44 protein-coding genes are annotated in these 48453 nt (G+C 58.6%); 26 read left to right on the top strand and 18 right to left on the bottom strand.

The features are described from left to right. Window positions 1–319 precede the first annotated feature (319 nt). Together PMI18_RS23995 and PMI18_RS24000 are read left to right on the top strand one after the other, a co-directional pair. Window positions 320–2257 (top strand): alkaline phosphatase D family protein, encoded by a 1938-nt coding sequence (locus PMI18_RS23995; RefSeq protein ID WP_007896440.1) that lies wholly within the window; start codon window positions 320–322, stop codon window positions 2255–2257. A 16-nt stretch (window positions 2258–2273) separates the two neighbouring features. Next, on the top strand, window positions 2274–2819 hold the full coding sequence (locus PMI18_RS24000; protein WP_007896439.1) for a hypothetical protein: 546 nt from the start codon (window positions 2274–2276) through the stop codon (window positions 2817–2819). A 45-nt stretch (window positions 2820–2864) separates the two neighbouring features. On the opposite strand, the gene PMI18_RS24005 is transcribed toward PMI18_RS24000, so the two are convergent. Beyond that, on the bottom strand, window positions 2865–4040 hold the full coding sequence (locus PMI18_RS24005; protein WP_007896437.1) for an aspartate aminotransferase family protein: 1176 nt from the start codon (window positions 4038–4040) through the stop codon (window positions 2865–2867). Window positions 4041–4142: 102 nt separating this feature from the next. On the opposite strand from PMI18_RS24005, the gene PMI18_RS24010 reads away from it, so the two are divergent. The 3 genes from PMI18_RS24010 (at window position 4143) to PMI18_RS24020 (ending at window position 6541) form a co-directional block, all read left to right on the top strand. Then, entirely contained in the window at window positions 4143–5048 is a 906-nt protein-coding gene (locus PMI18_RS24010) for a LysR family transcriptional regulator (protein ID WP_007896435.1), read from the top strand. A 75-nt stretch (window positions 5049–5123) separates the two neighbouring features. Then, entirely contained in the window at window positions 5124–6137 is a 1014-nt protein-coding gene (locus tag PMI18_RS24015; protein ID WP_007896434.1) for a sensor domain-containing diguanylate cyclase, read from the top strand. Next, window positions 6134–6541, top strand: coding sequence for a GNAT family N-acetyltransferase (locus PMI18_RS24020; protein WP_007896433.1), 408 nt, complete (start codon window positions 6134–6136; stop codon window positions 6539–6541). Before PMI18_RS24015 ends, PMI18_RS24020 begins: the two co-directional genes overlap by 4 nt. 8 nt (window positions 6542–6549) lie before the next feature. Here the strand turns inward: PMI18_RS24020 and msrA are convergent, their stop codons facing one another. The 3 genes from msrA to msrB are packed head-to-tail and all read right to left on the bottom strand — an operon-like array spanning window position 6550 to window position 9646. Further along, entirely contained in the window at window positions 6550–7257 is a 708-nt protein-coding gene (gene msrA, locus PMI18_RS24025; protein WP_007896431.1) for a peptide-methionine (S)-S-oxide reductase MsrA, read from the bottom strand. Between the two features lie 42 nt (window positions 7258–7299). Further along, entirely contained in the window at window positions 7300–9087 is a 1788-nt protein-coding gene (locus PMI18_RS24030; protein ID WP_007896430.1) for a cytochrome c biogenesis protein DipZ, read from the bottom strand. A gap of 43 nt (window positions 9088–9130) precedes the next feature. Then, on the bottom strand, window positions 9131–9646 hold the full coding sequence (msrB, locus tag PMI18_RS24035) for a peptide-methionine (R)-S-oxide reductase MsrB (RefSeq protein WP_007896429.1): 516 nt from the start codon (window positions 9644–9646) through the stop codon (window positions 9131–9133). 153 nt (window positions 9647–9799) lie between these two features. Here msrB and PMI18_RS24040 point away from each other — a divergent pair, with 153 nt between their 5' ends. The 4 genes from PMI18_RS24040 (at window position 9800) to PMI18_RS24055 (ending at window position 13460) form a co-directional block, all read left to right on the top strand. Further along, window positions 9800–10516 (top strand): response regulator transcription factor, encoded by a 717-nt coding sequence (locus PMI18_RS24040; RefSeq protein ID WP_007896425.1) that lies wholly within the window; start codon window positions 9800–9802, stop codon window positions 10514–10516. Continuing rightward, window positions 10513–12036 carry a sensor histidine kinase gene (locus PMI18_RS24045; RefSeq protein WP_007896424.1) on the top strand — a complete coding sequence of 508 codons (1524 nt, stop codon included), beginning with the start codon at window positions 10513–10515 and terminating at the stop codon, window positions 12034–12036. The genes PMI18_RS24040 and PMI18_RS24045 overlap by 4 nt, the downstream gene beginning before the upstream one ends. Window positions 12037–12103: 67 nt before the next feature. Then, a complete protein-coding gene (locus tag PMI18_RS24050) occupies window positions 12104–12619 on the top strand; it encodes a DUF6622 family protein (protein WP_007896423.1) in 516 nt (171 codons plus the stop codon). Window positions 12620–12755: 136 nt separating this feature from the next. Beyond that, window positions 12756–13460 (top strand): hypothetical protein, encoded by a 705-nt coding sequence (locus tag PMI18_RS24055; protein WP_007896422.1) that lies wholly within the window; start codon window positions 12756–12758, stop codon window positions 13458–13460. A 279-nt stretch (window positions 13461–13739) separates the two neighbouring features. On the opposite strand, the gene cyoE is transcribed toward PMI18_RS24055, so the two are convergent. From cyoE to PMI18_RS24115, 11 genes are all read right to left on the bottom strand, one after another. Further along, window positions 13740–14627 carry a heme o synthase gene (gene cyoE / locus PMI18_RS24060; RefSeq protein ID WP_007896421.1) on the bottom strand — a complete coding sequence of 296 codons (888 nt, stop codon included), beginning with the start codon at window positions 14625–14627 and terminating at the stop codon, window positions 13740–13742. A gap of 11 nt (window positions 14628–14638) precedes the next feature. Continuing rightward, window positions 14639–14974 carry a cytochrome o ubiquinol oxidase subunit IV gene (gene cyoD / locus PMI18_RS24065; RefSeq protein WP_007896420.1) on the bottom strand — a complete coding sequence of 112 codons (336 nt, stop codon included), beginning with the start codon at window positions 14972–14974 and terminating at the stop codon, window positions 14639–14641. Next, a complete protein-coding gene (locus PMI18_RS24070) occupies window positions 14975–15601 on the bottom strand; it encodes a cytochrome o ubiquinol oxidase subunit III (protein WP_007896419.1) in 627 nt (208 codons plus the stop codon). It abuts the gene before it with no gap. Window positions 15602–15604: 3 nt separating this feature from the next. Further along, complete coding sequence (cyoB, locus tag PMI18_RS24075) at window positions 15605–17635, bottom strand: cytochrome o ubiquinol oxidase subunit I (protein WP_007896415.1); 2031 nt, start codon at window positions 17633–17635, stop codon at window positions 15605–15607. A 3-nt stretch (window positions 17636–17638) separates the two neighbouring features. Further along, window positions 17639–18583: a ubiquinol oxidase subunit II gene (gene cyoA, locus PMI18_RS24080; RefSeq protein ID WP_007896413.1), complete on the bottom strand. Its 945-nt coding sequence runs from the start codon at window positions 18581–18583 to the stop codon at window positions 17639–17641. 828 nt (window positions 18584–19411) lie between these two features. Further along, complete coding sequence (locus PMI18_RS24090; RefSeq protein ID WP_033035930.1) at window positions 19412–19921, bottom strand: disulfide bond formation protein B; 510 nt, start codon at window positions 19919–19921, stop codon at window positions 19412–19414. A 316-nt stretch (window positions 19922–20237) separates the two neighbouring features. Beyond that, a complete protein-coding gene (gene moaE / locus PMI18_RS24095; RefSeq protein WP_007896407.1) occupies window positions 20238–20690 on the bottom strand; it encodes a molybdopterin synthase catalytic subunit MoaE in 453 nt (150 codons plus the stop codon). A gap of 3 nt (window positions 20691–20693) precedes the next feature. Next, window positions 20694–20936, bottom strand: coding sequence for a molybdopterin converting factor subunit 1 (gene moaD / locus PMI18_RS24100; protein ID WP_007896406.1), 243 nt, complete (start codon window positions 20934–20936; stop codon window positions 20694–20696). Continuing rightward, window positions 20933–21406, bottom strand: coding sequence for a cyclic pyranopterin monophosphate synthase MoaC (moaC, locus tag PMI18_RS24105; RefSeq protein ID WP_033035928.1), 474 nt, complete (start codon window positions 21404–21406; stop codon window positions 20933–20935). Before moaC ends, moaD begins: the two co-directional genes overlap by 4 nt. 234 nt (window positions 21407–21640) lie before the next feature. Further along, window positions 21641–23035, bottom strand: coding sequence for a PhoH family protein (locus tag PMI18_RS24110; RefSeq protein ID WP_007896403.1), 1395 nt, complete (start codon window positions 23033–23035; stop codon window positions 21641–21643). 336 nt (window positions 23036–23371) lie between these two features. Beyond that, the gene (locus PMI18_RS24115) at window positions 23372–24496 is read right to left on the bottom strand and encodes a polysaccharide deacetylase family protein (protein WP_033035926.1); all 1125 of its coding nucleotides are present in this window, start codon (window positions 24494–24496) and stop codon (window positions 23372–23374) included. Window positions 24497–24762: 266 nt separating this feature from the next. Here PMI18_RS24115 and yaaA point away from each other — a divergent pair, with 266 nt between their 5' ends. From yaaA to PMI18_RS24200, 17 genes are all read left to right on the top strand, one after another. Next, on the top strand, window positions 24763–25542 hold the full coding sequence (gene yaaA / locus PMI18_RS24120) for a peroxide stress protein YaaA (protein WP_007896400.1): 780 nt from the start codon (window positions 24763–24765) through the stop codon (window positions 25540–25542). An 819-nt stretch (window positions 25543–26361) separates the two neighbouring features. Beyond that, on the top strand, window positions 26362–27678 hold the full coding sequence (locus PMI18_RS24125) for a nucleotide sugar dehydrogenase (protein ID WP_007896396.1): 1317 nt from the start codon (window positions 26362–26364) through the stop codon (window positions 27676–27678). Between the two features lie 183 nt (window positions 27679–27861). After that, window positions 27862–29343, top strand: coding sequence for a mannuronan synthase (gene alg8 / locus PMI18_RS24130; protein WP_429378078.1), 1482 nt, complete (start codon window positions 27862–27864; stop codon window positions 29341–29343). A gap of 35 nt (window positions 29344–29378) precedes the next feature. Then, window positions 29379–30548: an alginate biosynthesis protein Alg44 gene (locus PMI18_RS24135; protein ID WP_007896394.1), complete on the top strand. Its 1170-nt coding sequence runs from the start codon at window positions 29379–29381 to the stop codon at window positions 30546–30548. Window positions 30549–30563: 15 nt separating this feature from the next. After that, window positions 30564–32069: an alginate biosynthesis TPR repeat lipoprotein AlgK gene (algK, locus tag PMI18_RS24140; RefSeq protein ID WP_007896393.1), complete on the top strand. Its 1506-nt coding sequence runs from the start codon at window positions 30564–30566 to the stop codon at window positions 32067–32069. Then, window positions 32066–33553 carry an alginate export family protein gene (locus PMI18_RS24145; RefSeq protein ID WP_007896392.1) on the top strand — a complete coding sequence of 496 codons (1488 nt, stop codon included), beginning with the start codon at window positions 32066–32068 and terminating at the stop codon, window positions 33551–33553. Before algK ends, PMI18_RS24145 begins: the two co-directional genes overlap by 4 nt. Window positions 33554–33579: 26 nt before the next feature. Next, window positions 33580–35169, top strand: coding sequence for a mannuronan 5-epimerase AlgG (gene algG / locus PMI18_RS24150; protein ID WP_007896391.1), 1590 nt, complete (start codon window positions 33580–33582; stop codon window positions 35167–35169). 10 nt (window positions 35170–35179) lie between these two features. Then, window positions 35180–36640 carry an alginate O-acetyltransferase gene (locus tag PMI18_RS24155; RefSeq protein ID WP_007896390.1) on the top strand — a complete coding sequence of 487 codons (1461 nt, stop codon included), beginning with the start codon at window positions 35180–35182 and terminating at the stop codon, window positions 36638–36640. Window positions 36641–36651: 11 nt separating this feature from the next. After that, window positions 36652–37785, top strand: coding sequence for a mannuronate-specific alginate lyase (locus PMI18_RS24160; RefSeq protein ID WP_007896389.1), 1134 nt, complete (start codon window positions 36652–36654; stop codon window positions 37783–37785). Window positions 37786–37993: 208 nt separating this feature from the next. Then, complete coding sequence (locus tag PMI18_RS24165; RefSeq protein ID WP_007896388.1) at window positions 37994–39559, top strand: MBOAT family O-acyltransferase; 1566 nt, start codon at window positions 37994–37996, stop codon at window positions 39557–39559. 11 nt (window positions 39560–39570) lie between these two features. Further along, entirely contained in the window at window positions 39571–40746 is a 1176-nt protein-coding gene (locus PMI18_RS24170; RefSeq protein ID WP_007896387.1) for an alginate O-acetyltransferase, read from the top strand. A 14-nt stretch (window positions 40747–40760) separates the two neighbouring features. Beyond that, window positions 40761–41414: an alginate O-acetyltransferase AlgF gene (locus PMI18_RS24175; protein WP_007896386.1), complete on the top strand. Its 654-nt coding sequence runs from the start codon at window positions 40761–40763 to the stop codon at window positions 41412–41414. 208 nt (window positions 41415–41622) lie between these two features. After that, window positions 41623–43074: a mannose-1-phosphate guanylyltransferase/mannose-6-phosphate isomerase gene (locus tag PMI18_RS24180; protein WP_007896385.1), complete on the top strand. Its 1452-nt coding sequence runs from the start codon at window positions 41623–41625 to the stop codon at window positions 43072–43074. 290 nt (window positions 43075–43364) lie between these two features. Further along, window positions 43365–43829 carry a hypothetical protein gene (locus PMI18_RS24185; protein WP_007896384.1) on the top strand — a complete coding sequence of 155 codons (465 nt, stop codon included), beginning with the start codon at window positions 43365–43367 and terminating at the stop codon, window positions 43827–43829. A gap of 31 nt (window positions 43830–43860) precedes the next feature. Continuing rightward, complete coding sequence (locus PMI18_RS24190) at window positions 43861–44685, top strand: SDR family oxidoreductase (protein WP_007896383.1); 825 nt, start codon at window positions 43861–43863, stop codon at window positions 44683–44685. A 136-nt stretch (window positions 44686–44821) separates the two neighbouring features. Next, window positions 44822–45238 carry a hypothetical protein gene (locus tag PMI18_RS24195; protein ID WP_007896382.1) on the top strand — a complete coding sequence of 139 codons (417 nt, stop codon included), beginning with the start codon at window positions 44822–44824 and terminating at the stop codon, window positions 45236–45238. A gap of 231 nt (window positions 45239–45469) precedes the next feature. After that, the gene (locus tag PMI18_RS24200) at window positions 45470–46756 is read left to right on the top strand and encodes a delta-60 repeat domain-containing protein (RefSeq protein ID WP_007896381.1); all 1287 of its coding nucleotides are present in this window, start codon (window positions 45470–45472) and stop codon (window positions 46754–46756) included. Between the two features lie 55 nt (window positions 46757–46811). Here PMI18_RS24200 and PMI18_RS24205 read toward each other — a convergent pair whose 3' ends face one another. The 3 genes from PMI18_RS24205 to PMI18_RS24215 form a co-directional block, all read right to left on the bottom strand. Continuing rightward, on the bottom strand, window positions 46812–47675 hold the full coding sequence (locus PMI18_RS24205; RefSeq protein ID WP_007896380.1) for an efflux RND transporter periplasmic adaptor subunit: 864 nt from the start codon (window positions 47673–47675) through the stop codon (window positions 46812–46814). Between the two features lie 25 nt (window positions 47676–47700). Further along, window positions 47701–47901, bottom strand: coding sequence for a DUF1656 domain-containing protein (locus PMI18_RS24210; RefSeq protein ID WP_007896379.1), 201 nt, complete (start codon window positions 47899–47901; stop codon window positions 47701–47703). Then, window positions 47891–48453, bottom strand: a 563-nt coding sequence (locus tag PMI18_RS24215; protein ID WP_007896375.1) for an FUSC family protein, incomplete at its 5' end; no start/stop codon positions are given. The genes PMI18_RS24215 and PMI18_RS24210, both read right to left, overlap by 11 nt.

Genomic DNA, 48453 nt, shown 5'->3' with positions numbered 1-48453 from the left:
CTCTCGTTAGCGGGAGGCGAATAGTACAGCATTTTATTTCGTGGTCAACCACCTGCTGCGATTATTTTTTCCCTTATCAAAGAGCCTCAAGACGGGTACTGATTTCTGCTTCTATAAGCAGTCCTTGCTTTACTCATCGACACACCAGCTCTGGGCAGGGTGAAACCAGCATGCGTCCGTCACAATTCCTTTGGCAGATGTATTGTGCGAAGCGATCATCTGTTACAGATTCAGGCATAAGCCATTGGCCATCAGACAAACCTCGCCACCGGCTGCGCTATCATCGCCCGCCTCTCTGCACCAAGAGTCTTGACCCCGGATGCCCGTATCCTTGCCATTGCCTGCCAATCACTCCCCATTACCACCGGTCCTCGTCGGCCCGCTATTACGGCGCCTGGAACCCACGCGGCTAGTGCTGTGGCTGGTGGGGTCACGTGCGCTGACGCTGACGCTACGCTTGCAAGGAATCGACATCCGTCTCGACGCAGGGCAATGCACGATCATCCCGGTCGGTACCCATGCCTTCATTCATTTGATAGATGTCCCACTGGATGCCGCCCTGCCCTGCGACACGCTGATCGAGTACGACCTGCTGATCACCGAAGCGGATGGCACGCAGTCGGGCATTGCCGAGTGGGCACCGCATCTGCTGTACGGCGAAGCACGTTGCCCGAATTTCGTGCTGCGCGCGCGCATCGATCAGTTGTTGCATGGCTCCTGCCGTAAACCTCACCATCCGGCTGCCGATGGTTTGCTGTGCGTCGATCGGTTGCTGGAGTCCGAGCCGGACGCTTGCAAGCGCCCCGCACTATTAATGATGAGCGGCGATCAAGTGTATGCGGATGATGTCGCGGGGCCGATGTTGCGGGCAATTCATGCCTTGATCGAGCGTCTGGGGCTGTTCGGCGAACACCTCGACGGTGCAGTGGTCAGCGATAGCGCCAAACTCTACGAGCACCGGGCCAGTTACTACCATCGTGCAGATTTGTTACCGGCGCTTGAGAGCAACGAAACCCTGCGCGAACGATTTTTCGGTGGAGCGCGTAAGCCGATTTTTACCAGTAGTAGCGCCGACAACCATCTGGTGACCTTCGCCGAGGTCATAGCCATGTACCTATTAGTATGGTCGCCAACTTCCTGGACACTGATCGCGCCGCAACCACCGGCACTGACGCCCGAACGACGCAAGCGCTATGCCCTGGAGCAAACGCGCATCGATGCGTTCAAGACGGGGTTGGGTGGTGTGGGGCGAGCGATGGCGCATCTGCCGTGCCTGATGATTTTCGACGACCACGATATTACCGATGACTGGAATCTTTCCGCGCAATGGGAGGAAACGGCCTACGGCCATCCGTTCTCCAAGCGCATCATCGGTAACGCGCTGCTCGCTTATATGTTGTGTCAGGGTTGGGGCAACAACCCCGACGCATTTGGCGGCATGCTGGAAAAAACCCGTTTATTGAGTGCCACGGGGCAAGACCATTACCTCGACAGCGACATTCAGGATGGCTTGATCGATGAGTTGCTGAGCTTTCAGAAGTGGCATTACGTGCTGCCCACCCGCCCGGCGCTGGTGGTGCTCGACACCCGCACCCGGCGCTGGCGCAGCGAGATGAACCTCAAGCATCCGTCGGGTCTGCTGGACTGGGAAGCGCTCAGCGAGCTGCAACTGGAATTGCTCGATCATCCCTCGGCGATCATCGTTTCGCCGGCGCCGATTTTCGGCGTCAAACTAATCGAAACCGTGCAACGGGTGTTTAGCTGGTGCGGCTATCCGCTGCTGGTGGACGCCGAAAACTGGATGGCCCATCGCGGCGCGGCCCAGGTGATCCTGAACATTTTCCGACACTCCCGAACTCCCGGTAACTACGTGGTGCTGTCCGGCGATGTGCATTATTCCTTCGTCTACGAAGTATTGATCCGACACCGCAAGGCCGGCCCACGAATCTGGCAGATCACCAGCAGCGGGATCAAAAACGAGTTTCCGCCAGCGCTGCTCGAATGGTTCGACCGCCTCAACCGCTGGCTTTACTCGCCCCGCTCGCCCCTCAACTGGCTGACCAAGCGCCGGCGCATGCACATTGTTCCGCACACCCCCGAACACGCCGAAGCCGGCGAGCGACTTTGGAACTCAGCAGGAATCGGCCAAGTGTTCTTCAATGAAAAAGGCCAACCGCAGGATATTTATCAATTCAATGCGGATGGATCGCCGAAGACGCGGATGATTGCGCCTGAAATTTCCGAAGCGGCTGACTGACTTTGCCCGAGTTGCCATGAGCAATCATTACCCGCACACCATGAACCTCACCCGAACTCTGATCATCGGCAACTCCGGCTCGGGCAAGAGTTGGCTGGCCAAACAACTGGCTGAGCACTTACAAACGCCCTGGACCGATCTCGACCTGATTCACTGGGCATCCGATGAACACAGCATCGCTCGTCCCTGCGCCGAAGCACTGGGAATGGCGCGAGTGGCGGCAAGTGGAGAACGCTGGGTAATCGAGGGTGTTTACGACTGGATGATCAGTGAACTTGTGGTGCAAGCGACAGCACTGATCTGGCTGTGTCTGGAAGATGAAGACTGCGTCAACCATATTCGCCAGCGAGAGGCGAAGCGCGATGAACATGACGAGTTACTGATAGCGTTACTGGAATGGGCCGGCAGCTATCGTACTCGTGAAGAGTCCAGTGGATTTGTCACGCATCAGCGCTTGTTCGAAGGGTTTAGCGGTTCGAAACTTCAACTGATGAATAGGGATGAAGTCACGGCTTTCGTCAGTACAGTGCAACAAACGGCTGATGGTTCCCGATTCCACTGACGCAGACACCAACTTTGTCAGGGCAATGCATACATTCAATAGAAGTCAGGCTGCGCTCAGCGCTCGACCAACGCCTCTGACAATCATCTCCACTTCCCGCTCATCAATCGTCAGCGGTGGCAGCAGGCGAATGGTCTTGCCCCGTGTCACGTTGATCAACAAGCCATGATCGCGGGCTGCAATCAGGGTCAGGTCGCGAATCGGTTGTTTGAGTTCGATGCCGATCATCAAACCCTGGCCGCGAATCGCCAGGACGTTGGGGTCATCGGCCAATTCGATGCGCAATCTGGCGAGCAAGCGTTCCCCCTGCAGTTTGGCGTTTTCCAGCAGGCCTTGTTCCTCAATGATCTCCAGCACGGTGCACCCCACTCGGCATGCCAGCGGATTGCCGCCGAACGTGCTGCCGTGGCTGCCGGGGGTGAACAGGTCGGCTGCTTTGCCCCGGGCCAGGCAGGCACCAATAGGGATGCCGTTGCCCAGGCCTTTGGCCAAGGTCATGACATCCGGGATGATGCCTTCGTGCTGGAACGCAAACCACTGGCCGGTGCGGCCGATGCCTGTCTGGATTTCGTCGAGCATCAGCAGCCAGGTGCGCCGGTTGCACAGTTCGCGCACTGCTTTGAGATAACCGGGCGGCGCCATTTGCACACCGCTTTCGCCCTGAATCGGCTCCATCAGGATCGCGACGATGCGCGGGCCGTGGGTGTGTTGCGCCGCCTCCAGCGCCGCGAGATCGCCGAAGGGCACTTTAATGAAGTCCCCCGGCAATTCGTTAAACCCCAGGCGCACCGCCGGGCCGTCACTGGCGGACAAGGTGCCAAGAGTACGACCATGAAAGGCGTTTTCCATGACCACCACCAGCGGCTGCTCGATGCCTTTATGCCAGCCGTAAAGCCGCGCGAGTTTCAGCGCGGTTTCATTGGCTTCGGCGCCAGAGTTGCTGAAAAACGCCCGCTCCATGCCCGACAACCGAACCAGTTTCTGTGCCAACCGCTGTTGCCAGTCGATGCTGTACAGATTGGATGTATGCAACAACAGCCCAGCCTGTTCGCTGATGGCCGACACAATTCGAGGATGGGAATGGCCGACGTTGGTTACCGCTACGCCCGCCACCGCGTCCAGATATTCGCGACCGGCCTGATCCCACAAGCGCGTGCCCAGGCCTTTGCTGAAACTCAGGGCCAAGGGTTGATAAGTGCTCATCAGGCAGGCGGCGGTCATGACATCAAACTCCATTAATGGTCGGTGTTTTTGCAGTATGGTTAGCCACCTGGACTGGATAAACACTGCAACACTTCAATCATTTTAAATCTGGGCTTGATAATGGATTTGTTCCAGGCAATGACCGTTTACGTAAGAGTGGTGGAAGCCGGCAGCATGACCGCCGCCGCTTTGCAGTGCGAAATGTCCACGACCATGGTCGGCAATCATCTTCGGGCCCTGGAACAACGTCTGGGTGTGCGCCTGCTTAACCGTACGACACGACGCCAGCGGCTGACGGAATTCGGCACGGCGTACTATCAACGTTGTCTTGAGGTATTGGGGCTGGTGGCCGATTCCGAACGGCTGGCCGAACAGACCCTCGACGAGCCGAGCGGCACCCTGCGCATCACCGCGCCGCTGACCTTTGGCACCGAACGACTGGCGCCGGCCTTGAGTGAGTTCGCCCTGCGTTGTCCGCAAGTCAAACTCGACGTCGTTTTGACCAACCAGCGCCTGGATCTGCTCGACAACGGTTTCGATGTGGCTATTCGCTTGGGCACTACCGAGATGTCCAACATGATCGCCCGCCCGCTCATCGACTACACGATGACCCTGTGCGCTTCGAAGGACTACCTGGCGCGCCGAGGCACTCCGGAAAAACCTACCGACCTGCAACACCATGACTGCCTGGCCTTCGCCTACCCGGCCGGAGATGACTGGCACTCGGTAGCAAAACAATGGCGCCTGAGAGGACCCGAAGGCGAAGTCATGGTAGAGGTCAGCGGACCGATGCTGATCAACAGCTCGGCGGGGCTGCATCAAGCGGCGCGAACCGGGATGGGCATCGTGATGGTGCCCGATGCGTTGGTAGAACAGGACCTTCACGACGGAAAACTGGTGCCCTTGATGCAGGACTACCAACTGCCGAGCCGCCCGATGAACCTGGTGTACGCCCAGGACCGCTACCGTTTGCCGAAATTGCGCAGCTTCGTCGACTTTGCGCTGCAGAGGTGGGGCAAACACTAGCCGGAGCAATACCCCATGAACTAATCTCCCCGACTGGCGAGTCACGTTGATATCAGTTCGGCAGGGAGACCGATGATGGGTGAGGCATCGAATATCGAGCCGTTGAAGTTCAATCTGTCAGATTTTAACGAAGACATGCTGCACACCATTCTGGAACTGGTCAGCGATGGCATCTGGGACTGGAATGCCAACACCGGGTTCGTCTACCGCAACCCCGGGTGGTACGAGATGCTTGGTTATCCGCCTCATTCCCTGGATAACAACGTGTTGACCTGGGAAAACGTGATCCATCCCGACGATTATTCACAGGTTATGGCGCTGTTTGATGACTACCTGGATCAGCGCGCTCCCGGTTATCAGGCCGAGTATCGCTGCCGCAAGCGCGATGGCACTTACACCTGGATCGAAGATCGTGGCTACGTGCTGGCACGTAATGCCGACGGCTCGGTGGCACGAATGGTCGGCGCGCACCGCAGTATCGAAGACAAGAAACGCCTGTTCGAAGAAATGGAACGGCGCAATCAATCCCTCGAAGCCATCGTCGAAGAACGAACCCGGGAGTTGTCTCGGGTCAATCAGCAGTTGCAGATTCAACTCGAAGAGAATCGCAAACTGGCGGAAACCGATGTGCTGACTTCCATCGCCAATCGCTATCGACTGGAAAAGGCCCTGCCCCAGGAATGCGACCGCGCCCAACGCTTTCGCCAACCCCTGTCGCTGATCGCGATGGACATCGATGACTTCAAAAACATCAACGATCACTACGGCCACGCCCTGGGTGATGCGGCGTTGGTGCAGGTGATCGAGAGCGTGAAGCATTGCGTGCGCGAAGGCGATCTGTTGGCACGGTGGGGCGGTGACGAATTCATCATGATCCTGCCCAATACCTTGTTGGCCGACGCCAGGGCACTCGCTGAAAAAATCCGTCACAGCCTGTCGAGCTTGCTGCCGGTCGGGGACTATCAAGTCACCATGAGTTTTGGCGTGGTGCAACGTTTTGAAGAAGAACAACAGACAGGGTTGCTGGCCAGGGCCGATCAGGCGCTGTATCGGTCGAAGATCGCGGGCAAGAATATGATTTCGGGATGAATACTTCCGTGCTTATCCGTGATATGCAGCCCTCGGACGCAGAGCCCGTACGACTTTTTCTTGGCGAAAATGGATGGGCTCACCGCACCGGCTCATCTGAGCATTTCGCCCAGCTGATCGCTAATTCCCAACGTACAGCTCTTGCGATAAAGGACTCCCACATCGTCGGGTTTGCCCGAGGTATCACCGACGGATTGTCCAATGGTTATCTGTCGATGGTTGTCGTGTGTGGGCAACATCGGCGTAAAGGCGTCGGTCGCGCACTGGTTGAGCATGTCATGGGCGACAACACCGCCATTACCTGGGTTCTGCGAGCAGGCCGTGAAGACGCTTCAGATTTCTTTTCAAAGCTTGGCTTTGAAACGTCGGCCATTGCGATGGAACGCTCACGCTTTAATAAGTAGCCAATGCGCTATTGACCAGCCTTCACCAATACCGGCTTCTCCTGATACCGATCCGGATACAGCTGCTTCAACTGCGCCACCTTTGGCAGGTCATTGATCACGATGTAAGGGTACGTCGGGTGCTCCGTGAGGAAGTCCTGATGTTCCTCCTCCGCCGGGTAAAAGCCGTTGTAGGTTTCCAGTTTGGTAACGATGGGTTTGCGGAACGAATGGGCGGCGTCGAGCTGAGTGATGTAAGCCTGGGCGACGCGTTGCTGTTCAGTGCTTTTCGGGAAAAGTGCCGATCGATACTGGGTGCCAATGTCCGGGCCCTGGCGGTTGAGTTCGGTGGGGTTATGGGCCACGGAGAAGTAGATTTGCAGCAAGGTGCCATAGCTGACCTGAGCAGGATCGAAGGTGACTTCTACGGACTCGGCATGACCTGTATTGCCTTCGCTGACCCGATCGTATTGAGCGGTATTGGCTGCGCCACCGGCATAACCGGAAACAGCATTTTTCACTCCTTTGACATGCTGAAACACGCCTTGGACGCCCCAGAAGCAACCGCCCGCAAAGACCGCCGTTTCGCTGTGTGCCTGGGAGGTCTCGTCAAGCGTTGGCGGCGGGATAATGACCGCGTCTTCGGCAGCTCCGAAAGAGAACGCTATGCACTGGCTGATAACACTGGCGGCGGCCAATCCCAGTAGGGTGCCTCGCCAGTTATATAGGGTTTTCATCAGCTGTCTCCTCAGTGAATGGGGCTATTAACCAAACGGCTATCAACCAAAGGTAAATGCATACGCCGACACACCCGGATCGAGAAACTCAATGCTGAATGTCCGATCCCTTACACCTGCGGTCTGGCGCACCAGTTGATACAACCGCTGCTCGGTGACGCTGCCGCTACCATCGGGCGCCACGTCGACACCGTGGGCATCACCTGGGGGCTTGCCGTCAATCAACACTTTGAAACGCACCGGCTTGCCGTCAGCACCGGGGCCCAATACCAGATGCAGATCGCGAGCGTGGAAGCGGTAGACGATACGACTGGCCGGTGCGTTTGAAACGGCCCGCTCCGGACCGACAGTCCATTGACCCTCCAGGCTCCAGTTATTGAGGGCCAATTGTGACGGCGGGCTATAGGCCGTCACCTTGTCTGGCGCCAGATCGGTTTCAGCAACGAAATGCTCCGCCCGCCGGTAGCCGACATAGGTTTCCGGCGATTGCACTTCACTCATGTCCGGGGCGAGCTGGACACCCTCGGCACGAGCATTTATCAGCCCGTCCGCGACCTTCTCGGCTCCCGCCTCACGCAGCAGTTGTTGAATCACTCGCTCCGATTCGGCGTATTTGCCCTCGCCAAAGTGGTGGTAACGAATGCGCCCCCGGGCATCGGCAAAATAGTGGGCCGGCCAGTATTGGTTGTTGAAAGCACGCCAAACCTTGTAGTCGTTATCGATTGCCACCGGATAAGTGATACCCAGGTCTTTCATGGCTTTGGTGACGTTGCCTATATCACGTTCGAAGGCAAACTCGGGCGTATGGACGCCGATCACCACCAGGCCTTGATCACGATACTTCTCGGCCCACGCCTTCACATACGGCAGGGTGCGCAGGCAGTTGATGCAGGAGTAAGTCCAGAAATCCACCAGCACAACCTTGCCCTTCAAGGCTTGGGCAGTGAGAGGTGGAGAGTTGAGCCATTGCACAGCGCCGTCCAGAGATGGAAGGTTGCCTTCAATTGGAAGTGTGTCCGGTGTCTTCGCCGTCATTTTCATGCTGCCAGCGGGTTGATCGCCGCCCCGTGGAGTCTGCGACATCATCGCCCCACTGTCGGTCGACAACTTACTGGCCAGTCGGCTTACCAGCGCCTGCTCGATATCGCCAGTAGATGCCGTCGAGACACGCGCCAAAATCCCGGTATCCAGCCCCAAGGCGATCGCCACCACACCGGCCAGCATCGCGACTCCCAAGCCTCGACGCAGCCACTCGCCTGCGCCTATCGAGCGCTTCATCGCAGCGAAGACTTTACCGCCCAGCAGCAGTGCCGCGGCGAGAGAGGTGGCGGCGCCGGCCGCGTAAACCAGTAGCAACAGGGTGGTGGCGACATTTGCCCCTTGCAGCGCCGCGCCAGTCAGCAACAGGCCCAGAATCGGCCCGGCGCAGGGTGCCCAGAGCAGTCCCGTGGCGACGCCGATCAGCAACGACGCACCGGGTCGCGGCCGGGTATCGGCACCCGCGGCCTCCGACAGCCGACCTCCGGCCGCCACCAATGGACGCGTCAGGCGCTCGGCCAACCGGGGCAGCAACAGCGTCAGCCCGAACAGTGCAACGAACAGCAACGCGAGCCAGCGACCGTACTGATTGACTTGCACCACCCAACCGCCGCCCACCGCCGCCAACGAGGCGACGAGCGCGAAGGTCAGCGCCATCCCCGCCAGCAGCGGCAAGCCACTCTTGATAAACGGCTGCCCGGTGCGAGCGAAGACAAAGGGCAATACCGGCAGAATGCACGGGCTGACGATCGTCAGCACACCACCGAGATAAGCGAGGACCAGAAGCCACATAACGTCGACCTGCATGAAGTGAGTGAAAGGAAGTGCCCATGGATTACGCCTGCGGCTTGAAGGTCAGGGCCAGACCGTTCATGCAGTAACGCAGACCAGTGGGCTTTGGCCCGTCTTCGAAAACATGACCCAAGTGACCGCCGCAACGACGGCAATGAACCTCTTCGCGCAGCACGCCGAAGGAACGGTCCCGACGGGTGGCCACCGCGTTGTCCAGTGGCGCCCAGAAGCTCGGCCATCCAGTGCGGCTGTCGAACTTGGTGTCGGAGGAAAACAACGGCAGATCACAACCGGCGCAGGCAAAAACGCCTTTACGGTGCTCGTTGTTCAGCGGGCTGCTGTAGGCCCTTTCGGTGCCCTCTTCGCGCAGGATTTCGTACTGCTCGGCGCTGAGCTTGGCGCGCCATTCGCTATCGCTGTGGGTCACCTCGAAAACCTCCTCCGCGCGGGCCTCATCGATCAGCGCGACGCTTGCGGAAAATTTTGGCAATACACCGACAACCAGGGCTGCAGCCCCCAGTCCGCCGCTCGCTACAAGAAACTGTCGCCGTGAAAACATGGGCCTTCTCCAAAATTCCAGATGCCTTGCATGGAACACAGCCTAGGCTTGAGTTGATCGCCAAATCCTCACGAGGAGTTAAATAATTCGTGATAACTCAACCTCAGGAAAACCCGCACAATGTGTTCATTGCGTCACAAAGGATTGAGCTCCATGGAACAGACCAAACGCGTCCTGGTGGTCGAGGACGACCTGCATATCGCCGACCTCATCTGCCTGCATCTGCGCGACGAGCAGTTCGAGGTGGTGCACTGCGCCGACGGCGATGAGGGCATGCGACTGCTGCAGCAAGGAAGCTGGGACGCACTGATCCTCGACCTGATGCTACCCGGCGTCGACGGCCTGGAAATCTGTCGCCGCGCCCGGGCCATGGCCCGCTACACACCGATCATCATCACCAGTGCGCGCTCCAGTGAAATGCATCGGATTCTGGGGCTGGAACTCGGTGCCGACGATTACCTGGCCAAACCCTTTTCCATGCTCGAACTGGTGGCGCGGGTCAAAGCATTGCTGCGCCGGGTCGACGCCATGGCCCGTAACCTGAAAATGGATGCTGGCAGCCTGATCAGCGATGGCCTGTCCATCGACCCGATCACACGTGAAGTATCCCTCAATGGCCGTCGTCTTGACCTCACGCCGCGAGAGTTCGATCTGCTGTACTTTTTTGTCCGCCAGCCCGGCAAGGTCTTTTCGCGCATGGACCTGCTCAATGCGGTGTGGGGCTACAGCCATGAAGGCTACGAGCACACGGTCAACACCCACATCAACCGCCTGCGGGCCAAGATCGAGGCCGATCCCGCGCAACCGGCGCGCATCCTCACAGTGTGGGGTCGTGGTTATAAATTCGCGACGAGCGGAGAGCAGCCATGAGGCTGACCCTGACCCAACGCCTGTCCCTGGTGTTCGCCGTGCTGTTACTGGTGTGCTGCGGCACCTCGGCATGGATGCAGGTGCGCTCCAACCACATGCATGAACTGGAGGTGGTGCAAGGCTTGTCGCGGGATCTGGCGCAACACATCGCCCACGACACCGTGCTGATGGACCGCAATGGCCCGATGCCCAATGCCGTGCGCGAACTGTTCAGCCAGCTGATGCTGGTCAACCCCAGCGTCGAGGTCTATCTGCTGGACACCGGAGGCCGGATTGTCGGCAGCGCCGCCCCGGAGGGCCGGATACGCCGTGAGCAGGTCGATCTGGCGCCGATCCAGCGTTTGCTCAAAGGCGAGGCCCTGCCGATTCTCGGCGACGATCCGCGCAGCGTCGATGGCAGCAAGGTGTTCAGCGCCGCGCCATTGCGGGTCAATGGTCAACCGGCCGGTTATCTCTATGTGGTGTTGCTCAGCGAGGAGCACGACCGCTTCGCCGAACGCGGCGCCACCAGCGCAGCGCTCAATACCGCTTTGTTGTCCATTGGGCTGGTGGCGTTGCTGTGCCTGATTGCCGGCCTCACGGCATTTGCCCTGATCACCCGGCCATTGCGCCGCTTGACCGAAAAAGTCAGTCAGTTCGACATCAACGGTGTTCCGTCCGCCTCGCCCGAACCAGAGCCTGAACCGGTAGAAAAGGCCGCCAGCCACGATGAAATTGCCATCCTCGACGCCGCCTTCCGGCAGATGCAAGCGCGCCTCGGAGAACAATGGCGCTCGCTGACCCGCCAGGATCAGGAACGTCGCGAACTGGTGGCGAACATCTCCCACGACCTGCGCACACCGCTGGCCTCACTGCATGGTTACCTGGAAACTTTGTCGCTCAAAGACGCCACATTGTCCCCCGCCGATCGCCGTCGTTATCTGGGGATCGCCCTGGATCAAAGCCGCAAGGTCGGTGGCCTGGCGCAATCGCTGCTGGAACTGGTGCGGCTGGAGCACGGTTTCGTGCAACCGGTGCTGGAGCGCTTTTCGCTGACCGATCTGGTGCAGGACATCTTTCAGAAATTCGAACTCAGCGCCGAAGCGCGCCAGATCGAACTCAAGGCCACCTTCGCCCCCAACGTCTCGGCAGCCTGCGCAGATCTTGGGTTGATCGAGCGGGTGCTGACCAACCTGTTCGACAATGCGCTGCGCCATACGCCCCAAGGTGGAGAGATCGAACTCAGCCTGCGCCCACAAGGACCTTTTATCGAAGTGACAATCAGCGATACCGGCCCGGGAATCGCTCCCGAACTGCGCGAAGGTCTGTTCCTGCGCCCGTTCAACATTGGCGGCGCACGGCGCGATGGCGGATTGGGGTTGCGGATCGTGCACCGGATCCTGCAATTGCATGGTCGAGAGATCCATCTGATAGATATTCCCGGACGCGGCGCGACCTTTCGCTTCTCGTTACCGGTGGATGAGCAGACCGCCGAGCACTGGGCCGTTGGGTCGACGAATCCGAACGCAATGAGGAAATAGTCGACAGCTCTGGCCATAGCAACGGCTATTATCCTGGTCCTCATTTTTCGGCAAGGAACGCTGCGCAATGCTCATCACCCTGCAAAACACCCCGCTGTGGGTTTACGTGATTTTTTTGGTGTTGTGTTACTTCGGGGTCAAAGCGCTTTATCCGACCCATGAAAGCAAAGCCGCATTACTTGTCACTCCGCCGGCCTTGCTGGCATGGTCCCTGTTTTCATTGGACCTCACGCTGAACCCTCAGCTCTCGGTGGGTTGCTGGTTGGTCACGTTTCTGCTAGGCAGCCTCGCGGCGCTGGTGTTTTTTTCACGCAAGGGCGTGGAACTGGATGATCCGGAAACCGGGTTGATCGTGCCGGGCAGTTGGAAGACGCTGGTGCTCTACCAGCTGTTTTTTGCCGTAAACTTTTACTTCGGCTATCAGGACGACGTGCATCCGGAACAGGCCGCTACGCTTGAGGTGCTGCTGTTCAAGGCTTCGGCGTCGGGATTTGTCTATGGATTGATCTGCGGACGGTCACTGAAACTTTATCGACTGTTGCTGGAGCTTCAGGCGCAACGTCCCAAAGTGGCTGCCGGTTAAAAGCCCCTCGCCAAAAATGCTGACCAGCCGCCTGTTCATCCGTGACAACGCAGCCTCGGTCCAATAGATTAGACGGCCTGAAAAGGCTTCGTGCTTTCTCGCCTCAATCCAAGTTAAAAGAAGTAGTGAAATTTCAATGTCCGATTCCAATACCGCTGAATCCGTAGTCACCTTGTCGTCCAAAGCGGAATACGAAAACTCCATCAATCTTTCACAACACGTGCCTCAGGCCAAGACCATCAGCGAGATGGTTCTGGACGCTTTTCAATCCACCCGGGAAAGCGACCAGATCCGCGAACTGCGCGCCGCGATTCGCCAGGCTCATGACAGCTTCGACGACGATAAAGCCTACGAATTGATGGGCGAACTCAAGCAATTGAAAGACGCCGAAGCGGCCGACATTGCCGCCCTGGAAGACCTGAGCAGCAAATTCCCGATCAGCCGCATTCTGTCCAGCTTCAAAGATGACCCGGCGTTCCAGGAAATCGTTTATGGCCTGGCGCTGAAGGTACTGAACCAGACTCACCAGGCCATCAGTAACCCGAGCAGCGGCAAAAGCAAAGCGGCTCGCGCCAAGAAAGACGTCGAAGTGTTCACCATCAGCAAGGACGGCATCAGCGTCACCCTGCCCCTGCGCACCCCGCGCTCGCGCCTGAACGTTGACCGTGAAGCGCTGGAGTTCCTGGGCTTCACTTTCGTCGGCGAAGGCGAAGAAGCGGAGCTGGAAAGCGAAACGTTCCTGGACAATGCCGGGGCCGAACAAGCGGTCAACCGCAAGAACATCATCACCGCGCTTCAGCAGCAAACCGCGTTCGACGGCTACAGCATCGCCGCGCAGTAACGCTAAGCGCTGCACATAAAAATCCCCGTCATCAGAGCGGGGATTTTTATTGCCTGTTCGCCTGATTAGCTTTTTTCTGATGCAACGCGGCGCGGCCATCGCGAGCAGGCTCGCTCCCACAGGGGGTTCAGCGTTGAACACAAAGATGATGGCAACACCGATCCAGTGTGGGAGCGAGCCTGCTCGCGATCGGGACGACACGGTCCGTCAAATAGCCCCCCAATAAAAAGCCCCGCCATTCTCTCGAAGGGCGGGGCTTTTCTTTACAGCATCCGAAGCTTAAGGCGCGTAAGTCAGCAACAGCTCACTCGGCACTTTAAAATCCAGCGACATCATCACGCTCAACGCGGTAATGGTGAAGATCGAGAACACGAACAGCTTGCGTGCCCAGACCGTGTCATCCACTGCCTTGTAGCCGGTCCAGGCCATGTACAACCAGTACATGCCCATGGCCGCGGCGACGGCGAGGTAGCTCATGCCGGCGTAGCCGCTGAAGGTCAGCATCAAGGTCGCTACGAGGAACGCCAGGATGTAGAGCAGGATGTGCTTCTTGGCCACTTCAATTCCGCGCTTCACCGGCAACACCGGAATCGATGCGGCCAAATAATCGTTGAAGCGGAAGATTGCGATGGCGTAGGAATGCGGCATCTGCCACAGGCTGAACATCACCAGCAGCGTCAGTGCGGCCATGTCGAAGCTGTTTGTCACAGCTACATAGCCAATCACCGGCGGCATCGCCCCTGACAGACTGCCCACCAGCGTGCCGTGAACCGACTTGCGCTTGAGGTACAGACTGTAGAAACCGACGTAGATGACGAAACCGATCACCGCGAACAACGCAGCCAACGGGTTGGCCACCTTGTACAACAGTGCAACGCCGAAAACACCAAGGATGGTCGCAAAAGCCAGGGCCAGTTTCAGGGAGATCAGGCCCTGGACCAGCGCACGGTTCTTGGTGCGTTCCATCTTCAGGTCGATGTCGCGGTCGATGCAGTTGTTGAACACGCAACCGGAAGCGACCACCAGGGACGTGCCGATCATCGCAGCCAGGAAAATGGCCAGATCGACATGCCCTTTGGAGGCCAGGAAAAATCCGCCTGCCACAGAAAGCACGTTACCGAAAATGATCCCCGGTTTGGTGATTTGGATAAAGTGCTTGAGGGACATGCGGACTTACCTCACTTCGCCATCATGAACGTGTGGATGCTGAACATGATCCACAGCGACAGGCCAACCAGCAGGACGATCACGATCGCGGCGAAGACAAACGCAATCACGTTGTTACGCTGCGCGGCCGAACGGTCCAGGTGCAGGAAGTACACCAGGTGCACCAGCACCTGGACGATCGCGAACGCCAGGACGATCAACAGGGTGATCGACTTCGGCAACGTCGGGTACATCACCAGACCGAATGGAATGACGGTCAGGATCACCGACAGAATGAAACCGATAGCGTAGGACTTGACGCTGCCGTGGCCGGCGTCGTGGCTATCGTGGGAATGAGCGTTAGCCATTTACATAGTCCCCATCAGATAAACAACGGTGAATACGCAGATCCACACCACGTCCAGGAAGTGCCAGAACAGGCTCAGGCAGCTCAGACGGGTCTTGTTGGTCGAGGTCAGGCCATGCTTGTTGACCTGATACATCATGATCGCCATCCAGATCAGACCGCTGGTCACGTGCAGACCGTGGGTCCCGACCAGGGTGAAGAACCCGGACAGGAAGCCGGAACGGCTAGGGCCGTAGCCTTCGGAGATCAAGATGTGGAACTCGTTGATCTCCATGCCGATGAAGCCCAGGCCGAACAGGAAGGTCATGGCCAACCAGCCCAGGACCTGCTTCTTGTTGCCCCGGTAGAACGCCAGCATGGCGAAGCCGTAGGTGATCGAACTGAACAACAGCAGAGCGGTTTCGCCCAGCACGTATGGCAGTTCAAAGATGTCGTGGCCCGACGGGCCACCCGCTACGTTGTTAACCAGTACCGCGTACACCGCGAAGATCGACGCAAACAGAATGCAGTCGGTCATCAGGTAGAGCCAGAAACCGTATACGGTCATCTCGCCCGAGTCGTGGTGATGGTCATCATGCCCATGTCCATCGACATGGGTGTGTCCAGCATTGGTCACTAAGTTCGACATGGTTTAAGCCTGTTCCAACGAGGTTTCAACACGGGTGGCGGTGGCTGGAACTTTCCCGGCCGCTACCAGACGCTTGTGCTGCTCGGCTTCGATGCGCTCGATTACGTCGACCGGCACCATATAGCCTTGATCATCACGTGCAGCGTGGATCACGAAGTACACAACAGTGCCGACCAGGCTTGCGATGGCCAACCACCAGATGTGCCAGATCATCGCGAAACCGAACACGGTCAACAGAGCACCCATGACCACACCGGTGGCGGTGTTGTTTGGCATATGGATCGGCTCGTACCTGGCCGGAGCCTTGTACGCGGTGCCGTTTTCCTTGGCTTCGGTGAACGGGTCGATGGTTTCTGCTTTTGGCAGCACGGCAAAGTTGTAGAACGGTGGTGGCGAGGAGGTCGACCATTCCAGGGTATGGGCATTCCACGGGTCGCCGTGTTCACACATGTTCTGCGGCAGCTTGCGGTCACGGATGCTCACGTAGAGCTGGATCAGCTGGCAGGCGATACCGACGGCGATCATCACCGCACCGAACATGGCAACGTACAGGTACGGTACCCACTCTGGGTTGGTGGTGGCGTTCAGACGACGGGTCATGCCCATGAAGCCCAGTGCATAGAGCGGCATGAACGCGACGAAGAAGCCGCTGATCCAGAACCAGAACGCTGCCTTGCCCCAGCCTTCGTGCAGCTTGAAGCCGAACGCTTTCGGGAAGTAGAAGGCGAAACCTGCGATGTAGCCGAATACCGCGCCGCCGATGATCACGTTATGGAAGTGCGCGATCACGAACAGACTGTTGTGCAGAACGAAGTCAGCACCCGGAATGGCCAGCAGTACGCCGGTCATGCCGCCGATGGCGAAGGTCACCATGAAGCCCAGGGTCCACAGCACTTGGCTGGTGAAACGCAGACGGCCCTGGTAGATGGTGAACAGCCAGTTGAATAGCTTCACACCCGTCGGGATAGAAATCAGCATCGTCGCCAGACCGAAGAAGGCGTTGACGCTGGCACCCGAACCCATGGTGAAGAAGTGGTGCAGCCAAACCATGAAGCCCAGGATCGAGATCGCGCCCGATGCGTAGACCATCGAGTGGTGGCCGAACAGTTTCTTGCCGGTGAAGGTCGAGATGACTTCGGAGAAGATACCGAACGCAGGCAGGATCAGGATGTACACCTCAGGGTGACCCCAGGCCCAGAACAGGTTGACGTACATCATCGGATTGCCACCAAGTTCGTTGGTGAAAATGTGGAAATCCATGTAACGGTCAAGCGTCAGCAGTGCCAGGGTAGCGGTCAGGATCGGGAACGAAGCCACGATCAGGACGTTCGCCCAGGTGCAGGTCCAGGTGAAGATCGGCATGTCCATCAGCTTCATGCCAGGGGTACGCATTTTCAGCACGGTGGCCAGGAAGTTGACCCCCGTCAGCGTCGTACCTAGCCCGGATAGCTGTAGCGCCCAGATGTAGTAATCCATCCCCACGCCCGGGCTGTATTGCAGGCCCGACAGCGGCGGATAGGCAACCCAACCGGTCTTGGCGAACTCGCCAACGCCCAGGGACAGGTTGATCAGCACTACGCCGGAAACCAGCAGCCAGAAGCTCAGGGAGTTCAGGAACGGGTAGGCAACGTCACGCGCGCCGATCTGCAGCGGCACTGCAAGGTTCATCAGGCCGGTGAAGAATGGCATTGCCATGAAGATGATCATGATCACACCGTGAGCGGTGAAGATCTGGTCATAGTGTTCAGGTGGCAGGTAGCCAGGCGAACCCTCGGTGGCCATGGCCAACTGGGTACGCATCATGATGGCGTCGGCAAAACCGCGCAGCAACATGACCATGGCGACGATGATGTACATCACGCCGATTTTCTTGTGGTCGACCGACGTCAGCCACTCGGTCCACAAGTAGGTCCACTTCTTGAAGTAGGTGATTGCAGCGAACAGCGCCAGACCACCGAGCGCGATCATGGCGATGGTTACCATCACGATCGGTTCGTGGAACGGGACCGCTTCCCAACTTAATTTACCAAACATCGTTTACTCCTCTGCCCCGGCAGCTGAATGCGAGTTCATGTCCATTCCTTGCGTAGCGGCCACTTCTTTCTCTTTCTTCTCGTGCTTGACCTTCGGACCCGGTTTCATGCCTTCGTACTTGTCGACGATGGTCTGGAACAGGTTCGGCGTGACCGAGGAGTAGAGCTCGACTGGGTTGTTCTGGCTTTGCTTGGCAAGGGCTGCGTATTCAGCTTGTTCAAGCTTTTTAGGTGCCTTTTTGACTTCGCTTACCCAGGCGTCGAAATCTTCCTGAGAAGTGGCGATCGCTTTGAATTTCATGCCGGTGAAACCAGCGCCGCTGTAGTTGGCGGAGATACCGTCCATTTCAGCGTTTTCGTTGGCGATCAGGTGCAGTTTGGTCTGCATGCCCGCCATCGCGTAGATCTGGCCGCCCAGAGCAGGGATGAAGAACGAGTTCATCACGGCGTCAGAGGTAATGCGGAAGTTGATCGGGGTGTGCGCCGGGAACACGATCTTGTTGACCGTGGCGATGCCTTGTTCCGGGTAGATGAACAACCACTTCCAGTCCAGCGCGACCACTTCAATGGTGATCGGCTTGACGTCGGATTCCAGCGGCTTGTAAGGGTCCAGGGCGTGGGTCGACTTGTAGGTGACGTAACCCAGGGCAATGATGATCAGGACCGGAATAGTCCACACCGCGATTTCGATCTTGGTGGAGTGGGACCATTTAGGCGTATAGACGGCGTCCTTGTTGGAGGCGCGGTATTTCCAGGCGAACGCGAAGGTCATGAAAATGACCGGCACGACGACCAACAGCATCAGCAGCGTTGCGGTGATGATCAGGTTTCGCTCGTCCAGACCGACCTGGCCCTTGGGATTGAGCAAGGTCATGTTGCAGCCTGACAGCAACAACGTGCCGAGCAGCGGCAATAAGCCTAGTAGTCTGGGGTACCTGTTTTTACTCATCTCACGACCTCTAAAGCAGCTTGCGCAATGCAGTTGGGTTTTGATCGCCAACACTTCACCCTGCCAAGGGTTGGCATTTTTCTTGGATTGAATAAGGGCCTGCCCGTCGCGCGTCAGACGCTGTTCGACAATTGCTGGGCCTGCGGTGAGTTCTTATTCGAATTCGTGGTCAAGGGCCTTGTTACAGACCAATTCCATTTGGTGCGGATAGTCGGAAGGCACCGACACCTGGGAGTCGCATGAAGCCATCAGGCCTCTCGACACCCTGGTTCTGCTCATGCACCTGAGTAAGGGTGAGCAGTGCCGGGAATTCAGTGCGGGCGATTGTAGATATGTAACGATTCATAAACCATGTCTCATCCCGAAATAATTTATATCCGATCCGACAACAATCATTAACGGCTTTTGCAAAAGTGCGCCATGGTATCGAAATTCATTCTCAACAAAAACACCAAAAATAGTAGGTCTACCACGCGAAGTTCAGACAGCTTCCAAGGCTCTGCGCTCGCCTTCGACCCGGCTCTACCCCCTATGTGACAAGGGCTTTGCCATTTTTCCAGGCCCTGTTAAAACTGCCTGTTTCGACTGACGAGCGCTGAAACCGACAGTGCCTGGAAGAGCAGGTTTTTGCTGCGAAGCGATGCCCTGAATCAGCGATTTGAAATGCCTTGCGACACTCAAGCTGTGACAACATGTCGCATACGTGTCGCACCCTTCCTTGTCGAGCATCAAGGTCTTTTTACCTGACCTGCGAATATGCAAACGCCCCGGCCTCTCAACGAGAACCGGGGCGTTTTTTTGCTTCCTGCAACAGTACGACGTACAGCCTCAGCGCAGCGCTTTGCGGTTACGCGAAGTGAGCAGCGGCACCAGCACCACGATCAGCACGAACGCCAGCAGCGCCCACTGTGCCAGGGACAAGCCGAGGATCGGCGGGTACGGCGTAGAGCAGAAGCCATCGACCTGGAAGCCCAGCGGGAAGATCTTCGCCAGCGGCAGGCCGTCGACGATTGGCTGCAGCACATCGATACCGCAACTGACCGCCGGGTAAAACTGGGTATAGACGTGATGCCCGGCCACCCCGGCGCCCGCAATGGCGCAGATCACCACCAACGTTTCGAACAGCGTGACGCTGCGGCGGGTGCGCGTCGCTGCGCCGATAAAGGCGAACAGCGCAATCAGCAACAGCGCGTAGCGTTGCAGGATGCACAGCGGGCACGGAGCCTCGCCCAGAGCCACCTGCATGTACAGCGCACCACCGATCAGCGCCAGGCAGATGATGCCCAGAAGCACCAAATAGCGCCGTTCACGTCCCAACCGCATCGTTTCCTCGCTCATCGCGTTTCCCTTTTGTGTTCGTGGATATCGGTTGTCCGGAAGTCTACACGCTGACCCGATCTTTGAGAGCCTTGAACCGCCCCTGAACCCGGCCTTCTGGCGCCAATGCTGTTCACGAGAGTCTTGAGTCAGTGAGAAACCTGTGGCGAGGGAGCTTGCTCCCGCTTGAGTGCGTAGCACTCAGATTTTTGGGACCGCTACGCAGCCCAACGCGAGCAAGCTCGCTCGCCACAAGGAATAAACGATAAACCGGTTAAGGACGGATTAACTTTCCAGTGTTTTCAAGAATCGAGCCCCTGAAGACAGACCGGGTTGCTTACTGCTTCCACCGATCCGCCGCCGCATGATCGCTGTCACGCCCTTCCACCCAACGCGGTCCATCACGTGTGTTTTCTTTCTTCCAGAACGGCGCGCGGGTTTTCAGGTAGTCCATGACAAAGGCACAGGCATCGAACGCCGCCTGACGATGGGCGCTGGCGGCACCGACGAAGACGATCGGCTCGCCCGGCTCCAGCGCGCCGATGCGGTGCAACACTTCCAGCTTCAACAACGGCCAGCGCTGCTCGGCCTCCACCGCAATCTTGCCCAAGGCTTTTTCGGTCATGCCCGGGTAGTGCTCCAGAAACATCCCGGCGACGTCGAGGCCGTCATTGAAGTCGCGCACGTAGCCGACAAAACTCACCACCGCACCGACACCCACATTGGCCGCGTGCATGGCGTTGACTTCGGCGCCCGGGTCGAACGGCGTGGACTGCACACGAATCGCCATGGCTCAGCCCCCGGTCACGGTCGGAAAAAACGCGACCTCATCGCCATCGCTCAGCGGTTCGTCGAGCTGGCAGAGGTCTTCGTTGCGGGCGCACATCAGGTTTTGCTCGCTCAGTACCTCGGCGCCGTCACGTTGAGCGAGCAGCGCGCGCACATCATCGACCGTGGCGAAATCACCTTCGACCTTCACCGAGTCCACACCGAGCGCTTCACGGTAACGGGCGAAAAACTTCACAGTAACGTTCATGGCTGATCCGCCCGGAAATGGCCGCTCTTGCCGCCGAGTTTCTCCAGCAGCCGCACGCTCTCGATGGTCATGCCACGATCCACGGCCTTGCACATGTCATAGATGGTCAGCGCCGCGACGCTGGCGGCGGTCAGCGCTTCCATTTCGACGCCGGTCTGCCCGGACAACTTGCAGCACGCCACGATGCGCACGGTGTCGTCGCCTTCGGCACTGAGTTCGACCTTGACGCCGGTGAGCATCAACGGGTGGCACAAAGGAATCAGATCGCTGGTTTTCTTCGCCGCCTGTATGCCGGCGATCCGCGCCACGGCGAACACGTCACCCTTGGGGTGGCCGCCACTGACGATCATCTGCAGGGTTTCGGGCAGCATGCGTACCAGCGCTTGGGCCGTCGCTTCACGGAACGTCACGGTTTTTTCAGTGACGTCGACCATATTGGCGCGACCTTGGGAATCGAGATGAGTCAGCACAGGGATACTCCTGATCAGGAGCATCGATTGTAAACCTGTGGGTCAATTTTCCGCACGTTTGATTATCGGATAGACATGCCTCTGTAGGAGCGAGGCTTGCCCGCGAAAGCGATGTGTCAGTCACATTGATGTCGGATGTGCCGGCGTCTTCGCGGGCAAGCCTCGCTCCTACAAGGGGTTTTGTGTCGGGCATAAAAAACCGGGCGGTTTTGGGCCGCCCGGTTCTGGTGAGGGTTACAGATGCGATTCGGCGTATTCGGCCAGAATCGAGCGTGGCACCCCTTGCAGGGTGATGTGTACACCGTTGGGGAAGTCCTTGAAGCGCTCGGTCAAGTACGTCAGCCCGGAGCTGGTCGCGGACAGGTAAGGGGTATCGATCTGTGCCAGGTTGCCCAGGCACACCACTTTGGAACCGGCGCCGGCACGAGTGATGATGGTTTTCATCTGGTGCGGCGTAAGGTTCTGGCATTCATCGATGAGGATCAGACTCTGCTGGAAGCTGCGGCCTCGGATGTAGTTGAGGGATTTGAACTGCAACGGCACTTTGCTGAGGATGTAGTCGACACTGCCATGGGTGTTTTCGTCGTCCATGTGCAGCGCTTCGAGGTTATCGGTGATGGCGCCCAGCCAAGGCTCCATTTTTTCCGCTTCGGTGCCAGGCAGAAAGCCGATTTCCTGGTCCAGCCCCTGCACGCTGCGGGTGGCGATGATGCGCCGGTAGCGTTTGCTGACCATGGTCTGCTCGATGGCCGCCGCCAGGGCCAGGATGGTTTTACCCGAACCGGCCGCGCCGGACAGGTTGACCAGATGGATGTCTGGATCAAGCAAGGCGTACAGCGCCAGGCTTTGATAGATGTCACGCGGTTTCAGGCCCCAGGCTTCCTGGTGCAGCAGAGGTTCCTGATGCAGATCGAGGATCAGCAACTTGTCGACCTGGATTTCCTTGATCCAGCCAACAAAGCCCTGTTCGTCGATGATGAACTCGTTGACGTGTACCGCAGGCAGGTTGTCGATCAGCTGCACCTGGTGCCAGGTGCGACCATGATCCTGCCGGGTTTCTACCTTGCTCACCCGATCCCAGAACGAACCGGTCATGTTGTGATAACCGTTGGGCAACAATGAAACGTCGTCGACCAGTTGGTCGGTGCTGTAGTCCTCGGCCGCAATCCCGCAAGCCCGGGCCTTGAGGCGCATGTTGATGTCTTTTGTAACCAGCACCACGGGCAGTTTTGCATCGCGCGCGCGCAGGTCGATCAACTGGTTGATGATGATGTTGTCGTTCAGATGCTCGGGCAGAATGATGTTCGGCTCAGTGCGCTTGCTCATCAGAATTGACAGCAAACCCTTGGGCCCACTCTTGCCACGCTGAATCGGTACGCCGAGTTCGACGTCTTCGGGGCTGGCATCGCCCAACGTCTTGTCGATCAGGCGAATCGCCTGGCGGCATTCCGCGGCAACGCTGTGATGCCCGCTCTTGAGCTTGTCCAGCTCTTCAAGCACGGTCATCGGGATGGCGACGTGGTGTTCTTCGAAATTAAGCAGGGCGTTTGGATCGTGAATCAATACGTTGGTATCGAGTACATAAAGGATTGGCTGGTTGGAAGAAGGGCTACGTCCGTGATCATCCATACTCGGTCACCTTTGTGGGAGCCAGTCGACGCAATACCATGACAGTGCTGCGCCTCGAAGTGGCCGCCGAATTCACCTGCGAGGAGTCAAGTGAACTGCACACAAACTGGGGTCTTGGGAGACGCCACCTGTGTTGCAGGTTTCGGCGGTCTGTCTTCGTAATACTCCAAAACATGTGACAGAAAAAAGCACTTTGACGTTTTTTTGAAGTTTATTTTTCAGAGTGACGAATAGCCCTTGGCGTGCAGGCAATGTGCCGTTAAAGTCGGAAGTCCGCCTGCACCGATTTCTCTCCAGAAATCGCCCTTCACCCAATGTTTACGGCCTTTTGCAGTTTCAGCGAAACGCGTCCTGACAGTCTGCCCAACCGATCCCGCTTGGCGCCGTTTGCGTAATAAGCCAGGGCATCGCCGTTTTCAGCGCATCCTGCTTCACATTGAAATTGATCACCCCGTGCCGCCACAGCAGCATCAGGGTTAACACTCGTTGTGCGCTCTGGCTGCCCTTGAGCTTGCCGGCGCCGTCCTGGGCATCGATGTCCCACAATGCCACCCGCAAGCCCTGAGACGTGAAAAAGCCCTCGGCATCGGATCGACGTTGCCCCTCGGGCGGGCGAAACAACGGCACGTAATTCTCCGGCAGCTTGCCTTTGACCAGCTCGACGCTGCGTCGCACCGAGTCCTGCCAGTCTTGCCAGTGGCTGTGGGAGCGGAACTCCCAGCCTTGCACGCCAACGCATTGCTGCGAATAAGTCCCTTGCAGGCTGGCCACCGAACGCTCGGCCAGACGGGCCTGAATGTCCTTGCCGAGGACGAAGAACATAGCGCTCATGTTGGATTTGCGCAGGTACTCGGTAACCCAGGCGGTGTTATCTGGCGCGGCGTTGGCGGCGCTGTCGAAGGTCAGCAGGAACAGCCGGTCATTCATGGCATCGCCGTTGCGCTCATAGTCGCCAAAACGATCGACTTCACTGCTGGTCTGCGGGAACAGCGCGGCCTTGCGTAACTGCTCGTCCAGGTACTGGGCGTGGAACAACCGGCTCGGCTCGGCCCACTTGATGTAATAGCTGTCATCGCTCACCTGAAACTTCGCCGCTTGCTCACGCAAGGTGGCCATGTCCTCGACCAGGAAACAGAAGGAGGCATCCTGATCGCAACTCTGCTGGGCGAAGTTGTAATTGGTCAGTAAACGCTGCCACAAGCGTTGGCGCAGCTGGTTGACCGACTCCAGATTAAGGGTGCGCAGGCCCAGGCGTTGAGCCAGGCTTGCCTCATCCAGCGATTCACTGGCCAGCAGAACCCGGGCAAACATAAGGATTTCGGCCCGCGAGGCGACGTCGAACAACGTCGGGCTGCTGAGCTGTTCAGGCCAGGTGCTGCGATCCAGCGTCGCCACATCGCCCGGCGCCGCCATGGCGCCAAAGCTCAAGAGCCAGGCCGAGAATAGAAAAACGATACGCAATGGGATGTCTCCATAACAAAACCCGCGCGGCACTATAGCTGATCCCGCTCACATTCCCGCAGCAGCACCGATCTCCCGTAGGAGCGAGGCTTGCCCGCGAAGGCGGTGTGCCAGTTACCGATGATGCCGACTGATACACCGCCTTCGCGGGCAAGCCTCGCTCCTACAGGTTTTGTACACAGCTACCGATCACCTATGGCCTTGATAGCTGGAGTCAACAAGGACAACCCCCTAGAATCGCCGCCACGATTAAAGGAGACGACTTCATGCTGATGGTGATTTCCCCCGCCAAGACCCTCGATTACGAAACACCCCCGGCGACCCAGCGCTTCACTCAACCGCAATACCTCGACCATTCCCAGGAACTGATCCTGCAACTGCGCGACCTGACGCCAGCGCAAATCAGCGAATTGATGCACGTCTCCGACAAGATCGGCGGTCTCAATGCCGCGCGTTTCGGTAGCTGGACCCCGGCCTTCACCCCTGCCAACGCCAAGCAGGCGTTGCTGGCATTCAAGGGCGATGTGTACACCGGCCTGAATGCACAAACTTTCAGCGAAGCCGATTTCGATTACGCCCAGCAGCACTTGCGCATGCTCTCCGGCCTGTATGGCCTGCTACGCCCCCTGGATCTGATGCAACCCTATCGGCTGGAGATGGGCACCAAACTGGCCAATGCCCGTGGCAAAGACCTGTACGCCTTCTGGGGTACACGGATCAGCGAATGGCTGAACGAAGCCTTGGCCGACCAAGGCGACGACGTGCTGCTGAACCTGGCCTCCAACGAGTACTTCTCGGCGGTCAAACGCAGTGCCTTGAACGCGCGCATCATCAATACCGAGTTCAAGGATCTGAAGAACGGCCAGTACAAAATCATCAGCTTCTACGCGAAAAAGGCCCGCGGGATGATGAGTCGCTTCGTCATCGAAGAACGCATCAATGACCCGGCCGCTCTCAAGCAGTTCGACGTTCAGGGTTATCGCTACAGCGCCGAACAGTCTAAACCGGACAATCTAGTGTTCCTGCGCGATCACCCACCGGAGTAATGGAGCCTGCACTAAGTCAGCGCACGACACCCATTACTTCGTCGTGCGCGCCCCCTTTAATCGTCGAACAACTCCCTCCCTTTCGCCGTTTTATTGGCGCCAATATTCAAGCACTCCAATTTCTAACTTTAGTTTCACTCGACATTGAGCATTTTTTTCAGTAGTGGCACTGAAAATTTTTACTCGTAGTGGCAAAAACATATCCATAGCGACAATCGCCCCATATATAAAGGGCCAAACGGCAAGTGCTATCAATATGAAAGCAGTGCCATCTTTTTCAATATTTCAAGAAATTTCATAATTCGCGATGGGCGGACAGGAACTATGTCCAAATGCGCCGCTCATACCACCGGTAACGATTCTCTCGGTGATTGTGCGAGATAACTTACACAGACAAGAGATCGATGTAGCGAAGTTGTCACACTTACTTGAGCTTACTGATCCCTTATTTGGGCAATACATGAAGGACAGGAGATAACGCACCATTACTATCCCCTACAAGGCCACGGCTGCGCCCCTATAAACGTGCTCACCTGAGCACCCAACCGCTTGATTTACGGGCTTTCAGGCCTGGCATTGAGCGCGCAAGACCTTTGCACGAACGTCCTCTGACTAGAGGGTCGGCTGCATAACAGGGCACGTCATAACAATAAGGCCTGGCTGCGCACATCTTGAGTGCATTTATTTAGACACTCGGAACTTAGTATGCCTGCCCACGGCATTGTGGCGCCTTTAAGTCGCACTTGCGAGTGCACTATGACCGCTGAACACCATTAACTCCGGCCATGTAATGGCTTGATAAATACAGAGGTAATTGCGATGCGCATCAGCATATTTGGTTTGGGTTACGTCGGCGCAGTATGTGCCGGTTGCCTGTCTGCACGGGGCCATGACGTCGTTGGCGTCGATGTTGCCAAAGACAAAATCGATATGATCAACGCCGGCAAATCGCCTATCGTTGAACCGGGTCTGGGCGAACTTCTGAAGCAGGGTATCGAGACGGGCAAATTGCGCGGCACGACCAACTTCGCCGAGGCGATTCGCGACACCGACCTGTCGATGATCTGCGTCGGTACGCCGAGCAAGAAGAACGGCGACCTGGAACTGAACTACATCGAAGCCGTGTGCCGCGAGATCGGTTTTGTCCTGCGTGACAAGACCACCCGCCACACCATCGTGGTTCGCAGCACCGTCCTGCCGGGCACCGTGGCAAACGTGGTGATCCCGATCCTCGAAGACTGCTCCGGCAAAAAAGCCGGCGTCGACTTCGGCGTAGCGGTCAACCCTGAGTTCCTGCGTGAAAGCACCGCGATTGCCGATTACGATCTGCCGCCAATGACCGTTATCGGCGAGTTCGACAAGGCCTCGGGCGACGTTCTGCAATCGCTGTACGAAGAGCTCGACGCGCCGATCATCCGCAAGGACATCGCCGTTGCCGAGATGATCAAGTACACCTGCAACGTGTGGCACGCCACCAAGGTGACCTTCGCCAACGAGATCGGCAACATCGCCAAAGCAGTCGGTGTCGACGGTCGCGAAGTGATGGAAGTCGTCTGCCAGGACAAGACACTGAACCTGTCCCAGTACTACATGCGCCCTGGTTTCGCGTTCGGCGGCTCCTGCCTGCCTAAAGACGTCCGCGCCCTGACCTACCGCGCCGGTTCCCTGGACGTGGAAGCACCGCTGCTCAACTCGCTGATGCGCAGTAACGAGTCCCAGGTGCAGAACGCGTTCGACATCGTCTCCAGCCACGACAAACGCAAAGTCGCCCTGTTGGGTCTGAGCTTCAAGGCCGGCACCGACGACCTGCGCGAAAGCCCACTGGTTGATCTGGCGGAAATGCTGATCGGCAAGGGATACGACCTGAGCATCTACGACAGCAACGTCGAATACGCCCGCGTTCACGGTGCGAACAAGGATTACATCGAGTCGAAGATTCCTCACGTCTCGTCCTTGCTCAACTCCAACTTCGACGAAGTGATCGCAAACTCCGACGTGATCATCCTCGGCAACCGTGACGAGAAATTCCGCGCCCTGGCGCTGGAAGCTCCACACGGTAAGCAAGTGGTCGACCTGGTTGGCTTCATGTCCAAAGCCACCAGCGTGAGCGGCCGGACTGAAGGCATCTGCTGGTAACACACCTTCCTCGTAGGAGCCAGGCTTGCCGGCGAACCAGGCGACGTGATGTGTCAGGTACGCCGCCTTCGCGGGCAAGCCTCGCTCCTACAGGTCTGATGAGATCGACTTGGCTTTCTACGCCTGCCTTAACCCCATCGGGCCACCCCACAGGCTCGCCCGAGATCGAGACGGATGCAGATTATGCACAGGCTAAAGCACGGCCTACTTCAGGCCGCCGGTTGGCTGTTTTACCTAAGTTTACTGATGGGCATCGCCATGGCGTTGCCTGCGTCCACGTTCGACTCCGAGTCGAAGGACTTCATCTTCCTGATCGGTATCGTCGGTATCTGGCGCTACTCGATGGGTGCCACGCACTTTCTGCGCGGCATGCTGTTTCTGTACGTGGTCTACCCGCACCTGCGGCGCAAAGTGCGCAAGCTGGGCAAAGCGGCAGACCCGTCCCATGTATTTCTGATGGTCACCAGCTTCCGTATCGACGCCCTGACCACCGCTCAGGTCTACAGCTCGGTAATCCGCGAGGCCATCGACTGCGAACTGCCGACCACCGTGGTCTGCTCAATCGTCGAAATGTCCGATGAGCTGTTGGTCAAGAGCCTCTGGAAACGCATGAACCCACCGCCACGGGTCAAGCTCGACTTCGTGCGCATTCCTGGCACCGGCAAACGCGATGGCCTTGCCTACGGTTTCCGCGCCATCTCGCGCCACCTGCCGGACGACCGCGCCGTGGTTGCCGTGATCGATGGCGACACCGTATTGGCCGAAGGCGTCGTGCTCAAGACCGTGCCGTGGTTCCAGCTGTTCGGCAATGTCGGCGGCCTGACCACCAACGAGTTCTGCGAAGTACGCGGCGGCTACATCATGAGCGAATGGCACAAACTGCGATTCGCCCAGCGCCACATCAACATGTGCTCCATGGCCCTGTCCAAGCGCGTGTTGACCATGACCGGCCGGATGTCGGTATTCCGCGCCACCGTGGTCACCAACCCGGACTTCATCGCCGATGTGGAAAGCGACTCGCTGCAACACTGGCGCCTGGGCCGCTTCAAGTTCCTGACCGGTGACGACAAGTCGAGCTGGTTCAGCTTGATGCGTCTGGGCTACGACACGTTTTACGTGCCGGATGCCGCGATCCATACCGTGGAACACCCGCCGGAAAAGAGCTTCATCAAGGCCAGTCGCAAACTGATGTTCCGCTGGTACGGCAACAACCTGCGGCAGAACTCCCGCGCCCTGGGCCTGGGGATGAAACGCCTCGGCCTGTTCACGTCGGTGGTGCTGTTCGATCAGCGTGTATCGATGTGGACGTCCTTGCTGGGCCTGACCGTGGCCATCCTCGCCACCTTCAAGTACGGCAGCGCGTTCATCCTGGTTTACCTGCTGTGGATCGGCATCACTCGCCTGATCCTGACCGTGCTGCTGTCCTGCTCCGGTCACCGGATCGGCCCGGCTTACCCGGCGATTCTCTATTACAACCAGATCGTCGGCGCGCTGGTGAAGATCTACGTGTTCTTCCGCCTCGACCGACAGTCCTGGAGTCGCCAGCCCACTTCCCTGACCCGTGATCTCGCCAGCTTTCAAGGTTGGTTCAACACTTGGTCGTCTCGGACCATGACCTTCTCCGCCGGCAGCATTTTTGTCGCCGTGCTGCTGCTGATGGTCTGACCGAACTCGCCTGAATTAACTAGGAAATCGCCCATATGAATACCGCCGTCAACTCCAACGTAGTGCACGAATCCGAAGCCCAGCGCCAACACGCTCGCGTGAAAATCCCGGCCAAGCTGCGTTTCTTCGGCCCTGACCGGACTCCGGTTGAAGCCCGGCTCATCGACCTTTCCGCTGGCGGCCTGGCGTTCAACGCCGGTCAGCTGCCGCTGAAAGTCGGCGATGTGCACAAGGCTCGCCTGCAATTCGTGATCGATAACCTCGGCCTGGCCATGGACGTGGAATTGCAAATCCGCTCCGTGGATCGCCAGACCGGTCGCACCGGTTGCCAGTTCCAGAATTTGGAACCCCGTGACATTTCCACCCTGCGCCACCTGATCACTTCGCACCTGGCTGGCGACATCGTCAGCGTCGGTGAAATGCTGGCGACCTTGCAGCGCGACAACTTCACCAAGGCACGCAAGGTCAAGGATGGCGGGCACGGCATGACGCCGCTCGGCCGTCTGAAAGCAGTGACCTTCAGCGCCGGTATCTTTGTGGTCGGCCTGGTGGCATTCGGTTTCATTTTCAAATCGGTGTACGGCATGTACTTCGTCAGCCACGCCCAGGCCGGCCTGGTCAGCGTGCAGGGCATGAACATCACCATGCCGCGCGACGGCACCGTGCAGAGCCTGATCAAGGCTGATGGCGTTGCCGCCAAAGGCGCACCGCTGGCGACCTTCAGCACCAGCATGCTCGACGTACTCAAGGGCCATCTGGACGAAGGTCAACTGCAACCGTCCAAGGTTGAAGAATTGTTCGGCAAGCAAATGACCGGCACCCTGACGTCGCCGTGCGATTGCACCGTGGCTCAGCAATTGGTGGCCAACGGTCAGTACGCCAGCAAAGGCGACGTGATCTTCCAACTGGTGCCGCGCAACACCGAAGCCAACGTTGAAGCGCGCTTCACCTATCGCCAGTTCGGCGACGTGCGTCCAGGCACCTCGGTCAGCTTCCAGATCGCCGGCGAAGACCAAACCCGTACCGGCAAGATCGTCAGCAGCACCAGCCTGAAAAGCGCCGACCTGTCGTCCGACATCCGCGTGCAGATCAAACCAGACGAGCCGCTGGACAGCGCCTTCGCCGGTCGCCCGGTGGAAGTGAACAGCACTCGCGGCCCGAACCTGAGCTGGCTGATCAACAAAGCCATGGCCGCCGGTCTTTAAACAGAGGACATGCCCGTGACGATCATCAGTCTTTTGAAAACGCCGCGAATCCTGTGGGAGCGGGCTTGCCCGCGATTGGATCAATGCGGTCTTTCTGAAACACCGAGCCGCCTGAATCGCGGGCAAGCCCGCTCCCACAGTGGTTATGCGTTTTGTGCATTGGCGTTAGCGGTGAGCCTTAGCGGCTGCGCCGGCCTGCCCGACCAGCGCCTGGCCAATGAAGCCCTCAAGCGCGGCGATACCGCGCTGGCGGCGCAGAACTACCAGCAGCTGGCAGACCTGGGTTACAGCGAAGCTCAGGTCGGCCTGGCCGATCTGCAAGTCGACAGCCGTGACCCGGCGCAAATCAAAAAGGCCGAGGCGACTTACCGTGCCGCGGCCAGCGTCTCGCCGCGGGCTCAGGCTCGCCTGGGTCGTCTGCTGGTGGCCAAACCCGGTGCCAGCGAAGCCGAACATCACGAAGCCGAAGCGCTGTTGAAGAAAGCCTCGGCCAATGGCGAAGGCAACACCCTGATCCCGCTGGCGATGCTGTACCTGCAATATCCGCACAGTTTCCCGAACGTCAACGCACAGAAGCAGATCAGCCAATGGCGCGCCGAAGGCAAACCGGAAGCCGGTCTGGCGCAAGTGCTGCTCTATCGCACCCAGGGCACTTACGACCAGCATCTGGATGACGTGGAAAAAATCTGCAAAGCCGCGTTGAACACCACCGACATCTGCTACGTCGAACTGGCCACGGTCTATCAGAAACGCGGCCAGCCAGAGCAACAGGCTGAACTGATCAAGCAGATGCAGGCGGGTCACAGCCGTGGCGTCGTTTCTGCGCAACGAGTGGACAGTGTGGCCCGTGTGCTGGGCGATGCGAGCCTGGGCAAGACCGACGAAAAAACCGCTCAGTCGCTGCTCGAAGGCATCGCACCTGGCTACCCGGCGTCCTGGGTCAGCCTGGCGCAATTGCTCTACGACTTCCCGGAACTGGGTGATGTCGACGCCATGATGAAGTACCTGGACAACGGCCGCGCCGCCGACCAGCCGCGTGCCGAACTGTTGCTGGGCAAGCTCTACTTCGAAGGCAAAATGGTGCCGGCCGACGCCAAGGTCGCCGAAGAGCACTTCAAGAAAGCCGTCGGCCGGGAAGTCGCCGCCGATTACTACCTCGGCCAGATTTACCGTCGTGGTTACCTGGGCAAGGTCTATCCGCAAAAAGCCCTGGATCATCTGCTGACCGCTGCGCGTAACGGCCAGAACAGCGCCGATTTCGCCATTGCCCAACTGTTCTCCCAAGGCAAGGGCACCCGACCCGACCCGGTCAACGCTTATGTCTTCAGCCAATTGGCGAAGGCTCAAAACACCCCACAAGCCAATGAGCTTGCGCAAACCATCGAAGCGCAACTGCCGCCTGACCGGCTGGCCGAGGCCCAACGCCTGTTGAAACAAGAACAGGCCATTCGTAGTGCCGTGAGTCCGGACACGCTGGAACTGCACGCCCTGCAAGAAGAAGACGGCGAGGAATCCCTATGAAGCTCAATCCATTCGTGAAGGCCGGTATTGGCCTGACATTCGCCCTGCTGTGGTCGTGCCCGACCCTGGCGGCCCTGACCGAGGACAAGAACTTCGGCCTCGAAGTCAAAATTACCGGCCAGTCCGAAGACGACCGTGACCTGGGCACTGCCAGCGGCGGCGACGTTTCTGGCGTCGGCCTCGACCTGCGTCCATGGGTGTACGGCGAAAGCGGCGCGTGGAGCGCCTACGCCATGGGCCAGGCCGTGACGTCCACCGACATCATCGAAACGGACACCCTGCAACAGTCCGACAGCGACGGTACCCAGACCACCGACAACGGTGATCGCAAAACCAAGAAGAACTACTTGGCGATGCGCGAGTTCTGGGTCGGTTACAGCGGCCTCACGCCCTACCCTGGCGAGATCCTCAAGCTCGGACGCCAACGCCTGCGCAACGACGACGGCCAATGGCGCGACACCAACATCGAAGCCCTGAACTGGACCTTCGACACCACCCTGTTGCGCGCTAACGTCGGTATCGCCGAACGCTTCAGCGAATACCGCACCGACTTGAAAGAACTGGCCCCCAAGGATGAGGATCGTCTGCACGTTTTCGGCGACGTTGCCACTCAATGGTCGCCGGGTAACTGGGTCGGCATTCGCGGTCATCACACCCACGATGACGGCAAGCTCGACTACCCGGAGCCGGGCGTGGCCGGCGATTCGCTGGATAAAAAACAGAACGGTGACATCAGCTGGCTCGGCCTCACCGCCGACAGCGACGCCTACAACTGGCGCAATACCAACACCGTCAATTACTGGGGCAGCATCACCGGCATGAGCGGCGACACCGACACGGTCAACCCGCTGAACGCCGATGGCACGCGTCCGACCGAAGCCAAACGCGGTGAAGACCTCAATGGCTGGGCCACCGATATTGGCCTGCGTCTGCGCCTCGATCCGCAGTGGCAAGTCGGTGCGGCCTATGCCCGTGCCAGCGCCGAGTACGAACAGACCGGCCTGGAAAGCAATCGCTCGAACTACACCGGTACACGTTCGCGAGTTCACCGTTTCGGCGAAGCCTTCCGTGGCGAAATGAACAACATGCAGACCGCTACCCTGTTCGGCTCGTGGATGCTCAACGACGAATACGACGCCAGTCTGATCTACCACAAGTTCTGGCGCGTGGACGGCAACAAGCCGGTGGGCAGCAACGGCATCAACGCCGTCGAAAACAACACCGACGACGTGACCGGCGCCATCCTCTCCAGCACCTCTCTGCCGCTGGAAGATGGCAACAAAGACCTCGGTCAGGAAATGGACCTGGTGGTCACCAAGTACTTCAAGCAAGGCCTGTTGCCGGCGGCGTTGAGCCAGTCGATCGACGAGCCTTCGGCACTGGTACGGTTCCGTGGCGGTGTGTTCAAGCCCGGCGATGCGTATGGCAAAGAAGTCGACTCGTACATGCACCGCGCGTTTGTCGACGTGGTCTGGCGCTTCTGATGCAAACCGCGAAGGGAGTGCCCGACATGAACAGCGCCAAGAAAGGCTCGATCAGCCTGCTGGCCGGCGCGCTGCTGCTCGCCAGCGCAGCCGCCTTCGCCGCCGTCGAACCGGCCAAGCCCGTGCAAGCGGGAAAACCGACGACCATGGCCAAGGGGCTGCAACAGGCCAAGACTTACACCGTCAGCAGCGCGCCCACCGCGCCGCTGGACTTGGCCAAGCCGACACTGCCGGACACCTCTGGCTACACCGCCGAAGCCATCGCCGCGAAAGTCGTGCGCACCAAACCCGGCAAGATCAGCGTGCGCCGGATGATGCAGGAAAACGCCCTGAAGGACTTCATCGGCGGCGACAACAAGATGGCCGAGTGGGTGGTGCGTCAGCATGGCATCCCGCAGGCGATCTTCATCGACGATGGCTACATGAACCTCAAGGACCTGGCGAAGAAGCTGCCCAAGCAGTACTTCAGCGAAACCTCGCCGGGCGTGTTCCTGGCGAAGTTGCCGATCGTGGTGGGTAACAAGGGCATTCTGGAAATCGACAAGCAGACCCAGGAACTGCGCCTGTCCCAAGAGGCCGGTTCGTTCCTGGTCAACGACGGCCAGCTGTTCGTGCGTGATACCAAAATCACCGGTTGGAGCGAAAAGGCAAACGGCCCGTCGGCCTTCAAGTCGCCCAAGGAGTTCCGTCCGTTCCTGCTGTCCTGGGGTGGCACCGAGACGTACATTGCCAACAGCAAGATAGCCAGTTTCGGTTACGCCAACAGTAAGTCCTACGGCGTGAGTATTTCCCAATACACGCCGAACATGGCCAAGGTGCTCAAGCGCCCGGAACCGTCCGGCTGGATCGTCGGCTCCGAGTTCTCGGACATGTGGTACGGCTTCTACTGCTACGAAACCCGCGACTTCGTAGTCAAGGGCAACACCTACAAAGACAACATCGTCTACGGCATTGACCCCCATGACCGTTCCCACGGTCTGATCATCGCCGACAACACGGTGTACGGGACCAAGAAGAAGCACGGGATCATTATTTCCCGTGAGGTCAACGACAGCTTCATCTTCAACAACCGCAGCTACGACAACAAGCTTTCGGGCCTGGTGATCGACCGTAACAGTGTGAACAACCTGATCGCCTACAACGAGATCTACAAGAACCACACCGATGGCATCACTCTCTATGAGAGTGCTGACAACCTGTTGTGGGGCAACAAGGTGATCAGCAACCGACGCCACGGCATCCGTATTCGTAACAGCGTGAACATTCGCCTATACGAAAACGTCTCGATGGCCAACGGCCTGACCGGTGTCTACGGGCACATCAAAGACCTGACCGACACCGACCGGGACATCAAGCTCGATCCGTTCGACGCCCAGGTGTCGCTGATCGTGGTCGGCGGTGAACTGGCCGCCAATGGCAGCGGACCGCTGTCCATCGACTCGCCGCTGAGCGTGGAGTTGTATCGCGTGTCGATGCTCGCGCCGACCAAATCCAGCGGCATCAGCTTCTCGGGGATCCTCGGCGAGCGCCAGGATGAAATTCTCGACCTGCTGGTGCGCCAGCAGAAAGCCGTGCTGATCGACCCTGTCGAACGCCAGACCGAAATGCGGGACTGAGGATAATTTTATGCACCCACACTTGATCAAATTACTCAGCCTGTCGGCCCTGACCGCTGGCATTCTCGCGGCCAGCGGCGGTGTTCGCGCCGATAATGCCGCCAGCGTAAGCGCACCGAAATTCAAGGCCGACGATTGCTGCAATCTCTGCCCCGAAGCCCACGACCCGAAGAACTACACCACCCGCTATCAGCAGAACTTCACCACACTGGTGCAGGCGCAGGGCGATTGGCTGTTCCGTACGCAAGAAGACTTGCGCACCGAGTTCGACACCACACCCGCTGGCTACAAACGCATGAAACAACTGCACGATGCGTTCAAGAGCAAAGGCGTGGAACTGGTCATCGTTTACCAGCCGACCCGCGGCCTGGTGAACCGCAACAAGCTGAACCCGGCCGAGAAGGCGAGCTACGACTTTGACAAGGCGCTGAGGAATTACAAAACCATGCTCGGGCGTTTCGCGCAGATGGGCTACGTGGTCCCGGACCTGTCGCCACTGACCAACGAATCGCTGCCCGACACCTTGCCAGCCCACGACTTTTACTTCCGCGGCGACCAACACTGGACGCCTTATGGCGCCCAGCGCACGGCGAAAATCGTCGCCGAGAAGGTCAAGCAATTGCCGGCCTTCGCCGACGTTCCCAAGCGTGAATTCGAGACCCATAAGTCGGGTCGCATGGGCAAGACCGGAACGTTACACAACATGGCTGGTCAACTCTGTGGCACCAGCTACGCGATCCAGTACATGGATCAGTTCACCACCGAGCCGAAAGGCGAAGCGGGCGATGGCGATCTGTTCAGTGATTCCGGCAATCCGGAAATTACCCTGGTCGGCACCAGCCACAGTGGCAAGAACTACAACTTCGCCGGTTTCCTCGAAGAGGCCATCGGCGCCGACATTCTCAACGTGGCATTCCCTGGTGGTGGCTTCGAAGGTTCGATGCTGCAGTACCTGGGCAGTGAAGAGTTCCAGACCAAACCACCGAAAATCCTCATCTGGGAATTCTCGCCGCTTTATCGCCTCGATCAGGAAACCATCTACCGCCAAATGATGGCGCTGCTGGACAACGGTTGCGAAGGCAAAGACGCACAGATGAGCGCCAGCGCCACGTTGAAACCGGGCAAAAACGAATTGATGGTCAACAGCAAGAACCTGGACCTGCGCAACAGCAGCCACCAGGTCGACATCCGCTTCGCCGACACCTCGGTGAAAACCTTGCAAGCCACCCTCTGGTACATGAACGGGCGCCACGAGGACATCAAGATCGACAAACCGGAAACCTCTGAAACCGACGGGCGTTTCGCCTTCGAGTTGCGCACGGACGAAGACTGGGCCTCGCAAAATCTGCTGGCCGTCGAAGTCCAGGGACCTGAAAAACCAGGTGCCACGCCTCAGAAGGTCGAAGCGAAAATCTGCAAACGCAACGTGTTCTCCGGCACTGGGCAGCGTACCGCTCAAGCCGGGCAATGAGGCTACCTCTTATGAACTGCATGCAAACCCGAACGCTGAAAAAGATACTCGCGCCCTCCCTGCTGACGCTGGCGATGTTCGCCGGCGCCACCCAGGCTGCCGCGCCACTTCGTCCGCCCCAGGGTTACTTCGCGCCCATTGAAAAAGTCAAAACCGGCGACAAGAGTGAAGGCTGCGACGCGATGCCGACGCCCTACACCGGCGCCCTGCAATTTCGCAGCAAATACGAAGGCTCCGACAAGGCCCGTTCGACCCTGAACGAGGCATCGGAAAAAGCCTTCCGCGACAGCACCGCCGACATCACCAAGATCGAACGCAGCACCAGCAAGCAGGTGATGAAGTTCATGCGTGACGGTAACCCTGCACAACTGGAATGCACCCTGAATTGGTTGACCGCCTGGGCCAAGGCCGATGCACTGATGTCCAAGGACTTCAACCACACCGGCAAGTCCATGCGCAAATGGGCCTTGGGCAGCATGGCTTCGTCCTATATCCGCCTGAAGTTTTCTGACTCGCATCCGCTGGCCAACCACCAGCAAGAGGCGCAAGTGATTGAAGCCTGGTTCAGCAAAATGGCCGATCAGGTGGTCAGCGATTGGGACAACCTGCCGCTCGAGCAAACCAACAACCACTCGTACTGGGCCGCCTGGTCGGTGATGGCCACGTCGGTCGCCACCAACCGCCGCGATCTGTTCGATTGGGCCGTCAAGGAATACAAGGTCGGCGTCAATCAGGTCGATGCCCAAGGCTTCCTGCCCAACGAGCTCAAGCGCCAGCAACGCGCCCTCGCCTATCACAACTACGCCCTGCCGCCACTGGCGATGATCGCCAGTTTCGCTCAGGTCAACGGTGTCGATTTGCGCCAGGAAAACAACGGCGCCTTGAAACGCCTGGGTGATCGCGTGCTTGCAGGCGTGGAAGACCCGGATGAATTCGAGGAGAAGAACGGTAAAGAGCAGGACATGACCGACCTCAAGGTCGATTCGAAATTCGCCTGGCTCGAACCGTTCTGCTCGCTCTACACCTGCACGCCGGATGTGCTGGCACAGAAACACAAAATGCAGCCGTTCAAGACCTTCCGCCTCGGCGGGGATTTGACCAAGGTCTACGACCCGGCCAGCGAGAAAGGCAAAAAAGGTTCTTAGGACACACGCAACCCCTGTAGGAGCGAGGCTCGCCCGCGAAGAACGATGACACGGTTCATCAGTTCCACCGCATAACGGCCTTCGCGGGCAAGCCTCGCTCCTACAGGGATCGCGGCGGTTTGAAATGTAATGCAACCACCCAGGATTTTGATGGGGGGTTTGGGGGGGCCTTGGCCCTTGACTGTTGGTTAAACATGGAGAGATCGGGATGGTATTTTCATCCAACGTGTTCCTGTTTCTGTTCTTGCCGATCTTTCTCGGCATGTACTACTTGAGCGGGATACGCTATCGCAACTTGCTGCTGCTGATCGCCAGCTACGTGTTCTACGCCTGGTGGCGTGTGGACTTCCTTGCGCTGTTCGCAGCCGTCACGCTGTGGAACTACTGGATCGGCCTGAAGGTTGGTGCGGCAGGCGTTCGGACCAAACCGGCCCAGCGCTGGCTGCTCCTGGGCGTGGGTGTCGACCTGTGCATCCTCGGCTACTTCAAGTACGCCAACTTCGGTGTGGACAGCATCAACGCGATGATGACCTCGGTCGGTCTTTCGCCGTTCATCCTGACCCACGTGCTGTTGCCGATCGGGATCTCGTTCTACATCTTCGAGTCCATCAGCTACATCATCGACGTCTACCGTGGTGATACCCCGGCGACCCGCAACCTGATCGACTTTGCCGCATTCGTGGCGATCTTCCCGCACTTGATTGCCGGCCCCGTGTTGCGTTTCCGCGACCTGGCCGACCAGTTCAACAACCGCACCCACACCCTCGACAAGTTCTCCGAAGGTGCCACGCGGTTCATGCAGGGCTTCATCAAGAAGGTCTTTATCGCCGACACCCTGGCGGTGGTGGCCGACCATTGCTTCGCCTTGCAGAACCCGACCACGGGCGACGCCTGGCTCGGCGCCCTGGCCTACACCGCGCAGTTGTACTTCGACTTCTCCGGCTACAGCGACATGGCGATTGGTCTGGGCTTGATGATGGGTTTCCGTTTCATGGAAAACTTCAAACAGCCGTACATCAGCCAGTCGATCACCGAGTTCTGGCGTCGCTGGCACATCAGCCTGTCGACCTGGTTGCGTGACTATCTGTACATCACCCTAGGCGGTAACCGTAAAGGCACGCTGATGACCTATCGCAACCTGTTCCTGACCATGCTGCTCGGTGGTCTGTGGCACGGCGCGAACATCACCTACATCGTCTGGGGTGCCTGGCACGGCATGTGGCTGGCAATCGAAAAAGCCCTTGGCCTGAACACTTCGCCGCGCAGCTTCAACCCGGTCCGTTGGGCGCTGACCTTCCTGCTGGTGGTGATGGGTTGGGTGATCTTCCGCGCAGAGAACCTGCACGTCGCCGGTCGTATGTACGGCGCCATGTTCAGCTTCGGCGAATGGTCGTTGTCGGAACTCAACCAGGCCAGCCTCACCGGTCTGCAAGTGGCAACCCTGGTGGTGGCTTACGCAACCCTGGCGTTCTTCGGTCTGCGTGATTTCTACACCAACCGGCCACCGGTCAAGACCACGCCTGCGGCAAACACCGAGACCGATGGCCCGGCCGCTGCTCAGCCAGGTTTGATCAAAGCCGTACCGGGCGACAACCCGGGCAGCATCCACGAACCGGGTTACACCGTCGGCGTTGAAGCGACTGTGCAACCGGCCTACTGGACCGCTGACTGGTCCCGTTACGTGATGCGCGCCGTCGTACTGCTGCTGTTCATCGCCTCGATTCTCAAACTCTCGGCGCAAAGCTTCTCGCCGTTCCTTTACTTCCAGTTCTGAGGGATCTGACTATGACCCGCTCATTACGCATCTTCTACATTGCCCTGTTCCTGGTGACCTTGCTGGTCCTGGGCGTGTGGTCGGTACGCAGCTTCTTCGGCTTCAGTACCAACGCCGATGCGACCGTGCTCAACGGTCGCTGGAGCAAAGCCGTCGAAACGCACTACGACGACGAGTTCCCGATCAAGCGCCTGGGCACCAACCTTTGGGCCGCGCTGGATTTCAAACTGTTCAATGAAGGGCGCCCGGGCGTGGTGCTCGGTCGCGATCAGTGGCTCTTCAGCGATGAAGAGTTCCACCCGATCGTCAACGAAGAGTTGAACCTGCAGGGCAACTACGCGCTGGTCGAAGGCGTGCGCCAGACCTTGAAAAAACAAGGTGTGCAACTGGTGATGGCGATTGTCCCGGCCAAGACGCGTCTGTACCCGGAACACCTGGGTGAAGAGAAGCCGGCAAGTATCCACGCCAATCTGTACAAGGACTTCCACGCTCGTGTGGCGGCCGACAAGATCCTCGCCCCCGACCTGCTAGGCCCAATGCAAAAGGCCAAGCAAGACGGTCAGCAAGTGTTCCTGCGCACCGACACCCACTGGACCCCGGAAGGCGCGCAAGTCGCTGCCCAGACCCTGGCCAAAACCATTGCCGACAAGGCTCCGCTCAGCGGCGAACCGCAAAACTTCGTCACCGAACCTGCGGAGAAGGTGACGCACAAGGGCGACCTGCGGTTGTTCCTGCCGCTGGACCCTCTGTTCGAAAACCTGATGCCGGCGCAAGAGCCTTTGCAGAAGCGCAACACCGTGGCGGCCCAGGATCAGCCTGCCGGTGATGACGCTCTGTTCGCCAACACTGAAGTGCCGGTGGCCCTGATTGGCACCAGCTACAGCGCCAACCCGAACTGGAACTTCGTCGGTGCGCTGAAAGAAGCGTTGCACAGCGACGTGGTCAATTACGCCGAAGACGGCCATGGCCCGATTCTGCCGATGCTCAGCTACCTGAAAAGCGATGCTTTCAAGAACAGCCCGCCACAAGTGCTGATCTGGGAGTTCCCTGAACGATATCTGCCTGTGAACAACGAAATCGGTGACGCCGACCCGCAGTGGGTCGCAGAGCTTAAACAAGCCGGCGCACGCCAACAAAACGTAGCTGCAAACACTAAATCCGAGACGCCCGACCGGGCGCAAAACTGAAAGAGAGGTACACCATGACTTTCACTACTACTCCTCGCCGTCTCGCTAAGACCTTTGCTCTCGTCGCTGGCATGAGCGTATTGTCCTTGCAGGCCTTCGCCGGTGACGCCGCGCTCTATGGCCCGACCGCACCGAAAGGCTCCAGTTTCGTGCGGGTCTACAACGCCGGTAACGCTGAAGTCAGCGCCACCGTTGGCACCACCAACCTGAACGAAGTCGCGCCGCTGTCCAGCACAGACTTCAGCTTCATGCCGGGCGGCGATTACAGCGCCAAGGTCGGCAGCCAGAGCCTGCCGGTGAAACTGGCCGGCGACCACTATTACACCCTGGTCAACAACGCCAGCGGCGCGCCGCAACTGATCGAAGAGCCGCCGTTCAAGAACAAACAGAAATCCCTGGTACGCGTGCAGAACCTCAGCGACAAGGCCCTGACCCTGAAAACCGCCGACGGCAAGACCGAGGTGGTCCCGTCCGTGGCGGCCAAAGGCCGTGGCGAGCGTGAAATCAACCCGGTGAAAGTCAGCCTGGCACTGTACGACGGCGCCACCAAAGTCGGCGACGTGAAACCGGTTGCCCTGGAACGAGGCGAAGCCGCGGTGCTGTACGTCACCGGCAGTGGCAGCAGCCTGTCGCCAGTGTGGGTCAAGCGCCCGGTGTCGACGCGCTGATTAATTCTCTGAATTGACGCTCCCCTTGTGGGAGCGGGCTTGCCCGCGATGCAGACAACTCGGTGCAACAGATACTCCGAGGTGATGCCATCGCAGGCAAGCCAGCTCCCACAGAGGACCGAGGTGTCAATTCGGACACGGAACAAGAACAAGAGTGAAACGACAGAACGCAGTAGCTCTAACCAATCGATTTTGAAGGAGTAACAACATGATTCCGGTGATCTTGTCAGGTGGTAGCGGCTCACGTCTTTGGCCGCTTTCGCGCAAGCAATTCCCCAAGCAATTCCTCGCCCTGACCGGCGAACACACGCTGTTCCAGCAAACCCTGGAACGCCTGGTGTTCGAAGGCATGGACACCCCGATCGTGGTCTGCAACAAGGAACACCGTTTCATCGTCAACGAGCAACTGGGCGCCCGCAACCTGGACGTGCAGCGCGTCCTGATGGAACCCTTCGGCCGCAACACCGCGCCGGCCGTGGCCCTGACCGCGATGATGCTGGTCAATGAAGGTCGCGACGAGTTGATGCTGGTGCTGCCGGCCGACCACGTGCTGGAAGACCAGAAAGCCCTGCAACGCGCCCTGGCCCTGGCCACTGTGGCAGCCGAGCGTGGCGAGATGGTGCTGTTCGGCGTGCCGGCGACCAAACCGGAAACCGGTTACGGCTACATCAAATCCACCAACGATGCCCTGCTGCCGGAAGGCGTCAGCCGTGTCTCGCACTTCGTCGAAAAACCCGACGTGAAACGCGCCACCGAATTCGTCCAGTCCGGTGGTTACTTCTGGAACAGCGGCATGTTCCTGTTCCGCGCCAGCCGTTTCCTCGAAGAACTGAAAAAACACGATCCAGATATCTACGACACCTGCATGCTGACGCTGGAACGTAGCGCCCAGGATGCCGACACCGTCGACATCGACGCCGCCACCTTCGCCTGCTGCCCGGACAATTCCATCGACTATTCGGTGATGGAAAAAACCCAGCGCGCTTGCGTGGTACCGCTGACCGCAGGCTGGAGCGATGTCGGGTGCTGGTCGTCGCTGTGGGAGGTCAATGCAAAAGACGCCAACGGTAACGTCACCAAAGGCGACGTGGTCATCCAGGACAGCAAAAACTGCATGATCCACGGCAACGGCAAACTGGTGTCGGTGATCGGCCTGGAAAACATCGTGGTCGTCGAAACCAAGGACGCCATGATGATCGCCCACAAGGACAAGGTCCAAGGCGTCAAACAGATGGTCAATACCCTCAACGCGCAGGGCCGCAGCGAAACCCAGACCCATTGCGAAGTCTATCGTCCGTGGGGCTCCTACGACTCGGTCGACATGGGCGGCCGCTTCCAGGTCAAGCGCATCTCGGTCAAGCCGGGCGCGTGCCTGTCGCTGCAGATGCACCACCACCGCGCCGAACACTGGATCGTCGTCAGCGGCACTGCTGAAGTGACCTGCGACGAAAACGTGTTCCTGCTCACTGAAAACCAGTCGACCTACATCCCGATCGCCTCGGTTCACCGTCTGCGCAACCCGGGCAAGATTCCGCTCGAGATCATCGAAGTGCAATCGGGCAGCTATCTGGGTGAAGACGATATCGAGCGGTTTGAAGATATCTACGGTCGCTCCACCCCGATCGAGCGCGGCGTGTCGGTGAAAACCATCGCGCAGTGATTGACCGGTAAAAAATAAAAAGCCCCCGTCCAGCCCGCTGCGTCCCTATCCGCAGTGGGTTGGGCGGGGGCTTTTTTTGCCAATTTTTGCAGTGCCTTTACCGGCCTCTTCGCGGGCAAGCCCGCTCCCACAGGTTCTCTGATATCCACAACATCTGCGAACAACCGAAGCCACTGTGGGAGCGGGCTTGCCCGCGAAAGCGTTCTCAAATCCACCATCAACATCCAGCCCATCGCCAATTCCACCTACGCTTAGGTAGGATGCTCTTTCCCTTCCCGAGGTTTCGCGTCATGTTCATCGGCGTCCTGCTGGTCATCACCTGGCTGATCCTGCTGCTGCGCTACCCGTCCAAAGCCGTGCCGGTGTCCATGGCCGCCGCCTTCGGATTGGGTCTGGTGGCGGTGTGGGTGTTCTGGCTGGACACCCGCGAGGTCAAGCAACTGGCGCGCCTTGAGCTGCGTATAACCTACGCGCCCGAGCACTGCCCGGCCGATCGCCCCTTGAAGCTGACGATGAACAACGGCAACGACGTGCCGCTGACCGAACTGCGCTGGCGCGTCGCTGCTTATGCACCGGGCGATACGGTCAATCTGGCTGACAATCAATACGCCGCGCCGCGTTATCGCGGCCCCGGCGAATTGCAGGCCGGAGGCAATTGGGAAGACTGCTTGCCTATGCCGCCCCTGCGCCCCGGTTATCGCCCGCAAACCCTGGAGTTTCGCGCCGAGCGTTTGCAGGGTAGTTTCTCCGACTGATCCACCCCTTTTTTTGCACAAGGACCGCGCCATGCCCGTTGCGTTGATTACCGGTTGCTCCAGCGGCATTGGCCGCGCCCTTGCCGACACCTTCAAAAGTGCCGGTTACGAAGTCTGGGCCAGCGCCCGCAAGGCTGAAGACGTCGCCGCGCTCACCGCCGCCGGGTTCACTGCCGTGCAACTGGACGTGAACGATGGCCCGGCCCTCGAACAGCTGAGCGAGCGGATCAATCAGCAACGCGGCGGCCTTGATGTGCTGATCAACAACGCCGGCTATGGCGCCATGGGCCCCCTGCTCGATGGCGGTGTGCCGGCCATGCAGCGGCAATTCGAAACCAACGTGTTTGCGATCGTTGGCGTGACTCGCGCGATGTTCCCGGTGCTGCGTCGCGCCAGGGGCCTGGTGGTGAACATCGGCAGCGTGTCCGGGGTTTTGGTCACGCCGTTTGCCGGTGCTTACTGTGCGTCGAAAGCGGCGGTGCACGCCTTGAGCGATGCCTTGCGCATGGAACTGGCGCCGTTCGGCGTGCGGGTGATGGAGGTTCAGCCGGGGGCTATCGCCTCCAGTTTCGCCAAGAATGCCGGGCATGAGGCTGAGCAACTGATCACCGAGCAGTCGCCATGGTGGCCTCTGCGCGAAGGTATTCGTGCACGGGCCAAGGCGTCTCAGGACAAACCGACGCCGGCCAGCGAATTTGCCGCTGGTTTGCTCAAAGCCGTGCAGCAGAGCAAACCACCGCGCCTGATTCGCTTGGGCAATGGCAGCCGGGCGTTGCCGTTGATGGCGGGGTTGTTGCCCAAAGGGTTGTTGGAGTCAGGGTTGATGAAGCGGTTCGGGTTACGTGGGCAACTTTGAGACCGGGTTGACCCCTTCGCGGGCAAGCCTCGCTCCTACGGGTTATGCACCCATTTTGAGAGGGCGCTCATCCTGTAGGAGCGAGGCTTGCCCGCGAACACATCGGAACAGACACCACAGAACTTCAGGAAACAGCATGACCGACTACACCGAATACTTTGACGAAGTGATCCAGGCTCACATAGCCATCGAACAATGGTTGGCCGAGGAACGAGACGAGTCCGAGCTTGAGCAATTGCTGACGCGTTTTTCACCGCAGTTTTCCATGATCTCGCCGTTGGGCCGGGTGCTGGATTTCGAGGCGTTGAATGAATTGTTTCTGCTGGCGGGCGGGAAAAAGCTCGGGTTCAGGATTGAGCTCAGCGAGTTGCGCGGTGTTGCGCTATACGACGGTGGCGCAGTGGTGAGTTACCGCGAGCAGCAGACTGACGCAACGGGCCTGCACTCGGATCGGCGCTCGACCGTGGTGTTTGAAAAACAGGCGTCCGGTCAGGTGCTGTGGCGGAATTTGCACGAAACTTTTGTTACCCATGGTGCACGCTCTGCCGCGTGAGCAAAACTCCAGCCATCCTCGCTACCTGTTAAATCTGACAGTAGACACCCGTCGCATGAGCGGACCAGACTCATTCGGCGGGTGTTCGTCTCCATGAAGTCCCTTTGCCCATCAGTCTGTGGACGACCGGTGCGGTGATGTCGATGGAATACCCAACAACCGTTTTCAACCTAGAAAGCGTTGGGCGCCACCATGACTCATCCCACCAAATGGACTTCACTGGACAAAAAAATGAATACATTCAACCGTCAACATGCCGGAGACAGCGATGATACCTTTGGCGACAAAGGAAAGATCTCGCTCTCAAATCTACCTCATATCAATGGCACGGATCGTCACGTCAAAGGCCTTTGCATACTGGGCTCGGGCAAAATCATCGTCGGTGCCGTCGTGTCCCATGACGACGATCCCGCCACCTTGTACAACTCGGCCTATTACGGGCTGGCACGCCTGAATGAAGACGGAAGCCTTGATACAACATTCGCGGACCAAGGCTTCAGCTACGGAAAATTCAAAGCGCCTTTTGACGCATCAGGCGGGAAGATACTGGAGCAGGGCTCAAAGATTTACATGCTGGGCTGGACTCATCTGGACGCAGACTCCGACGAGCCCCCACCGCACTTGGTAGTTTGCCGATTCACTGAACAGGGTGATCTGGACAAAGACTTCGCAGTGCAAGGCAGACAGATTTTTCAAAACCAAACGGGCGAAGTATTCGTGCCCGACTCCAGTAACTGCGCCTTCCAGGGCGACAAAATTGTCATCAGCGCGACCTACCGTTCTTCGGGAAGCGAAAAAACCCATGGCGTCCTGTATCGAGTGAACCTAAAAGGCCAGTTGGACACCAGTTTCAACAAAACCGGTCGCCTTGATATCAGACTCGATGACACTGACCGTGCGATAGCACTTCACGCCGTGCATATCCAGAATGGTGAGAAAATCCTGTTAGCCGGATGTGTTAAACAATCCGATGGCATGAAGGGGTTCTTTGCTCGCCTCAATAGTGACGGCAGTACTGACAAGACATTCGGCGCTTCCGCAACACCAGGTTCCTACGTGTTGAACGTCGAGGAAGGAGACACCGTTATACAAGGTCTGATTCAGACAACGAATAACGGTTTCATTGGCTTCGGCAATTGTGGGCGCACCGGGAAGCTCATGAAGGGGTTGCTGATTAGAATGATGGCTGACGGTGTTCCGGATCATCTGTTCAACTTGGGCAAACCTGTCCTGACTGCGTTTGACGAACAGACCGGGGACAATTGGCAGGCTGGTTTTCTGGATGCCGCGGAGAGGATAAATGTCGTCGGCAGTTACAAAAAACTGCATATCGCCCGCTTCCTGAGCAATGGCACTGTTGATAAAGACTTCGGCTGCAATGGATACATCGAAGAAGACACAGCCATCTCGGCTGAACCTGCGCTTCTACAGCCCCGAAGTAATTCGAGGTTTATTTTTGCCGGCAATACCAGCGGAATCGGTGGTGGACTTGGCGTGTTGTGGGCATACCTGAGCTGAAGCTCAAAAACCGACACCCGCCTTCACCGAGGTGAGGGCGAGTCCGGTTCGCAGCTTACAAATCGCTTGCCTGCTTCACCACCACCGTACACGTAATCCCCGCCGCCAACAGCACCCCGCCCGGCACCTCATCAATGTGAATCCGTACCGGCACCCGTTGCGCGAGCCGCACCCAGTTAAACGTCGGGTTCACATCCGCAATCAGTTCACGACTTTCCGGGTTATCACGGTCATAGATGCCGCGCGAAATACTCTCCACGTGCCCCTTGAGCACTTCGCCACTCATCAACTGCATGTCAGCCTTATCGCCGACCCGCACGCGGGGCAATTTGGTTTCTTCGAAGAAGCCATAAACCCAGAACGAGTTCATGTCGACCACAGCCATTTTCGCTTCGCCGATGCGTGCGTAGTCGCCGCGATGGACGTTGAGGTTGGTGACGTAGCCGTCCACCGCCGCACGCACTTCGGTGCGTTTGAGGTTCAGTTCGGCCGCTTCCAGTTGTGCCTGGGCGTGCTGGTAATCGGCCAGGGCCGAGTCGGCGATGTTGGTGGCGTCGTCGCGGTTTTCCCTGGAGATCACCAGGTTGTCGAGGTCGGCGCGGCGATGGGCGTTGACCTTGCGCATCTCCCACGTGGCTTTGCGCGAGGCCACCAGCGACTGCGCCTGTTTCACCGCGATGCGGTAATGCTCGGGGTCGATGCGCATCAGCAAATCGCCCTTCTTAACTAGCTGATTGTCGCGCACTGGCACGTCCACCACTTCACCGGTAACGTCGGCGGCAACGTTGATGATGTCGGCGCGCACCCGGCCGTCGCGGGTCCAGGGTGTGTTCATGTAATGCACCCACAGGGTCCGACCGATCCACAGGGCGAGGGCCAACACCAACAGGGTCGCGAGCAGGCTGAAAAGCTTTTTCATCAGGGCCTTCTTCAGTGATAGAAAGTCAACGGTAAACAGTCAGCGCCAGGGCGCCGAACAGACAAGTAAACAGACTCAGGCGCAGCAGCGCCGGGTGCCAGAAGAAGCGATACAGATCGAACCCGGACAGGAACCGATCCAGCGCCCAGGCCAGCGCCGCGGCAATGAAAAACATCAGGGTCATGGTCGGCATGTACACGCCGTGGAAGGCGATTTCACGAGGCATGTTCAAGTCCTTTGGGCTTGGTGATGGCACTAGCTTTTATGTAGCCGGCCAGTGGCGATTGCGGGTCGAGCAGCGAGGTGCGGATGAAGTGCAGGTAGCTCTTCACCCGGCGCAGGGCGGAGGTGTCGAAGTGCGGCGCGAAGGGTTCGTCGGTGGCCTGCACGCGGCTGATCGCGTGGTCGACCGCGACCAGCGCACGCTGCAGATTGCTCGGGCCGGGTTGCAGAAACAGTCGCACCAGCGAACGCCCCATCGCCCGGATTGACTGGCGCCACGGCTGGGATTCGGCATAGGCCGGGTGCACCGGCAGAATCGCCTGTTCCTTGCGCAACTCGATGATCGCGTGGCCGACTTCCAGCACCACGAACATCCAGTGCAGCAAATCCCGCTGCACCTGCGGCTGTCCCGCTGCCAGACCGTAAGCCTGATGCAAAAGATCGCGGGTGCGACTTTCGAAACTCGACGCCAAGCCCTTGAGTTTGCCGCTGATGGCATACACCACTTGCCCGCGCAAATCCTGCTCCAGCCGCCGCCACAACCAGCGGCTGGTGG

The organism is Pseudomonas sp. GM102, assembly GCF_000282555.1.
Lineage (GTDB): Bacteria > Pseudomonadota > Gammaproteobacteria > Pseudomonadales > Pseudomonadaceae > Aquipseudomonas.
This window is presented reverse-complemented; position numbering and strand designations above follow the sequence as displayed.

Excerpts from the sequence above, each read along its gene's own strand:
- PMI18_RS24030 (WP_007896430.1), bottom strand. The coding sequence starts at position 9,087 with ATGTGGCTTCTGGTCCTCGCTTATCTCGGTGGTGTGCTGACGATCGTC.
- yaaA (WP_007896400.1), top strand. The coding sequence starts at position 24,763 with ATGCTGATGGTGATTTCCCCCGCCAAGACCCTCGATTACGAAACACCC.
- PMI18_RS24010 (WP_007896435.1), top strand. The coding sequence starts at position 4,143 with ATGGATTTGTTCCAGGCAATGACCGTTTACGTAAGAGTGGTGGAAGCC.
- PMI18_RS24070 (WP_007896419.1), bottom strand. The coding sequence starts at position 15,601 with ATGTCGAACTTAGTGACCAATGCTGGACACACCCATGTCGATGGACAT.
- msrB (WP_007896429.1), bottom strand. The coding sequence starts at position 9,646 with ATGTTTTCACGGCGACAGTTTCTTGTAGCGAGCGGCGGACTGGGGGCT.
- PMI18_RS24160 (WP_007896389.1), top strand. The coding sequence starts at position 36,652 with ATGAACTGCATGCAAACCCGAACGCTGAAAAAGATACTCGCGCCCTCC.
- PMI18_RS24210 (WP_007896379.1), bottom strand. The coding sequence starts at position 47,901 with ATGCCTCGTGAAATCGCCTTCCACGGCGTGTACATGCCGACCATGACC.
- PMI18_RS24200 (WP_007896381.1), top strand. The coding sequence starts at position 45,470 with ATGAATACATTCAACCGTCAACATGCCGGAGACAGCGATGATACCTTT.
- PMI18_RS24125 (WP_007896396.1), top strand. The coding sequence starts at position 26,362 with ATGCGCATCAGCATATTTGGTTTGGGTTACGTCGGCGCAGTATGTGCC.
- PMI18_RS23995 (WP_007896440.1), top strand. The coding sequence starts at position 320 with ATGCCCGTATCCTTGCCATTGCCTGCCAATCACTCCCCATTACCACCG.
- PMI18_RS24145 (WP_007896392.1), top strand. The coding sequence starts at position 32,066 with ATGAAGCTCAATCCATTCGTGAAGGCCGGTATTGGCCTGACATTCGCC.
- moaE (WP_007896407.1), bottom strand. The coding sequence starts at position 20,690 with ATGGCGATTCGTGTGCAGTCCACGCCGTTCGACCCGGGCGCCGAAGTC.
- PMI18_RS24020 (WP_007896433.1), top strand. The coding sequence starts at position 6,134 with ATGAATACTTCCGTGCTTATCCGTGATATGCAGCCCTCGGACGCAGAG.
- msrA (WP_007896431.1), bottom strand. The coding sequence starts at position 7,257 with ATGAAAACCCTATATAACTGGCGAGGCACCCTACTGGGATTGGCCGCC.
- PMI18_RS24155 (WP_007896390.1), top strand. The coding sequence starts at position 35,180 with ATGCACCCACACTTGATCAAATTACTCAGCCTGTCGGCCCTGACCGCT.
- PMI18_RS24040 (WP_007896425.1), top strand. The coding sequence starts at position 9,800 with ATGGAACAGACCAAACGCGTCCTGGTGGTCGAGGACGACCTGCATATC.
- PMI18_RS24135 (WP_007896394.1), top strand. The coding sequence starts at position 29,379 with ATGAATACCGCCGTCAACTCCAACGTAGTGCACGAATCCGAAGCCCAG.
- PMI18_RS24190 (WP_007896383.1), top strand. The coding sequence starts at position 43,861 with ATGCCCGTTGCGTTGATTACCGGTTGCTCCAGCGGCATTGGCCGCGCC.
- cyoD (WP_007896420.1), bottom strand. The coding sequence starts at position 14,974 with ATGGCTAACGCTCATTCCCACGATAGCCACGACGCCGGCCACGGCAGC.
- alg8 (WP_429378078.1), top strand. The coding sequence starts at position 27,862 with ATGCACAGGCTAAAGCACGGCCTACTTCAGGCCGCCGGTTGGCTGTTT.
- PMI18_RS24050 (WP_007896423.1), top strand. The coding sequence starts at position 12,104 with ATGCTCATCACCCTGCAAAACACCCCGCTGTGGGTTTACGTGATTTTT.
- PMI18_RS24175 (WP_007896386.1), top strand. The coding sequence starts at position 40,761 with ATGACTTTCACTACTACTCCTCGCCGTCTCGCTAAGACCTTTGCTCTC.
- PMI18_RS24185 (WP_007896384.1), top strand. The coding sequence starts at position 43,365 with ATGTTCATCGGCGTCCTGCTGGTCATCACCTGGCTGATCCTGCTGCTG.
- PMI18_RS24090 (WP_033035930.1), bottom strand. The coding sequence starts at position 19,921 with ATGAGCGAGGAAACGATGCGGTTGGGACGTGAACGGCGCTATTTGGTG.
- cyoE (WP_007896421.1), bottom strand. The coding sequence starts at position 14,627 with ATGTCCCTCAAGCACTTTATCCAAATCACCAAACCGGGGATCATTTTC.
- PMI18_RS24015 (WP_007896434.1), top strand. The coding sequence starts at position 5,124 with ATGGGTGAGGCATCGAATATCGAGCCGTTGAAGTTCAATCTGTCAGAT.
- PMI18_RS24165 (WP_007896388.1), top strand. The coding sequence starts at position 37,994 with ATGGTATTTTCATCCAACGTGTTCCTGTTTCTGTTCTTGCCGATCTTT.
- PMI18_RS24170 (WP_007896387.1), top strand. The coding sequence starts at position 39,571 with ATGACCCGCTCATTACGCATCTTCTACATTGCCCTGTTCCTGGTGACC.
- PMI18_RS24045 (WP_007896424.1), top strand. The coding sequence starts at position 10,513 with ATGAGGCTGACCCTGACCCAACGCCTGTCCCTGGTGTTCGCCGTGCTG.
- cyoB (WP_007896415.1), bottom strand. The coding sequence starts at position 17,635 with ATGTTTGGTAAATTAAGTTGGGAAGCGGTCCCGTTCCACGAACCGATC.
- algG (WP_007896391.1), top strand. The coding sequence starts at position 33,580 with ATGAACAGCGCCAAGAAAGGCTCGATCAGCCTGCTGGCCGGCGCGCTG.
- PMI18_RS24055 (WP_007896422.1), top strand. The coding sequence starts at position 12,756 with ATGTCCGATTCCAATACCGCTGAATCCGTAGTCACCTTGTCGTCCAAA.
- PMI18_RS24195 (WP_007896382.1), top strand. The coding sequence starts at position 44,822 with ATGACCGACTACACCGAATACTTTGACGAAGTGATCCAGGCTCACATA.
- PMI18_RS24205 (WP_007896380.1), bottom strand. The coding sequence starts at position 47,675 with ATGAAAAAGCTTTTCAGCCTGCTCGCGACCCTGTTGGTGTTGGCCCTC.
- moaD (WP_007896406.1), bottom strand. The coding sequence starts at position 20,936 with ATGAACGTTACTGTGAAGTTTTTCGCCCGTTACCGTGAAGCGCTCGGT.
- PMI18_RS24000 (WP_007896439.1), top strand. The coding sequence starts at position 2,274 with ATGAGCAATCATTACCCGCACACCATGAACCTCACCCGAACTCTGATC.
- PMI18_RS24005 (WP_007896437.1), bottom strand. The coding sequence starts at position 4,040 with ATGACCGCCGCCTGCCTGATGAGCACTTATCAACCCTTGGCCCTGAGT.
- cyoA (WP_007896413.1), bottom strand. The coding sequence starts at position 18,583 with ATGAGTAAAAACAGGTACCCCAGACTACTAGGCTTATTGCCGCTGCTC.
- PMI18_RS24180 (WP_007896385.1), top strand. The coding sequence starts at position 41,623 with ATGATTCCGGTGATCTTGTCAGGTGGTAGCGGCTCACGTCTTTGGCCG.
- PMI18_RS24110 (WP_007896403.1), bottom strand. The coding sequence starts at position 23,035 with ATGGATGATCACGGACGTAGCCCTTCTTCCAACCAGCCAATCCTTTAT.